This window comes from Paenibacillus sp. 1182, from assembly GCF_017833915.1.
In the GTDB taxonomy this organism is placed as follows: Bacteria; Bacillota; Bacilli; order Paenibacillales; family Paenibacillaceae; genus Paenibacillus; species Paenibacillus polymyxa_D.
Genome location: NZ_JAFICR010000016.1, coordinates 57,672 through 115,342, shown reverse-complemented (window position 1 = coordinate 115,342; position 57,671 = coordinate 57,672). Strand labels below are relative to the sequence as shown.

The window sequence follows — 57,671 nt, the reverse complement described above, 5'->3', positions numbered from 1 at the left end:
AACAAGCGCTGCGACAAATAAAATATACGCGATTCCCACGTACACTCCATTTACGATTGCTCAGAAATAGACTACATTCCTATTGTTAGCAATCCTGGAACGTTTGTCAATGATTTTTCGTTTTCTCAAACGATAATCATTATCAATTAAAAAATTAGTAATGTACCGTTGAACTATCTTAAATTTTACGTTATAGTTACACGAGATAACATGCAGAAAATGACATATCTAAGTTATTCAGAAGTTATTGATATACAGACGGTGCGTACTGTTTGTTATTAATACATATTCAAATGGCGGATTGGCCTCCAGGACCTAGAGCTTGGTCACTACTCCACCATAAACACAAGTGCTGGAACATGAGCACTTGTGTTTATGGTGGAGTTTTTTTATTCCTAATTTTTAAATTTAAAATCTGAAAGGAGCCTGAACCGTGACTGATAGTACGATCAAAATTACATTAAACGGACAGGAACTGAAAACGAAGAGCAGCGCAACGATTCTTGAAGTGATTAACGAAAACAATATCGCCCATCCCCAGCTGTGTTACGTTCCCGAGGTCGATCCGATCCGTACCTGTGACACATGTATCGTGGAAGTGGACGGAAAACTTATGCGTTCTTGCTCGACATTGGCTTCGGATGGAATGAATATTCATTTACATTCGGATCGCGCGAAAGCAGCTCAAACCGAGGCTATGGACCGATTGCTGGAAAATCATCTCCTCTACTGCACCGTATGCGATAATAACAACGGTAATTGTACTTTGCATAATACAGCAGAGCTTATGGAAATTGAACATCAAAAATATCCATATCAACCGAAAGTTGGCCCAACAGAAGTAGATATGTCTCATCCCTTCTACCGATATGACCCCAATCAATGTATTGCATGCGGCCAATGCGTAGAGGTATGCCAAAACCTTCAGGTTAATGAAACGCTGTCCCTCGACTGGGAGGCTGAACGTCCTCGCGTCATATGGGATGACCGGGTTGCGATTAACGAATCCTCCTGCGTTAGCTGTGGTCAGTGTGTAACCGTCTGTCCATGTAATGCCTTGATGGAGAAATCTATGCTGGGAGAAGCAGGCTTCATGAGTGGCATGAGCAAGGATTTATTAAATCCGATGGTGGATTTAATAAAGGAAGTGGAACCGGGCTATAGTGGGATTTTTGCTATTTCCGAAGCCGAAGCAGCGATGCGCGAAACCCGTACGCAAAAAACGAAAACCGTCTGTACGTTTTGCGGTGTAGGTTGCAGCTTTGAGGTTTGGACCAAAGGCCGCAAAATTTTGAAGGTACAACCTACCTCTGAGGGACCTGTTAACGGTATCTCGACATGCGTAAAAGGAAAATTCGGCTGGGATTTTGTAAACAGCGATCAGCGTCTGACCTCCCCTTTAATTCGTCAAGGTGACGAATTTGTGGAAGCAACCTGGGAAGAAGCACTGAGCCTGATGGCCAGTAAAATGGGAGCTATTCAAGAAACTTACGGTGGCGAAGCACTCGGCTTTATTTCTTCGTCCAAATTTACCAATGAAGAAAACTATTTGATGCAGAAGTTGGCTCGTCAGGTCTTCCAAACGAATAACGTCGATAATTGCTCACGGTATTGCCAATCTCCTGCGTCATGGGGGCTGCAATACACCGGAGGCATCGGTGGAGACAGCGGTACGATTAAAGATATTGCCAAAGCAGGTTTGGTCATGCTGGTCGGTTGCGCGCCGGGAGAAGGTCATCCCGTGCTGGCTACGCGTATCAAACGTGCGCATAAGCTGCACGGTCAAAAGTTAATCTCGGTCGACCTGCGCAAGCATGAAATGGCAGAACGCGCTGATCTGTTCATTCGTCCGAAGCAAGGTACTGATTATGTATGGTTATCCGCTGTAGCCAAATACATCATTGGGCAAAACTGGCATGATGCAAAATTCATTGAAGAGCATGTAAACTTCTATCCTGAATATTTGAAATTGCTAGAGCGATTCACCCTGGACTTTGCCGAACAGGAAACTGGTATTTCCAAAGAGACACTGATTCAGGTAGCGACTATGATTCACGAAGCCGACGGCACTGCCATTTGCTGGGGCATGGGTGTGACGCAAAACATCGCAGGCTCTTACACTTCGATTGCGATTGCCAATCTGCTGCTGGTGACTGGAAACTTTATGCGTCCGGGTGCAGGCGCATATCCGCTTCGCGGACATAACAATGTTCAGGGTGCTGCCGATATGGGTACGATGCCGGATATTTTCCCGGGCTATCAGCCCGTGACGAACGATGACATTCGTGCCAAGTTTGAAGCGGCCTACGGTGTACAAATCCCAGGTCAGCGCGGACTGGACAACATTCAGATGCTAGAAGCCATTGAAACAGGTAAGCTCAAAGCGATGTATATCGCTGGAGAAGAGATGGCATGGGTGGATGCCGACTCCAACCATACCCAAGAAATGCTGGCGAATTTGGATTTCCTTGTCGTTCAAGATGTATTTCTGAGCAAGACAGCTGAATTCGCTGACGTCATTTTGCCAGCCGTACCTTCACTCGAAAAAGACGGAACCTTTACGAACACTGAACGTCGTGTCCAGCGTTTATACGAAGCACTCCGCCCTATGGGAGACAGTAAACCGGATTGGTGGATTTTCAGCCAATTTGCCAAGCATATGGGATTTGATTGGGATTACAGCCATCCAAGTGAAATTTTTGAGGAAATGGCGTCGCTCACTCCATTTTTCTCCCAATGTAATTATGACGTATTGGAAGGCTGGAACAGCTTCCACTGGGGATCGCCGGATGGTAGCAATACACCGCTGCTGCACACCAACGGCTTTAACTTTCCAGATAAAAAAGCGCGTTTGGGACTTTTCGAATATGTACCACCAAAAGAGTACCCTGTTGAATTCGATCTGACCTTAAATAATGGTCGACTGCTCGAACAGTTTCATGAGGGAAATATGACGACCAAATCGGCAGGCATTCAGCTCAAACTCCCAAAAGTATTTGTGGAAGTGTCACCTGAATTGGCTGAGGAGCGCGGAATCCATAATGGATCGCTGGTTCGACTGGAATCCCCTTATGGTGCGGTCAAGCTACGAGTTCTGGTGACAGACCGGGTGCAAGGAACTGAAATTTATGTGCCGATGCACTCTACCAGCCATGATAGTGCGGTCAATCTGTTAACTGGAGGAGCGTTCGATGTGGTCACCCGCACACCGGCCTATAAACAAGCCAAAGTACGGATGCAAATTTTGGAGGTAGACGGTCAAAATCCACTGCCACGTATCAATCCGCGTTACAAAAAGCGTCATCCGCAAAATGGGGTTGAAGTGGACCGCAAGTGGAATCGTCCCGGTTACGTCGATTTGGTGGATCAAAAATAAGGAGGTCAAGCCGTGGCTAAGCCTATTTCAATTGTGAGAAAACGTGTTTTGACAGAAGAAGAACGCCAAAAACAATCGCTGGATCAGCTTACTGCTGATCTGGCGGACAATGGAGCGGCACTGCAGAAGACACTTGAAATCGTACGTGAGCTGCACGATAGTGGTCTTCTCGAAGCAGCCCAGTCTATGCTAAAGGCTAAAGAAAGCATCGCCAAAATCGCTGTAGGACAAGCGACGCGTAAGCCTGTGACGAACATCATCAATAATCTCATGGGAGCAGCCGGAATGCTGTCTGAGGTAGACCCCGAGCTGATGAAAAAGCTGACAAACAGCGTTACTAATGGCCTGAACGAAGCCAATGAACATCTAAAACAGAATAAAAAGACTCGTCTGCGCGATCTTATGAAGGCGATGAATGATCCAGATGTAAACCGTGCAATGGGATTTGGCATTCATTTTCTCAAAGGAGTGGGAAAAAGTTTGTCAGATAAATAACTTATAGAGCGTGAGGGTTGAAGACTAGTAACAATGACAATAAAAAGAGCTGGCTCCGAAAACGGGGGCAGCTCTTTTTATTTATTTTTTATCCACTTGCAATAGCGTCACCGTTTTAAGAGAAACAGCATCTTTTATTTGCTCCTCTGCGATGACCTTGAGCTTAAGCAAACTGGCAATCTTCGACGTATCCGGCTTGGAAAACAAGCGCCATAGCTGCGGATCAGGCAGTGAATCATACAGCTTTGTATGATCGTATTCCTTACGGTGCTGCTGCACAATCTTGACCCGATAGTTGCCAATTTCCCAATCTGACACCTCCTGCTGCGCACAATGAGCGGTAATGTCATTACGCAAATCAGTCAGTTCACCTTCAATTTCTTTTTGCTTTTGCTTTAACTGGTAGTAGCGGCGCACCTTGTTTTCCAATCCCATCACGCTCCTCTGCTTATATATGTATGTTTGCAGAAGTGTTTTAGGACAAGTTTTGTGATGTTAGGATTGAAGGTATACCTGCAAAAGCATTTCCCGGGTAATGGAAAGATCCATAATAAGTTGAGCCATCATCATCCAAACTTTATTTAGGTACATTCGTCCCTGGATTTACAGGCCCTGCTCCTCGGGATTTCTCCTTACGCTTCATATAATTGGCCCAGTATGCCGTCAGAATAGGTACCAAAATCGAGGTCACAATGACTGAAGCGGCAACTAATGCCGTTGCAGATTGCGCAACAGGCAGGAACTCAGGCTTGATATTGGCGACAATGACTGGGTTCGCTACTGCTGCACCTGCTGTACTGGAAGCTGCGATTCCTGCTGTACCGTTGCCACCACCGATATATTTGTCCGCCAAAATTAGTGGAATACCTGTAACCAGAATGACAAAAATACCCAATAAAATACCAAGCATACCTGTCTGGACAATGACACTCAAGTCAATGGAACAACCAAGTGCAAAACCGAAAAATGGAATTAAGGCTTGCGTTGCGTTCCCAAAATACTTTCGGAAATCATGATCCAGATTGCCCAACATAAAGCCGATCAAAAATGGTAATACCGCCCCCACAAATGTCTGCGGTTCGAAAACGGCCAGTCCGGTGCTACCCAAAATAATCATGGTCACTAATGGACCCGATTCCAGTGACATCAGTACAAATGCTCCCGCCTCTTCCTTGGAGCCATACTGCTGCATAATGGAGGCGTATAACCCGCCGTTCGTCATATCCATAGCCGAGATCAGCGCCAGCACCGACAAACCTGCAAATAGCCCACTTTCTACACCCCCAACAGGCAGCAATCTGGATGCAATGATCGCCACTACCCACGCGACCGCGATTTTAGTCAATACGAGCGTTCCTGATTTACGCAATACAGTACCCGTCGCTCGCACATCTATAGAAGCCCCCATACAAAAAAACCACACTGCTAAAATGGGTACCGTACCTGTCATCAGCCCCTTGGTAAAAGATCCAAAATAGTCGCCTGCCCATGGAGTAAATGTATGAAAAAGCGCGCCAATAAACAGCGGCACCAGCATAATGCCCCCTGGAATTTTATCAATGTTTTGTTTGATTTTCATAACTTCGTTCAACCCTTTCGTTTTTGCCAATGCAAAAACAAGGCCGTGTCACTTGCGGCTCAAACCGAGCTCGGGAATCAGTCTCGCGAAGGTATCATGACTCTCCTTCAGTTGTCGCGCGAATGCGTCTGCATCCTGGACACGCAATCCCAACCCATGCTTACGCATTTCCTCCCTGAATTCCTCGTCTTTCGTTCCCTTGATCAGTGCATCCGTTAGCGTTTGAGCAACTGCATCCGGTGTATCCTTAGGCACAGCCAGCCCTCTCCAAGTGCCGATAAAATGTACACGCAGCCCAGTGGCTTGCTGTAGTGTCGGCACTTTTGGAAACGCTTCCGAAATAGTGTCTGACTGGATCGCCAGTATGCGAAGTTTCCCTTCGTCCACGTATTTCTTCACTTCTGCGGGACTGACGGGTACAGCATCCACAAATCCGCTCATTAAAGCGGAGACGGCTGGGCCTGCTCCCTCATAAGGGATATGGGTAAAGCGGACTCCACTTTTCTGTTCCAGCATTGCGGCAGCAAGGTGCCATATGCTCCCTGTGCCTGCATTCCCCATTTTGAGTTTGCCGGGATGGGCCTCAGCATCCTCCAGAAATGCCTCCGCTGTCTTCCATGGTGCATCCGCCCGGACCGTAATGGCAGAAGGGTCCATATTGGTTTGAAGCAGCGGCTTAAATCGCTCATAGGTGAGCGGTAGCAGTCCCAGATGAGGCAACGTAGTCAGCTCAGCGACCAGATACGTTACGGTATAACCGTCCGCCTGCGCCTCAGCCCCTTCCATCAGCCCGACAGAACCGCCTCCTCCCGTTCGATTAACGACGATGATCGGCTGATCGAGATGCTTTTCGGCGGCTTTCGCCAACGCTCTCGCGGTAATATCTGTACCGCCTCCGGCTGCATAGGGAACGACAAGGGTTATTGGCTTCGTAGGAAATATACGGCTGTGATCCTGCAGGGTGCGGTGATCCACATATTCACTGATACTCAAGGCAGAAAGCATAGCTACTCCCGCCGCAACCAGCACATATTTTTGCCATGGCTTTTTCTTCATTACGTTTCCTCTTCTCAAAAATGAACTGGGCCCGTCATGCGCCCGTTTTCACCTCCAACGTTTTCGGTCTTGTTGTTTGCGTTTACATGAAGTCAATGTACCGCAACGTGGAGGGCTACAGCTATCGCTTAATCTTCGTATTTATCTTCTATTTCGCCAAGTATCAACCTTTTGACCGATCTGCATATTCATTGGAAGATTTGCTGATTTGTCTGAATTTCCCTGGGGTCACTTGCTTATGCTTGCGGAATGCCCGAATAAAGCTGTTCTCATTTCGGTATCCAACCTGCTCTGCAATTTCTCCGATTTTCAAATGGGTTTCACATAGTAATGTGCATGCCTTTTTTACGCGTAATCCAGTCAAATAATCGTAAACGGTGGTCCCTGTTTCTTCCTTGAACATACTGCTCACCGAGGACACGCTCATGTGAACATGATCCGCAATTTCCTGAAGCCCGATGTTCAAATGCAAATGATGTTCCATATATTCGATCATCTCTTGTACACGCACAAAATCTTTGGACTGAATACGTCCGTGCCATTTTTCTTCAATATCAGTCAACATAGTGACCAGCAATACCTCAATGTCTTGAAGGTCTAGCGTCAGAATCTGATTCCAGTGGTAATCAGCAAGCTGATCCGGCGGCGTCACACTCTGAGTGGCACACCATTTTAGCAAATCTTCCAGCAATTCATGAACAAACAAGTAGACCTGGGCTGGGGATGTTCTGTGGAGTCGAAGTTCTTCTACCCAGTGGCTGATTAGCTTTACACTTGCACCAGGTTCCTGCGACTCCAGGGCATGAATTATTTCCAAACGCCAATTGTCAAACAATGTTGAATCCTGAATTTGCTCCTTTGACTGTTCATCCACTGTATTATCCTTTTTCACACTTAGGCTGCTGTCCATATTCGTGTATGAACGTCCATACCCCTCGTACAAACGCAAATTAAGGGCCTCTTTTCCTTTTATAAAAGATGCCCGTGCCTCTTGAATATCCGTGACCATATGACCAATCCCTATAGAAATGGTCAAAGGAAGATACTCACCGACAACCTGAATCAGTCTATCAACGCTTTTGTGAAGCAAAATACTCTCTTGGAGGGCAGTCTCCGAACCAACTTCAACTTCATTCGAACTCTCGCTGTACTGTAACAGCACAATAAAACCACTTTCCTCTTCCGGCGAGCATACTGCTTTCCAGTAAGGTTCGAGCATCTCTAGCAAAATATTGTTCAGCGCATACTTGAGCAGCATTTTATCCTCTTCTGGAAAGCTTGCAGCCCACGCAGAATATCGGTCGATGGACACGATCATGACAAACAAAGAATTACCGTCCCAATCGGAAAAATACTGTTCCCATTTCATACGCATTTCCTGTATGCCCATTCTACGCTGGATGACATCTTCCATATATTTGGAACGCAGCTCCGGCAGGCTTCGCTCTACCACCAATGATTTGCGATGAAACTCTCCAACCAGTTTGCTAATCACAGGTTCCAGGTCATACAATCCTCCTTGGCGCGTACCCTTATTGCCCGAATTCAACAGGCTATTAATTTTTTTCATGGGGCGAAAAGCTGCATAATTGTAATAGTAAACTGCTGAGCACCCAGCCAGTATAGAGATAAAGGCCAGCCACAGCATCATATTGCGCGCCAGCTTAACATTTTTCAGCAGCTTGTCCATCGGAACGAGCGAGACTAGACGCCAGCCCGTTACATCAGAAAAGGTTTGGTTCGCCATATATTCCATATTCCCTATCTCCACATAAGCATAGGGGCTCACATCCAGCTCTTTCAAAACCCTGCCCATATCATTTAAGGGTAAGGACAATCTCAGCTTGGGATAGATCAACTCGCCCTCCAGATCATACACGTATTGCGAGTTGGATAAATGAATATATAGTTTGGAGAAAAAACGGTCGTAATCCAGATTGATTAGCACCGCACCCATGACCTGACCATTCTCTACTATGGGCCTGGCCAGCGAAAGCAGCTCTAACGTCCCCTGCTCACGATCGGTGCCGTACCATCTCCGCTTAATCAACAACGGTTTTTTTTGAATGTCCTGAATCCAGGGAACCCATGTGGTATCCGGTGCCTGCTTCCAATCAGGCATGTAACCATAATTGCTGGATACGAGAGCATGATTGTCCAAAGAAATCACTTCAACCGAATAAATTTCTTCGTGTGAAGAAAGGGTTTTCAAGTATTTCTGAAGCCGATCTATGACGGAGGCGTTATCTTCCAGCGATTTCCTATCCGTTTGGACACGTACAAAAGCCTCTACATCCGGATGATATGCTGCATCCAGCGCCTTGTTATCAGACTCACGAAAAGCCCGATTGGTTACATCCAGATTGATTTGCAATAATTCTATATTGGGTGTGTTCAGCTCGGTATCCAAACCTTCACGGTATCCTGAATACGATAGCAAGCCGATCACGCTAATCACGAGCGACACACACAAAGTGAGCAGTAGAATCAGTCTTGTCTGTTTATTTTTCAGTATCAATCGAAGCTTAAGTCGCAACATTCCCGTAACTTCATCCTTCCGGACTTCGTTGTCCATCTTCCTCTTGCCCATATACGTGGTGACATATTCTCCCTAAATCTATTTGACGTAAGAGTTGGAATTCCCTGCCTATGTAAATCAAACTTAATAAAACTTCATATGAGTACATCATTAAAATAAAAAAAGAAGAAGTCTCCCTGTGTTAGGTAGAACTTCTTCTTTGGCTGCTTATATTCATTATTCAGCAAAAACAGATACTCGCTTCACAGGTTTTAGCTTGTCTTTTCCACCTGAAAACGATCCAGTTCCCGCTGCATTTCCTCGCGAATCTGACGAAGCTCTTTTACCTTCTCAGCCGATTCCTCAAATGAACGCTTCTGCTCTACCGTGGAAGCTGTAATCTCTTCGCTGCCTGCGGCGGATTGCTGAGTGATTGCGCTGATATTTTCGATAGCTTGCTGCACCTGTACGCTCAATTCTCGCGATACATTCATGTCCGTTGATAGCTTGCTGACTTGGCCGGCAATTTGCTGCACTTTGCCACTAATCTCTGTAAACGATTCTCCGGTCGAGGAGGTTGCCTTCTCCTGCTCACGGAACAGCTCCTGACTTTGCGCCACAGAAGTCTTCACTTTATCCATAGCCTGCGTAATACCGTCAACTGCGGTATAAATTTTCTTTACAGCAGACTCTGATTGATTCGCCAGCTTTTTCACTTCATTGGCAACCACAGCAAAACCTTTTCCTGCTTCACCCGCACGTGCAGCCTCAATAGAAGCATTCAAGGACAACAGCGATGTTTGGCTCGCAATTTCGGATACGTATCCAGTCATGGTTGTAATCTCGGCTGCATTAGCTTCCAGCTCCTTGACTGTCTGCTCCACTTCGGACATGGCTGAACGATTTTCTGCAACAATACGCAGTTGATCGCTCATGACCCGCGTACCCTGCTCAATGACACGCAAAGCATCCTCACTATACGCGGTCGATTGAGTGGTCTCCAGCAGATTCGATTCAAACTTTTGCTGCATCTCGTCCACAACACCAACTGTCGACGACAGATCCTCAGCAATTTTCTGACTGCCTATCGCCAGTTCCTCTGTTGACGTGCTGACTTGTGTCACAATTTCCTTCATGGCCTCATTATGGTGATCAATATCCCGAGCCATCAGATCGACACGATTACCCGCCTGATCAATGGAGAGTACAATGCTGCGCAAGTTCCCGATCATTACCCGGAAAGATTCATTGAGCTCGTCCAGCTCATCGCGTCCCTTCGTTTGTGCGAGCTGAACGGTCAGATTCCCCTCGGCAATTTGCTTTGCGGCATCCGTTAACTTACGTGTTCTAAGGGCAAGCTGCCTGGAGGTGTATGTATTATATAGCCCAACTGCCACCAGAAGTAAAACTGCACCTGCTAAGGCCAATTGCCAAGTAAAACGAATGCTCTTGGTCAAATCTTCTGTGTATTGGTCATAACGTGCCTTGGTCAGCAGATCCAGCATAAAAACATCGTTCTGAATCCCCTGGGCGCGCATGGCCTCCCGCTTGGACTCCGGACTGTTTTGGGTACTCATTGCTTTCTCCGTTGCTACTTTCAATTGGCTGAATTTTGTTTTAATCGTATTCAGTCGTTTTTGCTGTTCTTCGGTCTGCATCATGCCCTGTGAAAGCAAAGCAATCGTCTTTTCAGACTGAGTCAGTTGATTTTGCACATCAGCTTTGTTGCTCTCTGTCATGGAAGCAGAATAATTTTGCAACGCCTGTCCCGACTGAATCAAATAGGCATTGAGCTGCTGTACATTCAACATAGCCGGAACCAAATTACTACTTTGCGAGTTAATACGAATTAATTCAAAAATGATATATGCCACTAAAGCCAGACAAGCGATCAAGGAAATCATCGCATTCAGCACCAGTTTACCTTGCAGTTTCATCAGCTTTCATCCTCCGTTTGCGAAAATTTATTGGGTGGGAACAGTAAGTGTGCCGGATTTGATTTTTTCCTTTAAATCATCCAACAACTTTTGCTGATCCGGACTCAGTGTCACGACACGAATAGGCGCTAAACCTACGCCATCTTCTGCAAGACCAAACACCATATCCTTCTCCGTAAATTTTCTTTGATGATCTGCAAAGCCTTTGACTGCTGTATAAATTGCAATGTCTACATTTTTAAACATCGAGGTCACTACCGCCTTTTCCGCAATAAAAAACTGGTCGCTATCGACCCCGATGGCTAATTTTTGCTGTTTTTGCGCTTCCTGTAGCGCACCTACGCCCGTGAGACCTGCGGCTGCAAAGATAACATCAATCTGATCCTGATTAATCATGTCATCTGCAATTTTCGTACCCAGTTCCGGCTTTCCAAAATCTCCTGCATACGTTGCAGTAACTTTGGCATTAGGCTTGACTGATTGCACCCCTGCGCGGTACCCAATTTCAAATTTTTTCAACAGAGGAGATTCCGCACCTCCAAGAAAACCCACCTGTTCGGTGCGACTCGTCAAACCGGCAACGACCCCAGCCATAAAACTGCCCTCTTCTGCTTTGAAGCTAATAGAGGCCACATTCGGTAAATCTGATTTCTCATCCACGATTAAAAATTTACGGTCTGGGTATTTTTTGGCAATGGATTCCATACTGTCCTTCACCATATAACCCAACCCAATGATTAAATCCGCTTTTTCTTGAGCAAGCTGCTCAAAAGCCGCATCATACGTCTTGGTCTCCGTTATTTCCCGGTATTCAAAAACAATCTTCCCCTCATCCCGTGCCTTGACCAAACCTCGAAAAGCCGCGTCGCTGTAAGATTGGTCACCCAGACCAATATCTGACAGTACGATTCCCACCTTAATGGGTTCGGCCTTGGTTTGTACGTCTGATTGCCCACATGCACTTACCAATAATGCAAAGATCGTGACAATGGGAATCCACCTAAAAGTTAATAATAGAGCTCGTTTCTTCATGACATATCACCTCAACATAAAATGCAAATCCCCAACATCTTTATATCGGTTATAAAAGCATATTTTTTCATAAGAGTTTCTGTAAATTCATTGTTAATAGAAGTGTGATAAGTGTGATGTCTTTGTTTATTATGTAAAAAATGTATATTTTGCTTTGTTTTTATTATACGAACTGTCCAAATTCATTTATTTTCGTTTATACCGGAAGAATAAAGTGTAATTTGGAAAACATAGGTACTTTGAAACCATCACCCTATTTCAATCTGAAAGGAGCAACATTTAAAATGACTTCGACCCATTTAATTCCACAACCCAAAACATATGGTCCCTTAGGAAATCTGCCCTTGATTGATACACATGCCCCTGTCCAGTCTCTGGTTAAGCTTGCTAATGAGTACGGTCCCATCTTTCGCATGGATCTGCCTGAAGGAACGAACATTTATATTTCCGATCATAAGCTAGTGGCAGATGCTTGTGATGAATCCCGTTTCGATAAGCAGGTGTGGGCTCCCTTACAAAAAGTACGAGCTTTTGCCGGAGACGGACTATTCACAAGCTGGACTGAGGAACCGAACTGGCGCAAGGCCCATCAAATATTGCTACCAAGCTTCAGTCAGCGGGCTATGAAGGGTTACCACAATATGATGCTTGATCTTGCGGTTCAGCTGGTGCAGAAATGGTCTCGGCTCAATCCAGATGAAAGTGTAGAGGTACCGGAAGATATGACCCGGCTGACTTTGGATACCATCGGATTATGCGGCTTTAATTATCGTTTTAACAGCTTTTACCGCGACCAGCCCCATCCGTTCGTGACCAGTATGACACGCGCACTGGATGAAGCAATGGGTCAGTTGCAACGCCTCAATTTGCAAAACAAGCTGATGTTATCGAAGAAAAAACAGTTTAAACACGACATCGAAACGATGTTCTCTCTGGTGGACAGCATTATTCAAGAACGCAAAACCCTGGGCAACCAAGGTGAAGAGGATTTACTGGCACGTATGCTGGAAGGCAAGGACCCGGAAACAGGTGAAACGCTGGATGATGAAAATATCCGTTATCAGATCATCACCTTCCTCATCGCCGGTCATGAAACGACCAGTGGGCTTTTATCCTTTGCCATTTACTATTTGCTTAAAAATCCACGAACGCTAACCAAAGCCTATGAAGAAGTGGATCGCGTGCTCACCGATTCGCTGCCTTCCTATACTCAGGTGCGTGAGCTCAAGTACATAAGGATGATACTGAATGAAGCTCTGCGGCTATGGCCGACAGCGCCCGCCTTCTCGCTCTTCGCCAAAGAAGATACACTGCTCGACGGAACCTATCCGCTTAAAAAGGGCGACAGTGTAAATGTACTCATCCCGAAACTGCACCGTGATACCGAGGCTTGGGGTGAAGATGTTGAGGAATTTAGACCGGAACGCTTTGAGGACCCATCCGCCATTCCACAAGATGCCTATAAACCGTTTGGCAACGGTCAACGGGCCTGTATTGGACAACAGTTTGCCTTACAGGAGGCCACCCTTGTGCTGGGTATGGTACTGAAACATTTTGAGCTGATTGATCATACTCATTATGAGTTGAAAGTCAAAGAGACGCTCACACTCAAGCCTGAGGGCTTCACCATTCAAGTACGACCGCGTAGCACACAGACTGCCGTCATGCTGCCGGGTGCCGCTCAAGAACTTCATGAACAGGAGGAACAAAAAGTTGCAGCTCCTCATGCCGAAAAACATGATACTTCTTTGCTGTCTTTGTACGGCTCGAATCTGGGTACAGCTGAGGGACTTGCGGGTGAACTAGCCGATTTAGGTCGGAATTGGGGTTTTAACAGCAGCATAGCAACTCTGAATGATCGTGTGGACCATTTGCCTAAAGAAGGCGTGGTACTTATTACGACTGCATCTTATAACGGACATCCGCCGGATAATGCTGATGCCTTTGTAGAATGGTTGAAGCAGGTAGACGAGGGCCAACTGGCAGGCATAAGGTACGCTGTCTTTGGTTGCGGTGACCGGAATTGGGCCAGCACGTATCAGCGCATTCCAAGGATGATTGATGAGCTAATGGCTGCCAAAGGGGCAAAGCGACTGTATGATCGGGGCGAGGGCGACGCCAGTGGTGACTTCGAGAAGGATTGGGAAGTCTGGAATCGCGGCCTATGGCCGGAATTGCTGAATGCTTTCGGCATAGAGCACAGTGATACAGAACCACAGGACACCAGCAGTCTGAGCATAGAGTTTGTAAGCGACGTACTTAGCGCTCCTCTGGCGGCCAACTATGAGGCAACTACTGCCGTTGTTACCGCGAATCGTGAATTGCACGCTGCTGAAAGTGAACGCAGTACACGGCATCTGGAGATCCAATTACCAACCGGATTGTCCTATCGCGAGGGTGATCATCTGGGTGTTTTGCCGCGTAATCCTGCTTCGTTGGCGAATAGAGTAATGCAACGCTTTAAGTTACAGGATCAAGACTACATCGTATTGAGAGGCAGTGACCGGGATGCGGCGCATCTCCCCTTAGATCGGCCTGTCAGCGTAGGAGATTTGCTCACTCTCAGTGTGGAACTGCAAGAACCGGCAACGAGAGCCCAGCTACGGCAACTAGCATCCTTTACAGTGTGTCCACCGCACAAGAAAGAAATCGAAGCTTTGCTAGAGGATGCTACCTTTGATCAAGAAATACGACAGAAGCACGTCACGATGCTGGATATTCTGGAGAAGTATCCAGCCTGCGAGCTGCCATTTGAAAACTTTATCTCGCTGTTACCTCCACTCAAGCCTAGGTACTACTCCATCTCAAGCTCTCCGCTTGAATCGGAGAATTCAGCGAGTATAACCGTGGGCGTCGTGCGTGGACCAGCCCGTAGCGGACAGGGCGAATACCTGGGAATTTCCTCCAACTATTTGGCGCAGCTCCAACCAGATGATCCAATTGTCATTTTTGTGCGTAAGCCTCAGTCGGGCTTCCGTTTGCCGGAAGATCCGACGGTGCCTGTCATCATGGTCGGTCCAGGTACTGGAGTGGCACCATTCCGCGGATTCCTCCAAACCCGCCATGTACTTAAAGAAAGAGGGGAACAGCTCGGCGAGGCTCACCTATACTATGGCTGCCGTAATCCTAAGCTTGACTATCTGTACAAGCAAGAGCTGCAAGCCTGGGAGCAGGAAGGAATCGTTACGCTTCATACAGCCTTTTCACGTCTGCCCGATCAACCCAAAAGATACGTGCAGCATGTCATGAAAGAAGATGCGGACACTCTGATTCACTTACTTGATGAAGGAGCGCATCTATATGTATGCGGTGATGGTAGCCGGATGGCTCCCGATGTAGAAAACACCCTTTGTGCTGCTTACGCGGAAGCACACCATACCAGTAAAGAAGAAGCACAGCAATGGTTGGATCGTCTCCAACAGGAAAAACGCTATGCCAAGGATGTCTGGACAGGCATCTAATGATAACAGTATAAGAACAAGCACCATGTTAAAAAATAAAAGGGACTGATTACTGGCCTTCAAACTCGTCGCCAGTAGTTCAGTCCCTTTTATGATTATCTTTCACTCCATTTGGAAGCAATCACATCTACTTTACTTTCTAATAGGTCCATAACCTCCTCGCGGTGCCTAGCCTTGAATAAATCTATGATGTCGATCAAGTCGTTGCGATCTAATAATTTAACCCCGTTGACAGCAGCAAGTGTTTTACAAGATTCCGTATAACGGCCGGAGGTGATAACGATAGACTTGTCGGCCGCATAATAACGCATAGAGGTGTAAATTTCCTGTACTGCTCCCAAGCCCACCGGATGTTGTACGCCATAACGTTTGGCCTGTATGACAACTCTGACGCCTTCACGGTCTGTAAAAACCAGATCCGCTCCAAAATCCCGGCTACTGGTTGTTTTATAGATGTCCTTATAGCCAAGCGCGGATAATAACCGTTGCAAATAAAGCTCAAATTCCGAGCCATCCTCCATACGATCTATATCCTGAATTCCAATTTTGCGTGGGTCCAGATCACGTAAAATCCGATTTCTGCGACCGCGTATCAGTCCTCTGATGATGAGCGCAAACAACACTAAAAGTACAATGAGCCCTATTCCTAATTCCTTGTATGCCAATAATTTTTCTAGCAACATCCAACTCTCCCTTTTCTACCATAAGCGTAGCCGTATCATCCTTAACAGGGAACTCCCCTATGCACGCTGGCTCCCCTATTACATCTCTCTTTATCACATAACAATAGCCCCGCCAGATTCGACGGGGCTATCTTCGTCTTGCCTCAAAGCTGTCTAAATTCCATACTCCGCATCATTATTCGCGATTCAGCAAAGATTCTCCGGCAATACCAGGCTGAGTCATTTGGTACGGGTCCAATATAATGTCCAACTCTTCCTCGGTCAGTACATTATACAGCAGGCACAGCTCGCGCACCGATTTCCCCGTCGTAATTGCTTCGCGGGCAATGCGTGATACTACCTCATATCCAAGGTGGGGATTGAGTGCTGTAATAATACCTACACTGTTCTCCACATATTCACGGCACCGCTCCACATTTGCTTCAATTCCTTCTACACAATGTATACGGAAAACGTGGAAGCCCTGCTTCATAATTTCCAGCGATTGCAGCAGATTGTAGACAAGCACAGGCTCCATCACGTTCAGCTCCAGCTGACCCGCCTCTGAAGCCAGGCAGATCGTATGATCATTACCAATGACCTGAAAAGCAATTTGGTTAATGACCTCACACATCACCGGATTTACCTTACCTGGCATAATGGATGACCCTGGCTGACGAGCAGGCAGACTCAGTTCTCCCAGACCTGCACGAGGTCCGGAAGCCATTAAGCGGATGTCATTTGCCACCTTAGACATATTCATCATACAAATTTTCAAGGCGGCAGACACTTCGGTATAAGCATCCGTATTTTGTGTAGCATCTACAAGATTTTCGTCAGCTTCCACAGGGAAGCCACTGACGTCTGCCAGTACCTCTGCAACACGCTGAATATAACGACGGTCTGCATTCAGGCCAGTACCCACCGCAGTTGCACCCATATTAATCGTTAACAGGTGCTGTTTGGTCGCACGCACGCGTCCGATATCACGACCCAGCACACGCGCATAAGCCTGAAACTCCTGTCCTAATCGGATTGGCACTGCATCCTGCAAGTGGGTTCTACCCATCTTAATCACACTATCAAACTCATTGGCCTTGCGGGAAAATGCCTCCTGAAGCTCACTCATGGTATCCAACAGTTTATCAATCATGCTTAATACAGCCAAGTGTACGGCTGTAGGAAAAGCATCGTTCGTCGATTGCGCCATATTAACATGATTATTAGGACTGATCTCCTGATAATCTCCGCGTTGCTTGCCAATCAGCTCCAACGCGCGGTTCGCAATCACTTCATTTGTATTCATATTAATGGACGTGCCTGCGCCGCCCTGAATGGGATCGACGATGAAATGATCATGCAACTGTCCTTGTATAATCTCATCAGCAGCCTGAATAATGGCCTCTGCTTTGGGGCGGTGTAAACGGGTTAGTTCCATATTTACCGTCGCTGCTCCCTTTTTCACGATCGCCATGGCTTTAATCAACTCAGGGTGCAGTCGTTGGCCTGTAATTGGAAAATTTTCTTTTGCCCTCAGCGTTTGTACACCGTAATAGGCATCTAATGGTACTTCCTTGGTACCTAAAAAATCATGCTCCAACCTCATATTCTCTGATTCCTCCGCTGTGTTTGCTACGTTCTTCAATTCAGTACAGCCAAATTGACATAAAAAGACCTCTTCTGATCCCCTCTTCATTATACGTTCCGATTCCCGTGCTTTACCAGTCGAATAAACGCGGAAAAAGGTTATGTAATCCTATGACAAGTTATGATTACCCGTATATACCACGGTTATTCGGCAAATGCTCAGCTATGACTGGAATACGGATTTAATGGCTTATAATAATATCGAGTGGCATGCAGTTGACCATCGGCTGATTGAGCATAACCCGGAATAACACCAGCTTCCACGAACCCGATCGACTCGTATAGTCCATTGGAGGGATCACCCACCCGCGTATCTAGCACCAGTAACGTTCTATCCTGACTTAGTGCCTCTTCTTCCGCTGCCTTCATTAACTGACGTGCGATCCCAAGCCTGCGCCCGGACGGATGTACCATAAGCTTTGCAATTTCCGCACGATGAATAGCGTTAGCTTTTTGAGCCAAATGAAGCTGGACCGTCCCTACAGGTACTTCGTCCTTCTCGGCAATCCACAGAACTACGCCATCCTCAAGTACATTATTCCAATAAGCTGCTGCTTCCTGATAACCTAATGGAGGTAAGAAACCTATAGATGCACCGTCTGCAACCACGTCGATTAACAGTCGACTCAGTGAATCTGTCAGGGCTTCGTTCAGAGCTTGAACAGGGTAAACTCTCACTTCGTTAGACATTGTGATTCCTCCCGGTGAGTTCGATAACATACAATAAAGAAAGTAAACTATCTTTTTAGGATAGCTTACTTTCCATGGTACTTTGTTTACTACTTAATCACCCTTACTTCTATTACTGCTCTGCCATATAAAAGAACTCCCACAAATGACCATCCAAATCCTGAAAGCTCCATCCATACATAAAACCATGATCTTGAGGTTCATTCGAGGGCTGGCCGCCTGCTTCCAAAGCCTTGCGAACGATCTCGTTCACCTTTTCTCGGCTCTCCACCGATAGAGCAACAATCGCTTCTGTGCTTTTCGTGGCATCTGAAATTCCCTTTGTAGTGAACGCTTTAAAACGTTCTTCAACCAATAGCATGACAAAAATATGCTCACTAACAACCATGCAGGTTGCATGTTCATCAGTGAACTGAGCGTTAAATTCAAATCCAATTGTAGTGAAAAAATCAATGGAGTGCTGTAGGTTTTTAACTGGTAAATTCACAAAAATTTGTTTAGCTGTTACTCCCACGATGCTTCACCTCTTCATTCTACTTTATCATACGACTTCTCCACAAAAGATAACTTAACTACCTCACAAAGTCAATCAATCTGACATTTGCAATTAAACTAACAACTCTTACCTTGTCCCTTAGCTTGCTTTACACCAAGAATAGGCTTGTACAACAAAATGGCTTCAGATGTTTTTTCATCCTGATCCACTTGATCATCCACTCTTGGATTTAGAAGCTGTTCCCTTCCCCAATTTAGCCATGATTACGCTTACAAACATATCCTATATTTAAGATACCACAAATTAGCCAATTTAGTACTTAAATTATGTAAAAATGAATTCTTCTTGCCGTAGCATAATCAGATCATATTATTGTAAACTTGTTCTAATACAGAAAAAGGTGGCACACACGCTATGGAGCATTTGCTTAACGATCAGGTCAAAAATATTCAAATCAGCGGCATCCGCAAAATCGCAAATAAAGTTGCCGCATTACCCGGAACGCTCTCCTTAACGATTGGACAGCCGGATTTCCCTACCCCTGCGCATATTATGGAAGCTGCCCATCGGGCGATTGATGAAGGCCGGACCACTTATACACCTAATCCGGGACTGCCGGAATTACGAGAAGCCGCAGCGGCGTTTGTAGCCCGTAAATACGGCCTAAATTACCGTGGACAGGATGAGGTTATCGTAACGAACGGAGCCAGTGAAGCGCTGGATATTACCTTACGCACGATTTTGTCACCCGGTGATGAAGTCATTCTACCCGTGCCAATCTACCCAGGGTACGAGCCATTGATCCGTTTGTCAGGCGGCATTCCTGTGTTTGCCGATACCCGCAGTAGCGGATTCAAGCTCACAGCCGAGGTGCTGGAGCCTTATCTGACCGAACGGACAAAAGCAGTCATTCTCGGATATCCTTCGAATCCGACCGGGCGAGTGATGAGCCGCGAAGAACTGGAAGCGGTCGCCGATTTACTGAAGGAGCGCGATCTGTTTATCATTTCGGACGAAATATACAGCGAACTGATTTACGATCCCCCCCACGTGTCCATTGCAGCTCTTCCAGGTATGCGGGAGCGCACCATCGTCATTAACGGTCTGTCCAAATCACATTCCATGACGGGATGGCGTATTGGTTTTACACTTGCACCCGCTGAAATTACACAGCACATGGTCAAAGTCCATCAGTACAACGTGACCTGCGCTAGCTCAATTAGCCAATATGCAGCACTCGAAGCCCTGACCGTCGGGGTGGATGATGCACTTCCGATGCGCGAGGAGTACCGCCGACGTCGCGACTATGTACACGGAAGACTGACTGATATGGGAATTCCACTAGAGAAGCCTGAGGGAGCCTTTTATCTTTTCCCTTCCATCGCCCATTTTGGATTAAGCTCGATGGGTTTTACCTTGAAGCTGCTGGAAGAGCATGGAGTGGCTGTAGTACCTGGAGATGCCTTTTCTTCCTATGGCGAAGGATACGTTCGCTTGTCCTATGCTTACGGACAGGATGTGCTGGAGCAAGGATTGGATAAAATAGAGAAGTTTGTTAGAGGAATGGTGAGGGGTTAAGGTGGTTAGAGGCGCTACGCAGTCCATTTGATCTTCCGATCGCTGTTGCTGGGGGATTCTTGAATTGGATAAAACATTTATAGGTAAGAATCCCGCCACAAAAGCGAACGCTGCCGCTTCTCCAGATTCAAATGACCCGCTTCGCTCACTGCCCACCTTAAAGTCCCAAAATTCTCTAACGTGTGTGTGGAGCAGCAGGATAAAAGAATACTCACCGCTTTACACGGTGAGTAAACAGAATAGGCCTCTGAGGCACCCCTACGGGTGGCTCAGAGGCCTATTCTTCCACTACTCCCACGCGCTATCGGCGTAGGGATTCATGGGTGACTAGCTTTAAGCACGGTGCAGCGGAGGGGGCGGAATGGTACTGGACAAGCGAAGCGGTCGCCTTTAAATTCCGATTTCCACCTTTATGCGGTAATCATAAAAATCGGAATTTAACAGCGATGGTAAGCACCATCCGCCTCCGCAGCGACCTCTAAAGCGCAAACCTGAATCCTCACGCCACTCCCCTACTTTAAATGCATTTTGAATTGCAGGAACAATTCGTTGTAATGAGCGAGCATGCGCTTGCCCAGATTGTCGTACACTTCCAGCTTATCTGTAATGTCGGACGGAGGGTAAAAACGCTCGTCGCCAGAGATATCTTTAGGCAGCAATTTCTTTGCATCCTTGTTTGGCGTGGAGTATCCTACAAATTCGGCATTTTGAGCGGCTACATCGGGCTGCATCATGAAATTGATGAACTTATGGGCCGCATCCACATGGGTAGCGGTTTTTGGAATAACTATATTATCAAACCACAGGTTGGAACCTTCATCCGGCACGATGTAATCGAGCTTATCGTTCTCATCCATGATTTCAGACGCATCACCGGACCATACAACCCCGGCAGCAGCTTCCTCGTTTGCCAGCAGCATTTTAATCTCGTCACCAACAACCGCTTTGACATTGGGCGCTAATTTCTCCAACTTCGTCAAAGCCTGCTGCAAATGTGCCTCATTCGTATCATTCAAGGAATAGTGGAGACTGTTCAGCGACATGCCCATAATCTCCCTAGCTCCATCAACCAGCAACAGGTTATTACGTAGCTTCGGGTCCCATAGGCCATCCCAGCTATGAAAATCAATGCCTTTCGTCAGCTCCGGGTTAAACACAATCCCGACTGTACCCCAAAAATACGGAACCGAATATTGGTTATTCGGATCGAACGAAAGGTTTAGATAATGAGCATCTACATGCTTCAAATTCGGCAGCTTGCTATGGTCCAACGGGAGCAACAAGTGCTCCTGCTTCATTTTAGCCAAAGCATATTCTGAAGGAACCGCTACATCAAACGAAGTTCCTCCCTGCTCGATTTTCGTCAGCATCGCCTCATTGGAATCAAATGTCTGATAAATGACGGTAATTCCCGTCTCCTTCTGAAACCGTTCCAGCAGCTCAGGATCAATGTAGTCTCCCCAGTTGTACACCGTCAGTGTGTTGCCACCGGAGTAGCCTTGACTGGAATTAAGCCATGCAGCCACCCCCATCAGCCCAAACGAGATGATGAAAATCGACAGAAACACGCGCACAAGTGACTTCATCTAGGCACCCCCATTTCTGCCGCAGGCTCTTTTTTACCATTGCGATTCGCCTTGCGCATAATAAAGTAGTAGCCCACTACCAACAACACAGTAAATAGGAAAATGAGCGTGGACAGCGCATTGATGGACAAGGAAACCCCTTGCCGGGCACGTGAGTATATTTCCACCGATAAGGTCGAATAGCCACTACCTGTCACAAAAAAGGTCACCGCAAAATCATCCAGCGAGTACGTTAACGCCATAAAGAAGCCCGCATAAATCCCTGGCTTGATAAAGGGTAGAATCACCTTGGTCAGCACATCCATTCGGCTGGCACCCAAATCACGCGCGGCATCGACCAGAGATGGACTCATTTCCTGCAGCCGCGGCAAAATCATAATGACCGCAATCGGCACACTAAATGCAATATGGGACAATAAAACGGAGTAGAAACCCAGCTTAATCCCGACCATCGTGAACAAAATAAGGAAGGAAGCGCCAATAATGACGTCCGGGTTCACGATCAATACATTATTGAGCGATAGCAGCGTATTTTTGACTCGACGGTTCTGCATCTGATGAATAGCCAGCGCACCCATGATGCCAATAATGGTAGCCAATGCAGATGACAGCAAAGCAATCACCAAGGTGTTAATGACAATAATGATCAAGCGAGTGTCCGCAAACACCTCTTTGTAATATTGGAGTGTAAAACCTTCAAACTCATGCATCGTCCCTCCGCTGTTGAAGGAATAGTACATCAAATACAAAATAGGTGCATACAACACGAGAAAAACAATCACCAAATATATATTCCCGAATCGGTTTTTATTTACCATGCCGCACCCTCCGTTTCGTTCCCGAGGTGAGCAGCATAATGATCCCCATCGCCAAAATCAGGAACACGGCAACCGTAGAACCCATACCCCAATCCTGAGTAACCAGAAAATGCTGCTCTATCGCCGTCCCCAGTGTAATCACACGGTTACCTGCAATCAGACGGGTAATCATAAACAGCGACAATGCTGGAATAAACACAGCCATGCAACCAGATCGCACACCCGCAAGCGTTAACGGAAAAATAACCCTGCGAAACGCAGTCCACTTGGAGGCTCCCAAATCACGGGCTGCGTCCAGCAATGAAGGGTTTAACCCTTCCAACGCGTTATAGATGGGCAAAATCATAAAAGGCACAAAAATATAAACCGACACAAACACAAAGCTGGAGCTGGTAAATAATAATTGCTGACCTCCCAACCCAACCATACCTAACACCGCATTCACCGGACCATAGGTTCCGAAAATCCCAATAAAAGCATACGTTTTGAGTAACAGGTTAATCCATGTCGGCAAAATAATGAGCAACAGCCACAGTTGCTTATGCTTGGTGCGTGTGAGTAAATAGGCTGCCGGGTAAGCAACTAACAGTGAAAATACAGTGATCAGAAATGCATACCAAAACGAGCTAAGCGTCATGCTCAAATAAACAGGTGTCAGAAACTGAGCATAGTTGTTGAATGTGAGATGACCATCCACATCAAATAGTGAATAGTAAAACACAAGTACAACCGGAGCCGCCACAAACAGCACAATCCATAAATAATAAGGCAGCAGATACGCTGCTCTTGTATTACCGGACATGCTGATCCACCTCTTCATAGGCTTCCAGACGCCGATCAAATTCTTCCTCTGTTTCCCCGAACCGCATCACATGGATCGCTTCCGGGTCAAATCGCAGACCGATTTCACTGCCCAGCTCCGCCTTTTTGGTAGAATGCACGAGCCATTCCTGTCCCGAATCATCATAGCAGCTTATTTCATAGTGAACACCACGGAACAATTGGGTATCCACTTTTACACGCAGCTTGCCTTCAACAACACTCGTAATCTCCAGATCCTCCGGTCGGATCACGATTTCAATGGGCTCGTTCGGACGTAAGCCTCCGTCGACACATTCAAACTGTCGGCCGTTAAATTCCACTTGGTAATCCGCAATCATCCGTCCTGGGACAATATTGGATTCGCCGATGAAATCAGCAACAAACCGATTGATCGGCTCATCATAAATATCATTAGGCGTACCACTCTGCTCAATCTTACCTTTGTTCATGACAAAAATTTCGTCCGACATGGCCAGTGCTTCCTCCTGATCATGCGTAACGAAAATAAAGGTAATTCCAAGGCGCTGCTGCATTTCGCGCAAAATGTACTGCATTTCAGTACGCAGCTTTAAATCCAATGCAGACAACGGTTCATCCAACAAGAGAACGTCAGGCTCATTAACGATAGCCCGTGCGATGGCAACACGCTGACGCTGTCCTCCGGACATCTCAGAAATTTCCCGCTCGCCGTAGCCTTCCAGATTGACAAAGGACAACGCCTGTGTCACCTTCTCTTGGATGTCCTTTTTATTCATCTTTTTGATTCGCAGACCAAAGGCTACATTTTCAAACACATTCAGATGCGGAAATAGCGCATAATCTTGAAAAACCGTATTGACCTGCCGCTCATTGGCTGGAACACGATTAATGAGTTTTCCATTTAAATAAATAGAGCCTTCTGTCGGCTCCGCAAAACCTGCAATCATACGCAGAATCGTCGTTTTACCACAGCCGGAAGGCCCCAGCAGTGTATAAAATTTACCACGCTCAATTTCAAAGCTGACGTCCGCCAGCACTGGGGGATCGTTGTCATATTGCTTGGTCACCCGTTCAAATCGGATGATGGTTTGCTCTCCCATAACACCCTCCTTCAAAAATTCGACTTCATTCCATTTTATTAAACATAATTATTCAGGGCGCCTCATTTACCCTTGAGACTTCCATGTAAAATAGTCTGTCAGCACACGAATGGCTACACCAATCGCTTCTTCCGCAGGCTCCAGCTTCGCATGATGCAAACCATAAGGCGTATCAACGCCAAGCCAGAACATCAGACCGGGAATTCGCTCCAGAAAATACCCGAAGTCTTCTCCGGTCATCGCTTCTCCGCATTCAATAAGCTGCACATCCTGCCGGTTACTGACCCAGTTCATAAATTCCTCGGTCACCTGAGCTTCATTGTACACTTGCAAATAATTGGAGCCATAATGAATCTCGGCATGGCATTCAAACCCAGCTTCCACACCGCGCACCAGCGCTTCGATCCGCGATTTAACCAGCGCCATCGTATCGGCAGACAACGTTCGGATCGTACCCTCCAACCGGGCGGTTTCTGCGATAATATTTTGCTTCGTGCCTCCGCTAACCTTACCCACAGTAATGACTGCTGCATCGAGTGGATTCACATTACGGGCTACAACCGTTTGTAATTGTCCCACCAGTTGGCAAGCAGCCACTACCATATCATTCGCCTTGTGTGGATACGCAGCATGCCCGCCCGTACCCTTCAGGTCGATGAAAAGCTCCGACGTATTGGCAAATAGGATGCCCGGGCGAGTCGCAATTGTACCGACAGGATATTCAGGTGCAACATGCAGCGCGACAATTTCATCGGGTATCCAGTCTGCCAGCTCTGTGCTGTCCCGCATAGGCAAGGCTCCGCCCGGCCCTTCCTCAGCCGGTTGAAACAATACAACCAGATCATCCTTAATCGGATGGCTTGCAAAGTGAGTAACAATTCCCAATCCAATCGTCATATGTAAATCGTGTCCACAAGCATGCATATAGCCGGGATGGGTCGAACGGAAATCGTAACCTGTCTCTTCTTCAATCGGTAAACCATCCATATCACAACGATATCCATAGCGGCGTTCAGGAGCTGATCCATGAATGAACACTAACACGCCTGTACGCCATGTACGAATGTCCAACCGCTCCTGAGGGAGCGTTTCCAAATAATCCAGCAAATATTGTTGTGTTTTGTACTCCTCAAAACCCGGTTCGGGAATTTGGTGTAAATCTCTTCGTATTTGGACAAAAGAACGATAGTCGACCGTACTCATTGCTGCCACGCCTCCTCTTTATAGCTCATCAGCTCTTATCGGGCAAAAGAACAAAAGGACAAAAGCCCGGCGCAGCCGCCGAGCCTTGTCCGTTGTGCTTCGTCCCTAAGTTATGCTGTCAGTGCATCATGCTTCTGACAAGGAATCGTTCACCTTTGGTACATAAAAAACTTCTGCATTCTTACAGAACGCGCAGTTCTTTCAAAATCTCAGTTTTAGATTTGGTCTTATCGTCGACCTGTTTGATCACACGTGCAGGTGTACCCGCCACTACGGAGTATTCAGGCACATCTTCAGTTACAACCGCTCCGGCTGCAACAACTGCACCTTTACCAATGCGTACGCCTTCCAGTACAACCGAGTTCGCACCGATCAATACTTCGTCTTCTACGATAACAGGCTGTGCGGACGGTGGCTCAATGACACCCGCCAGGACAACGCCTGCACCGATGTGGCACATGTTGCCTACTTTAACACGACCGCCCAGCACAGCATTCATATCAATCATCGTGCCTTCACCAATGGTGACACCGATGTTAATCACTGCACCCATCATGATGACTGCGTTGTTACCGATGCCAACCATATCACGGATATATGCGCCTGGCTCAATGCGTGCATTAATGCCTTTCAGATCCAACATTGGAACAGCGGAGTTACGGCGATCATTTTCCACCACATAATCTTCTTCTTTAGCGTTTGCGCTATCCAGTACCGGCTTGATATCAGCCCAATCACCAAATACAACACCACTGTCTCCAGAAATAAAAGCTTGAACATTCTCGCCAAATGATGCGGAAGCCAAAGCTCCTTTTACATATACTTTAACAGGCGTCTTTTTCTTGCTGTTTTTAATCACGTTGATGACTTCTTGTGTATTCATTTCGATGGACATAGTAAATCTAACAACTCCTTCATCGCTTCATACGACTTCGCAAGCCGGAATGATCTTATTCTCTCATCCTTTATAGCACAAAAGTGCAGGTCTCGCAATTATAGATTAGACCCTTATAGCTCTAACCTAGCCCTTAAAATAACCATTTTCAGCGGCATGACTGCCTTAAATTCATGATTGTAAGCCGCCGATCATCCCGCATCAAAGTAGGGTTATTTATTAGCTTGCAGGCTCTCCAGCGATGTATAAATGTAGGATTGGAATCCTTCAGCAGGTTCACCTTGTGGAATGTTCACTTTCACGATGAAACCGCCTGTTTTATTTTCTACAACTATATATTGCTGTGTCATCTTCGAACTGCTCGCTTGTAAGAACAGACGGCTACTGGATAACGCTTCAGGTATGGCTGCTTTGTCCAGCATTTGCACCTTACCGATGGAAGCTAGATCCTTTTCGCCTTCTTTTTGAAGTTCGTCCAGATTAAAATCGGAGGGTAGCTTCGTAATTTCAGCATAATAGTTATCATCTACAGCCAAGGCAACACGGTTTTGATCAGGAAACAGGGACATCGGATCAAACACATACAGCGAATATCCCTCTCCTTTTGCTAATGTCGCAGTCTGCTTTTCCTTTTTTCCCTCAAGGGTGAGATCAAAAGTTTGAGTCTTTGTGCGTTCTCCGCCTACTGCTTGACCAGCACTTCCGTTTTGATTGCCATCTGTTGCAGCCTCTGTTTTTTGTATTTTCGTTAAAGTCAGTTGCTTCGCCGTCGCGTCGCCCTCTACTGCTTTTTCGGTGTATTCAAACGCTACTGTATCGCCTTCCTTAAGTCCAGCTATTACCGTGTCCAGTCCGTCCCCCAATTGGAAGGATTGGGCTTCGCCATTGGTTCCAATCTCTACCGTATGCGGGTCAGCAGCTCCATTGTATACACCTGTGCCTTTTTTAACCTCCGACTCAGCGATTGTCTCCGGTTTAACTTGCGGCTGCTGTTGCGTTTGCGGTTGGTCTGACCCTTGAGGTGCGGTGTTATTGGTTTGCGGTTTCGTTCCACAGGCTGACAGAGCCAGCACTGCCACTACAGTCAGTAGTATGATTGAAATTGTGTTTTGTTTTTTCATAAAATCCACCTCCACTATGATAGACGAGCTTGTGCAGCAAAAGTTCTACGCAGCATCTCACTTAAAATCCAAAATCCTACCTCCTGCTCCCGTTTATTATATTCTCAGGATTTTGCAAAATCCTAATACCACGGGAATGTTAGGTACGGTATAATGGGCTGTATTAACCTAATTTTCGAGATACCGCTTGGAAGGAACATAGACGTATTTATTTTCCCCCATACGGATGGAGCTGCCACGTGAATCAAGCACACAAACCGTCGTTTTCCTTTGAATTATTGTACATCATAGGTATTATCGCTATTTCGTTCTCCTCGATCTTCGTAAGATGGTCTGAAGCCGAGGTGTCCGTCATCGCTATGTACCGTTTGTACCTAACCAATCTGATCATGCTGCCTTTGGTCTGGAAGTACCGCACTGAGCTGTTTAGCCTGACCCGCAAGCAGTGGATGCTGATCCTCTGGTCCGGTATTGCGCTGGGGCTGCATTTCTTGCTCTGGATGGGCTCACTGCGACTGACCACCGTTGCAAGCTCTACCGTTATTATGACATTGGAGCCGATCCTTGTCATGCTCGGTTCATTTTTGTTTTTCCGGACGGGCACGAATCGCGCTATGCTCATCGGGATGGGTATGGCTTTTATCGGCTCGCTGGCCATCGGAGCTGGAGACTTCCATGTCTCAGGACAAGCCCTGCTCGGGGACGCACTGTCCTTCTTGGGTATGGTAGCCGTGTCATCCATATGCTGATGGGCAAGCATCTGCGCGAGCATTTGAGCGCGTTTGTGTATAATTTTTGGGTTTTTGCCATCGCAGCCACATCACTTGCGCTGTATAATGTGGTCAATGCCATTCCTTTTACCGGATACGCTCCACGGGAATGGGGACTGTTCCTGCTGTTAGCCATTGTACCTACGCTGTTCGGACATTACCTATTTAACTGGCTGCTCAAATACATTAACGCCACTGCGGTGTCGATGGCGGTACTCGGCGAGCCCGTTATTTCTTCCTTGCTAGCTTGGGTGCTGCTCGGGGAATGGTTGTCTACTTTACAATTTGGTGCAGGCTTTTTCATCCTGTTCGGGGTATGGATTTTTATCCGATACGGAACGGATTTTAAAAAGAAAGTTGTCCATCAAAGTGAGTTGCCTGACACTGAGCATCCCCTGAAGGCCAGCTCTTAACTTATTTACCCCATTTTCATAAACCATACTCAATGAATTAAATTCACTTCTAAAAAAAGGAAGGCGGAATTCTCTATGAAATCCATCGTATCCAAACGCTGGCTGCTAGCCCGATTGTATGAGCCGGACATGATCATCGCCGACTGCCGTTCCCTGCTCGGACAAGCCGGAGCTGGGCGGACTCAATTTAATGAAGACCATATTCCAGGGGCGGTTCATTTCGATTTGGAAGAAGACCTTACCGCTCCTCTTGCTGAGCATGGGGGTCGCCATCCCTTACCTGATGTGGATACACTTGCTGCACGTCTAAGTCGTGCCGGAATCAATGCTGCCTCGCGCATCGTCGCTTATGATGACCAAGGCGGTATGATGGCTTCCCGCTTCTGGTGGCTCCTGCGCTATCTCGGGCATGAGCAGGTATATGTGCTGGAAGAGGGCTACAGCGCTTGGAAAGAAGCGAAGTTCCCCGTTACGGTAGACCAGCCGATTCGCATTCCAAGTACATTCACACCAAATGTACAGCCACAAATGCTCACAAGTATGCAAGAGGTGCACCGTGTATCCGAAGATTCTGTTCCTGTTGGCTCCTATATCGGTTTTTCACCTATATTAATCGACTCCAGAGAGCGGCCTCGCTACCTGGGGCTGGAGGAGCCCATTGATCAAGCAGCGGGACATATCCCCGGTGCAGTGAATTTCTTCTGGAAAGAGATCTTGGACGAAAAAGGCAGCTTTAAAAATGCGGAACAATTGCAGCAGCACTTTGCCGATCTTGATCCAAACGCAGAAATTATCGTGTATTGTGGTTCTGGCGTATCCGCCTGTCCCAATGTACTGGCCCTGAATGAAGCTGGATTTAGTAAGGTCCGTTTATATCCGGGAAGCTGGAGCGACTGGATTAGCTATGAGGAGAATCCGGTGGCGACCGGAGAGGAATAAAAAGTTTCAACGGATATACAGGTTCAAAAGACAAATAAACTGCCTTAAGCGATTTGGCTCATGGCAGTTTATTTGCTTTGTTAAAAAGTACATAAAAAATCAACTTGAGCCGAGTGAAGCGACCTTATATAGAATTCCAAAGCTGATTTTTTTCTACGTCCTGACGATTTGGCGTAAGTTTCTGACTGGTTCCACATCTCCCGAAATTCTTCTACCAGATTGAGATGATAGCCGGTACAAAAATACGTTGTTAACTGGAACTTATTTCGCCTTCGAATAGCATCGCATTGCTCTATGCACTATACGTTCACCTCATCCCATCTATAAATAACATAGCCGAGTTGACATATAACTAGTAATAAATAAATTACGTTTATACATAGATATATTTTAATTTTTTTCTTGTATTTATGTAAATCTACTTCTTCGTTCACTTCTCTTTTCTTTATTTTCTCTCTCCAACTCATTAATCTTGAGAATTCTACTGCGCCTAATACTCCCCATAGCAATGTAAATACTAAAAATACGGCATTTACTAGAGACAATAATATCCCCATTCCTACATCCATTGTTCTTATTGATCTAAAACAAATATGCACCACTAGTGTCAGACTAAATAATCCCAAGCCTATAATACTTACTATCGGTTTATCTTGCATTCTCATTTTTTATTCCCTTCAGTTCCAAATACATGTAACGTTTCTTTATTCACGATGTCCCAGCGCTTTAAGATTAACAGTCCGGCTGCCACTTGCGGTAGCTAAGCGATGGGACATGTCTGTTGAATTACTTCCTCGAAATAGCTATCCAATATTTTGAACAACTATATATCTTAATTCATATTCTTTCTGTTGTTCTCTGCATGTATCAGAGTTTCTCTCATGGAACCCGTTTCTAATATATTCAAATCATTAAAATGTTCTTTTAAATCTTTTTCAGTAAAGAAGTGAGCATATTTCCCTTTCTTGTATTCATATGTTCCTTCCTCAACTTTCCTACCCACACCATTATTAGAATCACGGTCAGAAAAACACGTAAAATACATCACTCCCTGTTCCTTCAAATGCATCACACAATTCTGTATCAATTTTTTTCGGTCTTCTAACAAAAATAAATGTAATAAATCATAACAATATATGCCGTCATACCTTTTGCTTGTACTAAACTCTAACACCGATTCTTGAATAAAATTCGTTCTTAAATCCCATTCTTTTGCTAGATCTATAGCTGAACTAGATATCTCAATTCCATCAACCTGAAAATAAGAAGAAAACATCTTGGTATTTCTCCCATACCCAGAACCGGGAACCAAAATATTATGTGCATTATTCTTTTTGAACAAATCTATAGCTTGGGTTACAGTTTGACTTGGTTCACAACCCCAAATCATTCCTTCTTCAGCAAACCTTTTGTTCCAATAATCTCTCATATTATTCACCCGCCTATATACTCACATAGCTCTTCTTTTAAGCTCATCAATCTGTCTGATATGATGTTGATCATGCCAGATAAAATCTCTTAAATATGATATTACAGTAAACTTCCCGTCAGCATATTCTTTAGTAAACTTGTCGTCTTCAAAACTCTCTATACTCTCCAATATCATGTTACGGTACTGAATAGTCATTTTAATTAATTCTTCTTTCGTTTTTGTTTTTCCATATTCAACAGCATCCTGATTAAATTGTTCAAAATCCATATGTGTTAATGTCAGAGGTTTATTGTTCAATATCGGATTTATGGCTGCTTCAAAAAAGTATTTATCCCACAGCAGTATATGACTTACGACATCCTGAATTGACCATTTACCTTCAGTAATCGATATGTCCCAATCCATTTCACGAATCCCAGAAACAAAACGACTCCATTCTTTGAAATCCTCTAGTAACTGCGACTTCTCATTCATGGTATCACACTCCTTTTTTCAAATTATTCATTGTTCCTTTGCCATTCATCTGTTAAAATCGCATGTTGATATGCATTATGCCAAATGGGTTGTCCTTCTTTTCGCATCAACAAGCGCTCCAATAATCTCCACGATGAAGCGTTTTCTGGATTACACATCGCAATAATCCGATGAGCCTTTAACTCTTCAAATCCATATTGCAATACTCTTCTACTTGCCTCAGTAGCATATCCATTTCCATAGTATCTTGGGTTGAATATGTATCCTATTTCCCATGTTAAAAACTCAAACGGTACGGTTTGATTAAAGTAAATGTGTCCTATCATTTTATAAGTAATCATGTAGATCATTCCAATCATCAGATCGAAAATTTCTTATAAGTAATCTTTCTGACGCTAAATCTATCATAATTATCGCCTCTAATACGTTTATTTAGCCTTTGCCTGAATTACTTTTACCGATCATTTAAACCCTCTCCATTGAGAATTTTCTGGATACATTTTTCAACCCTTGACTCCCGAGTTTTGGATTGTTTGGGTGCAGAAAAATACATAATAGAACTACTACGACCTGGTATTCTTCATTCATTCTATCTGCTCGTATCCTATCCAGCTCATTTCCTCAATGTTTAATAATTCTTTAAACTCTTCTACTAACTGATGCTTAGATTCCAGTTGTGTATAGTAATTATTATTCAAAATATCGTCTAATTGTTTTATTCGCTCATTATCTAGTTCAAAAAATCTAAATGTTTTTAGATTGCAATTTGTAAACTGTTTTGCTATTTTCTCATTGTATTCATTAGATCCCAAAACTTCTTCAATTAATTCAGTTCTGATTTTGTCCCCTCTAGGGTCGACATATAAAAATTCAATGTGATCTTCCTCTGGATATCTTTCTTCTGCAAGCTTAATAATTGAAGTATCTAATAACACATATGATATATGAAGACTTGCTATCTCTTGTGAATTATAAACTACACGGTATCCCCAACAGTGATCTTCAAAATTATAAAAATATAACACTGGGATTTTTTCTGAGATTTGAAATAGACTTTCTGGAATTTCTTCACTTTCTTCTGTATCTTTGGTTACGAAAACAAACCATTTGTCATTTAAATCCTCCGCGTATATAGGATCATGCTCAAGAATTGCTTCTTTATATTTCAATAGTGATAAGCTTCCTGAAGTCAATTCACTCATTTGTTTTGGCTCCTTTTTATTCATATTTCACTGATATTCTTCAAATTTATATTTTGTTAATTTATTTATTTCAATTACTTGTTCTTTATTAAAATAGCCCATTAGGCAACCTTGATCTAAAATTGAAATATACAATTTCATGGATTGTTCAGTCTTTATTAGTTCGTTAAATTTCTTGAATATCTCCATATCCAACCAATCATCATATACTTTCATTTCCCATCTGATAAGTTCATTAATATATTCAAAAGAGACCCATGCAGTACCATTCTGAATATCTACGTAATCCGTTATATTATTTAAATTAAGTTTTGTCATATTCTCTAATCGTATTATTATTCTTGCATAGTCTCCATGGTCCTCAATACATTCAGTATCTAAATACCAAATTTCCTCAGATACATTTATAAATTCACCATTCACTTCAACTTCTCCACCTAAAGTAAGTAGTAGCAAGTTGTAGGGATCTTCTTCATATTCATTTCTCGAAAATTCTTCCAAAAGTAATTCTTTTTTTAAATCTGCACTCATGAAGATGCCCAATTCAGAAAGTTTGTTTAGTTGATCTTCAAATATTATTTTCTTCTTCTTAAATAAACCAAACAACTTAAACACCTTCTTTTTATGGTTTGCGTCCCTTTTCTATAACGCTTGTATTCATGAGCTCCGTCAGGGGTTGTCTGCTGAAATTCCTCTTCGATATCCAGCTCGCAGACCAAGATTCCATAGGAGCTAACGAAACATAACTTCTTCGATTCACTTACAAAATCAGCCCTTTATCATCCTCGCCTTCGAGCTGTTTATAATTCTCAATAAAATATCTATAAGCAATTCTCTTAATCGTAGACAAAATTGCTTCGCATGAAAATGCCAACATTTATTTGTAATCATAATCCCTTAATGATAGTTCTTGAACAATTTTTCTACTGTCCTTTATTCTTAGAATTTGCTTCGGTTTATCATATATCCAAGCAAGCTTTATACAATATTCAATTAATATGGATTTTATTAAAGGTCTATATAAGTTAATGTAACAACATTCTTTCCAGTCGAACGAAATTTCAATAAAAGAAGTTTTATACTTCCTTGAATAAGCTCTAAACAATACCTCATAAGGTTTCTCATCAACAATGCAAATGAATTGATAATGTCTAACAATGATTGGGATTGCTTTTTTTTGAAATACTTTCATCATTCACCTCAACATTACTTTATCAGCAATTATGTCTAATAGCGTTCTTGTGTTCCTGAACCCGAGAAGCTTAAAGAAGCGTAGCGACTGGCTAGCTTCGGTTCTTAGCCTCGCAGGATTGTCTACCTGACTTTCACTTTCAGGAAAACGATGTTATGTGATACCTCTAGTTCTTATTTAATATATTCTTCAATCCTTGTTTAATATTATTTGGTCTCGTCTATTCTAGATTACTCTATTAAAAAAATCTCTGTAGTCTAAAGTCAATTCCTTTTTTAGTTCTATATTGGAAGAAATACACCACATATTATTAGCACTCTCTTCTTAAAATGCTTTTTACATTGATTTCCTCAACGTCAATTTTTGTTTAAATCCTTTGTCAGTATTATTTCCAGAGGTTCATTCTCAAACATTAAACATCCAGCATCTCTATATCCAAGCTTCCTATAAAAATGTTGAGCTTCTTCATTTGAAAGTGTTGAGGTCATAACCATTTCAAAACCTTTTTGTTTCATTAATTCCTCCCAATAGTGGACAACTTTTTTACCAATACCTGTTCCTCTATACTCCTCATCTATCCATATCATATTCATAAATGGTGTGTTGTCCCAGAAAAATCCGTATCTCATCCAACCTATTTTTTGATTGGATTCTCTGATTATTAGAATTTCATTTTCTTTTATTTTTGGTCTTATCAGTGTCTTATGTATGTGCTTGTCTCTTAACAAGATGTACTCATAATCAGATTCAATCGCAAAATCAATCTGCATTGTAATCCTCCCTTTCACTCTTTTCATCGAATATCTTCTTTGTAACACTCAGCACTGATGTCTCATAACGTTTGTACATTACATAAGTTTATAAAGTCTTTTTAAAAATGTATAAGTCACCTTCTTCTCTAACCTTAGTAAACCCACACTTTGAATAGAAGTGATGATTCTTCACACTCCAGCTAGGAGTATCCAGCCACCATTTAGTGCTGTCCGGAAATTTATTTTCAATTTTCTCCATCACCTTCGTTCCGATTCCTAGATTTTTAAAATTTGGATCAATAAAGATCCTTCCTAGATTATGCACTTGATTACATTCTACAAATATCATAGCTCCCCCGATTATTTCTCCATTAAAGAGCACCTTGAAATATTCGCAATTTTGCATCATCTCTTCTTGCCAACTTATGGAGTCATATCCTATGGGCCCAACGGTTTCGTTATTATTAAAATGCTTTGATTCATCCTCAAAACTGGCCTTTTGTATTTCAGCAAGTCTTTGCGCATCATTTTTTCCAGCTTTTTCTAATGTCAGCACCAAACATACCTCCATTATCTTTTTATTTTTTCCAGGGTTGTCTGCTAAAATGCCCCCCCAAAACTCTATACCAGCAGGTCAAGGCTCCGTAAGGATTCGATGCTTGAATATTATGTTATCAGAAGTTACCGAACTTCTTCATTATGCATTCAAAATCAATCTGCAATTTTTTTATCAGCGAATTTTCTTATATGGTCTTTTTTTATTTTGTAATTTGATTATTAGTTCATCTGCATCTCTTTCACTTTTTTGAGCTTTTAGTGACTCTTCTTCTGTTATTTCTATTTCTATCATTTGAACCACTATTGTTCGTGTCCCTCGACACCACGGTTCAGCAAATTCCAAAATTGTTCGACCATGACCGATGCCGGATATGGCATTGAACGGGTAATCCACCATTCCAATACCCCCACTGCCGCTGAAATTAAAAATTGCACCGTAATGTCCCTGTTCATATCCTGATCGAGGTTGATCGAATCCAGATGCTCGCACAGACTTTGCCTGAACATTGTCTCTATTTGGTTTCGAAAAACCGTACTTCCCTTGTTCGTCAGCATTATTGAGTAGAATGAAGCATGCTGCTCCAAATATTCAAACGTACGCAGTAGTGCGGTTTTGGAAGGGAGATGAAAGAAGTTATCTTCAGACATACAATTGCGTAGTAACTCTTTAATTTGAGCTTCCATGCATTGATCGCGCAGATCGTACTTATCAGCAAAATGCAAATAAACCGTTCCGCGATTGACATTCGCTTCCTCAGCAATTTGATTGATCGTAATTCTCTCGAATTCCTTTTCTGACATCAGCCTCATAAAAGCATCAATAATGGCTTGCCTCGATTTTTGAATACGCCTGTCCATATCCTTCTCCCCTTTGTGCTATCCGAAAAAATGAACACTTCGAAGTCCTCTGTTGAAAAATCAACAACCACGCTTGTTTTAACCATTGAACCCCATATACCGCTCTGATACATTCACTTTATAAAATTTATGTTGATGATTCAACATATGTTCAATTTTAGTGGAGCTGTAATCATGAAATCTATTGTTTTACAATCTTTGGAATGATTTAAATCACATTGAATTAGGAGGGTTTAAAAATTGAAACTTACAGGAAACACGATTTTTATTACAGGCGGCGGTTCGGGAATTGGACGTGCGTTAGCAGAAGCTCTCCACAATCTTGGAAACAAAGTTATTATCGCCGGTCGACGTAAAGAGCGTCTGGAGGAGACGATCAAAGCGAATCCCGGCATGTCCGCAGTGGAATTGAATGTACAAGACCCTGCCAGCATAAAGGCGGCCGCCAAGCGGTTAATCAAAGAATACCCGGATGTTAATGTCTTGATTAACAACGCCGGCATCATACAGTCTGATAACGCGGCAGGCGTGATTGATGAGGATGTTTTGATTTCGACTGTCACGACAAACTTTCTAGGTCCCATTCGGTTGATTTCTGCATTCATCGAGCATTTGAAGTCCAAAGAAGAAGCCGTTGTCATCAACACGACTTCGATACTTGGATTTGTACCATTAGCGACAACTGCTGTATACTCCGCGACAAAGGCAGCACTTCATACCTATACGCTGTCCCAAAGGTACATGCTTAAAGACACATCGGTAAAAGTAATAGAAATTGTACCCCCATGGGTTCAAAGCAACAACGATGAACCGCGTGCGATGCCACTTGATTCATTCATTGATGCAACAATAAAGATACTTGGCACGGATACAGACGAAGTTCTGGTGGAAGAAGCGAAAATGTTTCGAAATAACCCTGGCCCGAACGAAGGTGTTTTTGTGACCCAGCTTAACGATTTGATGAATTCTGAACCTCCAAAGATCCATTGATCCATCTGTAATTCAGTTTTTAAAAATTTAAGCGAGCATGAAGTAAACACTCATCTCCGTCTACTTCATGTTCATTTTACTGCAACTTGCACGTGGAATAAGAAAAAGCGCCAAGCGGCCACACCCATGTTTACCTCTTAAATAATTTCGTTGATTTCACATAATGTAGGGAATTCCCGAAGTTCAAACAGCCCTTTGTTAGGTGATGTCGGGGACATCCTCGATTTACTAAAAAAATGTTTTCATGATCTTACTTCATTTAAAAATCTTGTTATTATCGGTAGGTCGGGAGGACTTATTTGATTAGGTATCTTGTTTAAATCAAAAAATCGTATATCTTGTACTTCAGCTTTATCACCTTTAATTATTCCACTGTATTCTTTACATATATAAGCTGCAACTACGTTATATACTTCATCTCCATGCGGATATCGATAGTAGAGTTCCGGGCCTGAAAATATATCAAGTAATTCTAACTCTTCGGCTTCTAAGCCTACCTCTTCAAAAAGTTCCCGGCTTGCAACCTCCTTCATATTCTCACCAGGCTCCATTGAACCTCCTGGTAATCCCCATAGACCATTGTCAGTTCTTTGCTGCAATAGTAATCGTCCCTCATCATCTATGAGAATCACACATGCTCCTGCCATAATTATAGGTCGGGTACCTACTAACTCTCTTAATTCTCTTATGTAATTCAATTTCTTCACGCCCCTTTGAGATCCTTCAACAGACCAAGGCTCCGTTAGGAGCCACTGCTTGAATTTAACGTTATATGACGGATTCACTTCTAAAATCTACTTTCGTCAATGGATAAGGCACGTAGTCCGGGTGGCTCTGCTATTTAGCCGGTTGAATGTTTCCGTTGAATCCGCCCTTCCGAAATGCATCTTCCGGGCTAAGGGTCGGGCTTGTCCCGGCCAGATGAGTTGAATGCTATGTTAAATAACGTTGACTTTTTTCGAGTTAAGTAATTATTATTCTCGTTTCCATTTATGTGTTTCGAGTAGTTTTCCAGTTTCATAAAAATACTTTATTACTTCAAGCATAGGAATTAATTCTATACAAATGTTATCGCAATAATTGCCTAACTGGCCACCAGCAACCAGATGAATTTCACCGTTTCCCTGTTTATTGTTCATAAGAGTATATATATTACCATCAATTGTAATAGACACTATAAAATATTCCGGTCCGCCTCCAACCAATGCTGAATCTGTATCTGATACCTCAAAAAAAACTAATGTAAATTTATCTCCATCGAGTTTTTTAAAAAAACTTAAAGTGTCTGCCCACGTAGGATTCATAACTATTTCTTCATTGAATGTGGTCCCAATCCATTCATCAATACTAATAGATTTTATCACTTTTTCTTTTCATCCTTTTTAGATGGTTTTATTTATTCGGGGGCTTTCATCTAACGATTCTACATTCACGATCCCAGCGAGTGCTCAGGTGTCCTACAGTGATCTCCTTTTCCGAAATCCTTCTGCCGGGCCGAGGGCGTATGCCGATGTGTGATACTATGTTATCAGATGAACTATGACAATTTTGAGGGTATCTACAAAATTTCTTCTCCCTTTAATATTTCATTTGAGAACTGGTCCACAGCCAACCACGTCGAAACATCCTCTTTGATATTCTTATTCCAAGCAACTAAAAAATGTACTTGGCATATCTCATTAGAATCAATTAGTGTCATAGGAATTTTAATGCCTTTATCAGAACTTAGGATAAAACCGTGCTTTTCAAAGTCAGAGTTTAAACATAGCGATTTAGGAATCATATCTCCTTGATTTCTTCTTGCCATTAACATATCCCCGTCTTGTGTCCCCAAGTGTAAACGGTATATCTGATTCTCGTATTCGACAGCTTCAAGATCTTCCCCAGTATTAGATCCATAATCTGTCCAACTGTAACCCTCCTTCCAAGAAGCAGAAAAGCTGCACGTACTTATTTGAGTGTTCGCATGAGGCTTTATTCTAAAAACTGCTCCCCAACATTCTTCTACTGTCAGATGTAAAGCGAGATTGAGCTTGGGTCTACAGACAACTAGCTCACAATCAAATGAATCATAATAATATTTATATAATGATCCACCATTTTTGAGTTTATAACTTTTTTCTGGATAATAGAAGTTATCAGAGACTGTGATTGAAAATTCAATTATTCCAAGAGGAGTATGTATTTGTGGCTGTAAGAGATTGTTTTCTTTAATTAAGACTTGTTCTCCATGAAATAGCTTCATTATTTTCCTCCTCATAGTTTTTCTAATAACGTTCCTGTATGCATGAACCCCAACTCGCTGGCCTAGGCTCCGATATTATGTTATGCGAAGCTTCTTCGAAAACTTTTGAACCGATGTCTACAATTCTTTGTTTAAAATAAACTCAAAATCTTCATCAGACACTAAATGATTATCTTTTATAAATGTCTCTAACTCATTCAAATAATTATTACAGAGTTTGATATATTTATCTCCATATTGATATTGAATCTTATTTGAATTGGTTTCAATATTAATGATTTCTTTACGTGCTCTTCTTAAAAACAATATTGAACTTGTATAATTATCACTTAGACATAAAGAAATTGAATTGTTAATATAGCAGACCAAGCCATAGAATACAGAATTTCTTCTTAAGCCTGTCCATTGCTTATGATTCTCTTCTGTATTTAATTTTTTGGCTAACTCAAAGACATGAGAATTCAAAAACATCTGGTATTCCTCCATCTCTAAGCAGTTTCGCATAACGTTCTTGTATCTACGAATCCGAGAGGCTTAAGGCGCAAAGCGCCGGGTCCATCGGACTTAGCCTCGCAGGGTTGTGAGCTGATCCCGCTTCTCTCTCTGCTTTCCACTTCTAGTGAATCAAGGGCAACGGCCGCAGCGTAGATGCGATGTTATATGAGGTCAGTTCTTCTTCAAGCCAACTAATAATTATGCTTCCTTGCTAGTTCCCACTTCATGAATAAATTTATATCACTTATAGCATCTAATATTATTCCTGTATGTTCTATATTATTTTTTAATTCTTTCACAATGATTGGTTTTACTAGTCTTTTATCTAACTGTTTTTTAGTTCTTGCTATATGTGCTAATCCCAATACAGAATTCGCTCTTACATTTGGATTATCATGTTGTGCTGATTTAAGACATATATCTTGAGCAAACTTCCAATTGTGATGATACATTCCAACTGAAAGTGGTAAATATATAAGTTCTTCTACTTCTTGACGAGTTAAAATATCTTTTATTTCCTGATCTGTGTATTCCTTGATATGCTTGTAAATTCGCTCCATAGTACTTGCTCCTAAATATAATCTTTTATACCTAGCTGATTTCACGTAACGTTTCTGAATTCAAGACGTCCGGCGTATGCCGGATATGTTCGGCTGATTCTACTTCATGGCTTCTCAACTTCTGCCGAACCGAGGAGCGAATGCGACGATGCTTGAATGTGATGTTATGCAAAGTACCATTACTTCATTGAATCTACTTAAAAATCCTGTATAATTCACCATCACCATTCTCTCCATTCTTCCGTAATATCTTGATCCTCCTCAATTTCTAATCCAGCTAGTCTTGCTGCCTTATCTATAAATTCAGCCAGTTCTTCACGTTCCATCGTTTCAATAAAATAGTCGTTCTTTTCATTCAATTCATTAAACGTAATTACAATTTCTTCTACAGCCTTCATAATACTTTCAGGATGTGTAGTTTCTTGTAATAATATTAATTGGTTTAGATAGTTATCCAGGACTTTATCACACATTAATAATCTCTCTTCCGTAAAAAGGTCATCTCCGTATTCAACCATTCTTTTGTTCCACAATTGAGTTGGTTTTTCATTAAATAGGTCCTGTAATGTCATTGGCATATCCCTCATTTTCTTGTTTTTGTTTTAATAGATTTTTAAAATTACTGCATAGTATTTCGCATATGAGTTTGCTTACTAACTTGCTTTTCACTTCACTTATCTAATTTTTTCTTTGATTCATCTTTTTTCATCTGTTAGTACACCCTTAATGAAAGACCAAGTACGGTCATCACCCGGTCAGTACAATTGGCTTAGAGGGTTTATTCCCTTCTAAGTCTCAGGTAATAAAAACCCACCTCCGGCTCTTAACCTTTAGGTGATTTTTTGCCTTCTCTTGTTGTTATTGATGTATGTCAAAAGTGCAAGAATAAATGTTCAAAATAGTAACATTAGAGTCACCGCATCTTTTACATCCATGGTCTCACTTTTCGAAGGAAAACCATGCCCACCCAAGAGTCAATTGTATCTATATTTTACCTGTATTTGCGAGTGCAAACAAGTGTTCTCATTTATTTTCTTGCATTTTTCTTTTATTCTACTTGTTATCCATCATTTCTAGCATATAACGTTTCTGTGTTCACGATGTTTCTCTGACTTATGCGAACGAAATGAGCGGCCGCCGTGCGTATGTGTCCGCCTGCCCCTCCCTGGCAATCCTCTTTGCCGGACCGAGGAACCGCCAGGCTCCGATGCGTGGATATGATGTTATCTGATGGATTGCCCATAAAAAAACAGTTCAACTTTCCCTCTATGACATAAGGCAAAGATGAACTGTCTTTAGTTCCTGTTAAAATCTCTATGCGCACAAGTAGCAACTTCTTCTCCCATCAAGCCAACAAAGCCTGAGCGATCTGATCCACAATGCCATTGATGCCTGTGGGTCCATAACAGCCAATCCATGTCGCGGCATCGACCGAGTGTATGTGCTGGCGCTCAACGGTATCAAGCATTCCCCAGACACGTTGCTCTGTTGCGGATATTCCCTCCTGCATGAGTTCATGGCTAAGCAAGAAGTAATGGCTGGCGTGTACAGCCGGTAGTCTGTCAACTGAGATGTGATAGGCCGTGTCGGAGGTATCTGCCACAAATAACGGAACAGGCAGACCTAGATCATGGTACAGCACAGCCCCTGTACGATGAGAGGCAGAATGCACGCGAACCAGAGAATCCAGCGGACGGATCAGTGCGACGCTCTTGCCTGCCAGAACGGGAGCAAGTTCTTCGGACAGCAATGTGGTTCGTCGGTTATAATCCGCTATAATACGCTTTGCCTCTTCTCGTTTGCCTGTCAGTTCACCGAACAGAGTCAGAATAGTCTGCCAGTTTTCATTGCGCTTAAACATGAGAACTGGAGCGATCCGGCTTAACTGTTCATAGTGCGGCTCATGCACCTCGGTGCAAATAATTAGATCCGGAGACAGTCGTTCCACTGCAAGCAGGTCGGGGTACTCATATGTTCCGAGTAATTCAGTATTCTGAAGTCCTGCCCTGATCGTTTGAGGGAAATGTAACACTGCATTGCCTAGTCCTACGCTACCTGCTGGAGAGAGCCCCAGCGCAAGCAAATGATCGGCATATTGCACATCGAGTACAGCGATACGCTTCGGAGATCCGATAACATAGTATTCCCCTCGCATATGGCATATCACCGAGCCTTGGGCCGACTCATATGAAGAAGCTGTGCGGTTCAGCTGCAAGGAATGAGCATAGTCTATATCTGTTTTCGAAGCGGCATCAAGCCTATAACGCAGCGGAGGGATGCCATAATATTTCTTAAACGCCCTACTGAAATAATACATGTCGCGATAGCCCATTCTGTCAGCAATTTCACCGATGGGAGCATCCGTGTGACGCAGCATCCGCGATGCACTCTCCATGCGCAACTGAATGACATACTCAGTCAGTCCGAGCTGCTTCTCTTGTTTGAATCGTCGCTGCAGCTGTCTTAAGCTGCATCCAGCAAGGGCTGCCAGCTCTTTAAGCTCCAGATTCTGGCGATAATGCGACGCTATATATGAAGCGACAACATCCACCATGTCAGACGCTTCTCCTCCCTGATCACGTTCGTAATCCATGATCAGTTCGTAGATCATGCCCTGAAGCAACGCATTGGCATGAAAACGTTCCATCCCTTCGCCACGACGCCATTTGGCAACGATTTTTTCTGCATTCTCGATCCATTCTGCTTGGGTTACCGAATTTTGCACAAATGAAGTGCGCAACGGATGTTTTCGATATGAAGGCAAAACAAGAGAGGCTCCCTCCATAGAAGAAGCCTTGTACATGATCACGATATAATAAATGTCGTCTGATCTGGCCGTCAGCGTTAAGGATGTCCCCTTAACAACATGACCAGCAAAAGAAGCTCCAATGTGGCAAACCTCACCATTCATTGCAAGCTCCCCTTCCCCTCCGTATGCCAGCAACAACACATTCGAAGTTAATTCCGTTTCGCGAAGAACACTGCCTGTCTGCAAAGTACCGCTATACTCGTCAAGCATCTTGATCGTTGTATCACTCCATAGACTTGTCTGTTCTTGTAGCGGCATTTCTCTCATCTCCTGACAATAGCATCCTTTGCTAGAGTGACTCGCATGACTGGGCTTAACCAATTAACTACAACCAGGCCTGTCAGCAAAAGTAAAATTGTTGCTGTTGTCATTTTAATTGAGATTTATTCTCATTGTCAATTTTCGGACATTTTCTGCAATATTCCCCTGACATCTGGTAATAAAAACAACAGGTGGTACGCTTGCTTTTCACGGCTGGAAAGCTGTCCTTATTTTTTGTGAACCGGGTGAACGGATTTCTTTTTACACCGAACAAATGCCCGGGCGCTCCTTGCGTCAGATATAAAAAATCTGCCTGGATGTGCTGACTTTCTTGCTCAGCATTGTCTACTTCAGGAGTATATAATGGGACAATGCGTATCATGATATTCTCCCAAAGGATACTCATCGAAAGAGGAGCAATTGCAGCAAGCGTCTTTAACAGCGGTGCAAGGTGTAACGCAAACATCTCCTTTACCACCTTTTCCCGCCACACTTCCCTGTCTCCAGTTAGTGCTTCTGCCCGAAGCCCGTTCATAGCTAGAAAAGGAAAATGCGTCCCCCCCTCATTAGCTGTGAGCGTCGGATGATAGAGAAAGCTGTTGTCTAGCCGAAAAGAAACATGCTGATGATGAACGGTCATCGCGGTCAGCAACGGAGCAATCCACAGGTAGCCGATTCGCTTAGCTAACATCGAAGCAGCTACCCTCATGTCAGGCGCACCAATATACTCTTGAAGCCAGCTTAAATACTCTCGGCATGCAGCTTCTTCATGTAGTTGACTCAAAGCAATAATACGGACATTATCTTCAGACGGCTCACCAAGCCGAATCGAGTGTTCTTCCACCGTTTGCTGCCATAAGTCAGTCGATAGATAATGGTCCATTTTAATTCGATCCCAACAGTGCTTCCGATGCCTGATCTACAATAATATTAATTGCAAGTGGGCCATAATAAGCGATCCAAAGTGTAGAATTAACATCATATGCACGGTTATTTTTGACTGCATCAAGGGATTTCCATACTGAACTGCTATCCAAAGCCTCTGCCTCTGCCGCAAACAACTCATCAGACAGAACAAAATAATGATCTGCACCAATCTCAGGAACTTTCTCCATCGAGATTTCAACGGAGGTATCATCTTTGATCTTCTGGACTAATGCAGGCATTTTTAAGCCCAAATCCTCATACAGAATGCCGCCTGTTCGATGCTCAAGACCATGAACACGAATGCCTTCTTTTCTCGGACGAATAAGTGCTACCGTTTCCTCTCCCAACTTCTCCGACAGCTTCTCCTTCAGTCCTGCAATTTTGTCCTCATAAGCCTTACGCACAGTTTCTGCCTCTGCCTGCTTACCTGTGATCGCAGCCACCGTAGCTAACGTATCTCGCCAATCCTCGTAGAAGTCAAGTACGATTGTGGGTGCTATTTTGCTTACACTCTCATACTCTTTCTCTTGAAAATCAGTCATTAAAATAAGATCCGGGTCCAATGCTACAATCGCTTCCAGATTGGGCTTGTCCCGTGTACCTAAAACCTGTACGTCACCCGGCTTATCGCCTAAATATTCCGGAAATGTGGTATTGCCTTCAGCGATAACACTGCCTGCCGGCTGCTCGCCAACGGCTAGCAATTGATCCAGAAATTTGACATCAAGCACAGCAATTTTCTTTGGTTTCTCGTTAAGCGTATACTGACCCTTCATATGCGAGATCGTAACCGGGAAGGCTCCGGCAGTCTGAGACGCTCCATTCGAAGGCGTGTCCGTTGGAGTTGTAGCAGACTCATTGCCGCCATTTGTACCTGCTCCGGCACCGCAAGCCGTCAGTACAAGAACAAGGGCCAGCATCCAGCCCATTAAAAATCGTGATTTATGGTTAGCATGTGCCATGCTTCCGGCAGCTTGCCTCTTTGTTCCTTTATTCATGGTGAATCCTCCTTATGTATGATAATGATTTTCATTATCGAAATATAAGGCGAGTATAATATATCTCCACATCGCGTTACCATGTACTTTTGCGACATTTCAGCCGGACTAATGCGACATGTAAACCGCTATATCTTCATTTACAATTCTATCAGCTCTTTTACTAATTACTGCATAATCATCGTCTAATGTATCAAGCCAATAAAACCAAGAATCTCCCATTTTTTCTTTCCATTCATTTGGGAGTTCCGTTATTTCTAATCTAGCAACAACTATTTGATCTTCATTTTCTTCAAAAGAATATTTTTCTTTTCATTGATTTCTACCTCTTGCGTCAATGTACATTCCATATCCATTTGTTCCATTGAAACTACAACAGAGGTTTGTATGATAAATTTGTGGATGCTCTTCATTAAATTCTGAATGTGGAAACTCATAAAATGTTCCTTTGGATTCATAAGCCATATTCGGTGAAACATCTATCTTTAATACCCTTTCGTCCGCAGATATTTCTAAAACATTTTGCTTTCTCCTTTTATCAAGTATCTCCTATAACGTTCTTGTATTTATGAACCCGTTAGGGGGTGTCTGCTGAAATTCCTCTCCGAAACTCATCCCGCAGACCAAGGTTCCATCGAAAACATAGTGTAAATATTGTGTTAAGTGAAGTTCAACTTTTTTTTTGAATAACCTTTTTAAATTTAATGGCTTTATGAACGAGAGAGTTTAAAGTTCTCTAGATCTACATTGAATTTGCCTTTTACCAATATGTCTAATCCCAATAATCCGTTGATATTGTGATATTTAAATGAAGTAAAATCTATGAGTACATCTCTTAAAATAAAATCTCCTACCTGTATTCCCTTGATCCGTTTGGAAAATGCGTGTTCTTTCCCTCCAATTCCGTAACTTGTTATGATTTCGTCATCCATCCCGACCTGAATCCCAATATCATCTACTTCATCCTGTGAAATCAATGTATGGCTTGCTCCTGTGTCAATAACTATGTTATTTATGACTTTCTTTTCTCCATTAAAATGGACTGTTATTTCGGTGAACAACAGCCCATCCCTATATTCAATTTTCATTTATAGATTTCTCCTTAAACCAACATTCTTCCGAACCTTCACAATGACCTGGTCCTTAGAAGTATGATAAACCAAGGTTTTGTCTCGGCTATTCAACAACTCTCTTGTTGCTTCTTCGTCACTTACAGGACCAATCACAGCGACGTCATCTATGATTTCTTTATTTTCTGTCTCTTCGAAATGAAGAATTTCAAACTTTACAAATTGATTCGGGAAGATTTGTTGTACTTCTTGCCACTTCACATTAATCCCTCCTGTCCTTTTATGGTTACATTATATCATTTAATTAGAATTTCACTTAACGTTCCTGTATTCACGACCCTAGCGAATGCTGGGATGTCTGGCCTCTGCCGGACCGAGGGTACAGCCCGGTGCGTGAGTATATTGTTTAAGTAAAGTCACTTATCTTCGAGTTATATTCGTCACGATTTAGAAAAATTCTCAATATAATGTTTCATAAAAATTATATAATTATCATGACTTGAATCAATATTAAATATCTGTCTATCTGTTACACCTTTCTCTCTTACTTCTATTTTTATGTTTCTTTGGTTACGTTTAAACTTGATATCTAGAAAAACTTCTTTTATTAAACCGTGTTCTATTTGACTATCTCCCGGGAAATTAAAAATATGTTTTTCTGTACTTGCATTGAATAGTGCAACAATATCTATAAAGTCTGACACTTGTTCTTTATTTGGAACAACAAATTCATGTTCAACTAAATTCCTTACAGAATTTATTTTATTTAATATTCTAGGAGCAATAATTCCTAAGTTTTTTAAAGTCTCTATCTTCTTAGGTACATTCCATTTTTTTGAATTTCCAAAAAAACCAAATGCAATCATCAAACAATCAATTTGGCAGTCAAGAGATCTCTTTGCATTTGAGAGAGCATTTATTAAACTGTGTTTTTCAGTTCCCGATTCTAAATCAAATTCAGCAAAGGACAAGTATTCTGAAGGCGTAACATCAAATGGTATATCTATTTCTTCATGTCCACGAGAACTCCAATAACTATTATCATTACTTAGAAAATCAATCACCTCAGAAAATTCCATAAGATCAACCTCCAATTTAGTATTTAGGTGATTTCACTTAACGTTCTTGTATTCTCGAACCCGAGAACCTTAAGGCCGGCTTGACCGGGCGGGTTCGCTTGCAGACTTAGGTTCGCAGGGTTATCTGCCTGACTTCACTTCCTCGAAATGCCTCGGGCAGATCAAGTCTCCGCCAGGAGCTGCAGCGTGAATATGTTTTTATCTGATGGATCTGCCCCACATCTCCGAATTAAGACAGGACGTCGACCCACATTTAATTACTAATGTTATAATATATTTCAACTGAATATCTATTTACTCGTCAATTTCATTTAATAATTCTTTTTCAATTTCCTTTTCAAGCAAAAAATATCTTCTAATTTCATCCCAGCAATCCGAAAAGATTTCTTGAATCTCTACTTCCTCTACATTGTAATCACTAGAATCTGTATATATTTTAAGTTCATCATTAGCAACGTCGAATTCAGAATTAAATATTGTATCACCCATTGGGTGTAGGCCTGAAATTTTTAAGGATAGCCCCAGAGAAACAGTTATTTCTCTCGTTTTGTCATCTTCGTAAAGAAATGCACTAATGTTGAATTTATCATCACTTCTCTCAAATATAACTTCTTCCTCCCACTCGTACTCCATTAGAAAATCCATAATTTCTTCTAATATCTTTCTTATTTCATTCTTAACCTTACTAATCCTTATACAATACGCCTCTACATCTATTTCTTTCAATCCTTCATAATCATACATTGGAAAATGTCTTCCATCATTCTCGAGACCTCTAAGATGAGCAATTATCAAGTCATTTTCAAAATCAATAATAAGCCTTTCAGGAATAAATATAAAATCAATATAATTATTACTTACTTCAGAATTAGCTCCTGAAACTTCATAAATAATAAATGTATTTGAGCTAGAGACTTCGGCCCATGGTTTTTGAGTTCCTCTTATGTCTGTACTAGATTTAATATAATCCGGAACTATTTTTCCTAAATAATTCTGCAATGATGTACTAGTAATAAATCGTTCACGTTCAACTGCTTCGGGGGCTTCTCCATTTAATGCCTTTATCAGAAAATGTGTCCATATTCCATGTTCTAGTTCTGGACTACCGTATGATTTCTCTCCACGTGAACATGACAGAAACATAGCTCTATAATTGCTTGATCGCACAAAATCGCTAAACTCTTTGGTATTCATATCAGCAATAAAATCTCTGCTAACTAATTGCTCATCAATATAACTCGCACATGCATCTATAAATATCAAACATTGATTACATCTTGAGTTTCTTAGTGGCTCCATTAATATTCGGTTTAGTGAAACAGTAGTTTCTTGTATATTATTTGGGTGAGTGTCCCACGTTGTTATTTTGTTATATCCTCCATCATAAAATCCATGACCAGCATAATAGAAAATAAATCGATCACTTTCAGTAAGATTTGATATCTCATATTGAAGTTCTTCATTAAGCGCGGATTTTGTCGCATCAACATCAAGCCAAAGCTTAATATTTTCTTGAGGTACTTTAAGATTATTTATAAGCCATTGTTGAAATGCTATTGCATCATTCCTCGCATAATCAACTGTCTTGATTCTAAATTGATAATTTTCCACTGCTATTATTACTGCGAATGTATTCCCATGAAATCCTGAATTCATAAAACACCACCCATGAATCTGTATAATTTCTTCGAGCAACAGGACGTTGCGAATATAATACTTTCACTCTCTCTGGGGCAGATCTTTCAGATAACGTTCTTGTATTCACGAACCCTCACTGGCTTAAGGAGCGAACGCGCCGGGTCCGACGGACTTAGCCAGTGCAGGGTTGTCCGGCTGCTTCCACTCCCCCAAAATGTCTCTGCCGGACCGAGGGCCGAATGGCCCGATGCGTGAATATTTTGTTATCTGATGCCAATGCCTTCTTGATTAACTTTCAAATGTTGCTTTGACTCGTTTTGAGTTTTTAAAATACAAAATCCATATTGATCCAAAAATAATTGTAGAGATTAAACTTGGGAGTTCATCTATTTTGTTAATTGTGAGAATGAAGTTTAAAAATCCAAATATTATAGTGATTATTTCAATTTGAATTATTATATTTGGTCCTTTCCTTTTCTTCTTCAATATAAGCACTAGAGAAACAAAAATTAAGACTTCAGAAAATAAATATATTCCGACAGAAATAGTTCTAGCAAGATTCCAACCAATTGTTCCAACTAACATATAAACATAAAATTCGAAATAAAGACCTATTAAATTACTTATAAGTAGATAAAAAGAATAGATCACAAAGAAAAGCAGCCAGCCTTTAATTCCACTCATACTATTCTGAGATAATTGCATTATTGGCTCCTTAATTTTGTCTTTTATTTGCATTGAGCATTGGTTTCAGATAACGTTGTTGTATTCACGACGCCCCACCACCTTAAAATAACTATTCAACCTTTACTTCAGCAATAAAGAAATTCTCTCCAGGTATTGAATCTCCAGCCATTCTTCTTATCATTGACAATTGACCAACATGTGTCATTGCATCTGATAATGGTCCTTGAATCAGTTTTTCGATAATTCTATCTTTGTTTGGTATTCCATTTGATTTCATTAAATTGTCTAAGTTATGCAGCTCATTAAAAAATGTCTGTACTTCGTCATTCCAGTTTCCTGATTCTTTCTTAAGTTGTACTTGGTTATCAAAAACGGATTGGGCATATCTTATGACATCAGACATGTGTGCCAAAATTTCAATTGGAGTTCTTACACCGTTACCGAGCTCATAATTCGGGTAATTACTTGGAGCATTTAGAATTGCTTTTGAACATCGATACCTGAGAGACGAGAGGTAATGTCTTAAAAAGTAAATTTCATCCATTTTTATTATCCCCTTTTCTAATTCTTCTCTTTTTAAAGGTCTACCGATCTTTCATATAACGTTCTTGTATTCATGACCTAGCGCATGCTGGGTGTCCGGCGACTGCCGGACCGAGGACGAATGTCCGATGCATGAATATTATGTTATCTGCTGTTTCTCACTTCTTTGACTAAACAGTAAGCAAGTCTTTTAACGACCATTCATTATCATTTCCGTCTTTTGAAACAAACCAAATATGAGTGTATTTTTCTGGCTTGTATATCTCATTTTTATTTCTAAGAAAATCACTCATTCCGAATATAGGTGAAGCGTTCCTAATTAAAAGCGCTATTGGATATGCAGCATCATACTTCTCTATCTTTTTTTCCTTCTGTTTCAGTAGTTCATTAAGAACCTGCATATAGCTGGCTGAATTTTCTAATCCATGCATTTCCTCAGCCGATCTTCCAAATAACATTTTAGCTTCGTCGGCATCGTAGAATAGGTGAGTTACTTCTAGACCTACTAATCCATCTTTTATGCTCTTTAAGATATAATCTGGACGCTCACGTCTCTCTATTACTTCTAAGTGATCTTCGCGATTTAAATTATATAAATCTACAAAGATGCTAACGGCAGCTTCTTCTAAGGCAGATTTTTCATCATCATGATTTTTCATTACTTCTCCCTCCCTAAATATATTTGAGAAATTGCAGATAACGTTTCTGTATTCACGACCACAGCGTATGCTGAGGTGTCCGGCTCCTGCCGTACCAAGGACGAATGTCCGCAACGTGAATATTATGTTAAGTGATGTTCCTCTGAATTACCTATCAAATACGTCTTGAAAATATTTATCCATTAATCCTTTATTCTTAAATCTGTCTTTAATATGTTCTTTTGCTCTTAAACAAGCATTTTTATAACCTTCACTTCTCATACTGTCCGCAAGAAAAACCATTTCAATTATTGGATCACTTGGTTCCAACTCGTATGCTTTGGACAGCATGTTTTTCCCTATGCTTTCCCAATGCTCATAGTCTCCAAAATGATGAGGAAACAAAGTGATCATATAACCGAAAATCAATAAAAACTGCGTCTCTTTCGAGAAATTATGTATCCCTTCTTCTGTAATTTCGTTTAATGTCAATTCAATCATTTCATAATCGTTATCATCAAGCCCCTGAGTAACAAACGTATTTCCAGATTCGACACTCAAATACCAGGATATAAAAGCTAAATTCAAGCATATACTCAAGTCACGCTTCCCTTTGTCCCACTCTCTTTTCGTTGACAGAAAGGCTTCTTGATAATTTTTTGCAGTCTCAAATTGATTTAATTGATCTCCATTAATCATCCTCTAGCTTCCTTTCAATTTTGCCTCGGAATTTCACTTAACGTTCCTGTATTCACGAACCCTCACTGCCTTAAGCGACCAACGGGAGCGGCCGCGATGCGGTTAGGCAGTGCAGGGTTGTCCGCCTGTTAATCTTCCCTGAAAATCCTCGGGCGGACCAAGAGGCGCGACAGCGACCCGCAGCGTGAATGTTTTGTTATCGGATGTCAATACCTTCCTCGAACCTCTAAAAATCTTGGAGTCAGTTTCGCTTTTGTTTTTATATCTTATAGTTTTCTTGCCTTTATCACAAAAGTTACTGGAAGCATTTTTGCTCTCTTTGCCATATCGCTGTTATCATCCCGCAATTGCATAAACTCATAATCACATTCCTCAATCATTAGCTCAATTACAAACCCAGCTTTTGCAAGCGCGTTTACATAAGTTGACAGCATACGGTCCGCTAACAATAGCTCACCTTCATCAACTGCCACCGGATACCAACCTTCATTAAAGTAACTCTTATTAATTACAAACCTATCATTTTCTGTAGTAACCCATCTGTGTATAGGGTGAGACCAACTGAAAATAAATAGCCCGTCTTTTTTAAGGTAAGAAGATATTCGTCGAAAGGTACCCTCAAGATCGGTGGTCCAACCTATGGCATAAATTGAATAAACATAGTCAAAATAATCCGTCGGGATGCCGCATTCTTCTTCCATGGGAGAACATATCAATTTTGCTGCTATTCCACATGACTTCAAATGTTGCGCTGCCTTTTCTATTTGTCTTTCTGAAATATCCACAGCCCATAGTTCAGATGCGTTTCGTTCCCCTTGATATTGCAAGGATTGACCATTTCCGCAGCCGATCTCCAGCAGTTTTTTTCCTGAGATATCACCAAAGAGCTGGCAATTTTCTTCTGAGATAAATGCTCCATAATAAGGGAGCACGATTGCTTTTAAGAAGTCATTGCCTTTGGTATCCCAATATAGGCTGTTTGTTTTATGAACAACATTCTTTTTTAAGTCTTCCGAGCTGCCGACACCATTTTCCCCGTCAACAATAATGCTTCTTCTATTTAATGAATTCTTGTCCATGAAGGCACCTTCTCTTAGTAGATATTTATATTTGAGCATTTCAGATTTGCATTAATTTCTGATAACGTTTGTGTATCTACGAACCCTCACCACCTTAAGGACCGTAGGTCCGGCCGCGATGCGGTTAGGTGGTGCAGGGTTGTCTGGTGAATAGGCTTCCTCAAAATCCCTCTTGCAGACCAAGGCCGTCAGGACGCAGCGTATATACGATGTTAACTAATGTTCCGGCCTCCTTCGAAATAATCAATACTCTGGTCTTTAAATAGTTCTTTCAATTCCCTTGATGTTTCACTAACAAAGATCTTAATAATTTCTGCTTTAAAATAGATAGGTGCTATATGAGGTTCATTCTTTAGATCTTGCAGCCATCTCACCTTATTATCCCTATACTGATTGACTTCAAGCTGCGTAATGTAAGGATTTATTGTATATCCCTTAGCTTTTAAGAGTTTTGTAAACAGTTTTTCAGTACTTCCCATTGATCTTAAGAGATCAAATTCTACTTGGCTAACTTCAAGGTTATATGTCTTTCTAATATCATTCTTTTCGCCTCTGTAGTTTTTCTCAAAATCGAAATAGACGGTATCTGTCCACCTTAAATCTGTATAAATATGTGAAAAGTAACCTATAACAAAGTCCTTCCATTCTGGCCCCGCTTGCTTCAGTAAATATTCCTTGCACTTCTCCATGATCAATTCCTTGGCTGGTAATTTATCGTTATGTACGAGATGAGTCACACCTTTTTCTTCCCTGGATACCTTCCCTCTCATATGAATCGCATCCGGAGCAATACTGCCTAATAAAAAATTGGGTGAGGGGTCATTAATAGAAAGGTTTTCTGAAATTGCAAAGTGTACCATAGGCCAAGGCAAATTAATTCCTCCTTTGATATTTCCTTCAATCATGAACTTGTCGGAATTTCAGTTAACGTTCCTGTATTCATGAACCCCGAAGGGGTTGTCTGCTGAAATGCTTCCCTGAAATCTTCTCGCAGACCAAGGCTCCAAAGGAGCCGCTGCTTGAATATTATGTTATATGACGGAATCGCTTCTTCACTACTGGTTTTCTTCGGGTACATACTCAATTAAATCTGATAATTTGCAGTTAAATGTATCGCATAGCTTGAATAAAGTTTCCAGCTTTGTTGTTTCTATATTCGTTTCCCTATACAACTTGTTGATTGAATTCCGACTTAAGCCCGATTTCGCCATCAATTCTGTTATATCATCTATTCGATGTTCTGCCATGAGTTCTCGTATATTGCACTTGATTACGTTCATCTTTTCCCCTCCATAATTCTATCTTATCTCCCATACCAGCAATCATCAACGAAAAGCGAAGTTTTAACTCTATAACGTCAAATATTCACCTTGCAATTAACTTTATAAGGTTATATAATAACTCTGTAGAGTTAATTGGAGGAGGAATAACATATGATTAATACATTAGAATCATTAACAGAGCCGCTTATAAGAATACGTTTAGAATTACTCTATACTGAGCTTCTGGAGTGTCATAAGGAGTACACTCAGCTTTCTTCGGAGACAGATCAATATTTTAAAACGCTTCGTGATGCTTTGCCCGATCAACTTCAACATACGGTTTTTCTTTACGAAGACGCCCAAATTTCTCTACAATCCATCCTAGAAAGAAGTATCTACATACAAGGTTTCAAAGATGCTCTACAACTATTTAGTGAATTGCAAAATTCTAGTATTTAGAGGGTCATATGACCCTCTTTTTCTATTTCTATTATTTCTGATTCTGTCGTATAACGTTCCCGTATTCACGACGTCCGACGAAGTCGGATGTGTCCGGCTGCCTCTACTTCTCCGAAATCCCTCTGCCGGACCAAGGGTCGGGCTTGTCCCGCCCCGCTGCGTTGAATGCAATGTTATCAGATGTTGGGGCCCCCTTCAGAATACCTACATTATCTCTTGTATTATTGTTATTTCCATATCTTCATTCTTTCTTCTAAATTTGAAGTATGTAATTCAAGCTGTATTCCATCTGGATCTAAGAAATTGATTGTCCAACCTAATCCTCTCTGTATAGGGCCTCTCACTATGTGAACCTCATTCTCTTGAAGTACCTTAACAGCATCCATGAAATACTCCTCTTCAATATAAAAAGCTATATGGTCAAATCCTAACTTTCTCTCTATATTCTCAGAGTAATTTTCTTGTTCAACTAGGCAGATCCAAGCAGTTCCCCATTCTAAATATGCATCTTTATTTCCTTTATGTCTAATCATCAATCCAAGAATCTGAGTATAAAAATCCAATGATTTATCCAGATTCTTGACATTAATGGTCAAATGATTGAAGCCTTTAACTAACATTGTCTTTGCCTCCTCGAATTACCTAGATGTGGATCTCTGATCTTATATATATTATACTTAAAAGCCCCAATTTCTGATAACGTTTGGCATTCCTGACGTTCAAGCAGCTTAAGTGACCGCAGGGAACAGGTCGTCAGACTTAGCTGGTTGAATGTATCGCCTGAATAATCTTCTTGCAAATCCTCCTAGCGATCAAGGGCGAATGCCCGCAGTAGGAGTGTTGTGTTATCGGATGTTCGGGACTTCTTCGATTTAACTAAAGTTTAGTTTTTTTAGAGCTGGTTTAATGTTTTTAGTATTTCTTTAGTTATATCCTCAGATCCGCTAATATTCAGTAATTTAAAATATACACTTCGCAAAAGATTCTTGATGTTCCCTCTAATTATGTAATATTGCGGATATATTTCTAATCTTTCAATGCCCCCAAGCTGTTGCACCCAATTAATTAAAATATCTTTCATAAGGATATCACGCTTTACAATTTGAATTACTACTTCTGCCATTCTTTCATCTTCATCGTTTATAAAATAATAGTTATTAACACAAGCCTTTTCCCCTATCAACTCTAAAATAACCAATAAATGTTTCTGAGAATAATAAGATGCGGCTGAAATAGAATCTAAACCATCAGCAGCATGTGCAATCGAATGTGCCCATCCCTTATCTAATATATATCCTCTAAAATCCTTCTCAAGTTCAAAATATAATGTCATTCTAGAGTAAATATATTCATATTCATGTTCAGTTAAATAATTAAAAATATCGTTATAATGTAAAGCAAGCGGAATGAACAGGGCTGAAAAAGAACGTGTAAACACTGTATCTTGATCGTTATCACCAATTCCATAGAATAAATGATCATCATCTAAAGTCACGTATAATACTTGTCTGACTAATTCTATACTTAGTTCTTGATTCATTATCCATCTATATAAAGTTCCATAAATGAGCTTATCCCTTAATTCGTCATCAATCGACCCAATGTGTTTAATCATTTCATGAACTACTTGATCTATGTCTGTTCCATTAGGAACTTTATAATTATTATCTCTTACATCTTTTAGAAATCTTTTAATGCTGTTCATTTATTTCTCCTTATTTTTAGGGTTCCCCCCGAATTTCCGATAACGTTCCCCTATTCACGACGCTTGGCGTATGCCAAGTGTGTCCAGCAGCCTCTGCTTCCCTGAAATGCTTCTGCCGGACCGAGGGCGTATGCCCGATGCGTGAATATATTGTTATCTGATTTCAGGGTAATCTATGAATAACTTTCAACAGTGTTTCAACTATGATCTTCAATCAGTATCAACTTCTTATCTTTCATTTGAAATATTGATTTCCCTTGAAGTTTTAATGTTTCTCCTGCCTTCATTCCATTAGGGAGATCACTGGACAATATTCCCTCATAATCAATGTCAACCTCTGCTTTATCTCCTGTGAAAGTAATGTTCTTTATTACTTGACGCCTTTGAGAAAATACCTGAATTGACTGCTCTGCTAATGTGCGAAATTCCTGAATCCCCTTTGTTTCCGAATTCACTTCACCTTTAGAAATGTTTCGAAAATGAATATTCTCATTCAAAACTCCTATCATTCCATCAATGTTAAACGTGTTATATGCGCTCAGGTATTTTTCAATAAGATCTTTTAAATTTGAGTTCTCCAAGTCGAATCACACTCCTAGATTTTGATATTACATATTTGTCCTGATTTCAGATAACGTTTTTGTATTCATGAACCCCAAAGGGGTTGTCTGCTGAAATGCCTCTCCGAAATCCTTCTCACAGACCTAGGCTCCAACGGGGCCGCAGCTTGAATATTATGTTATGTGTAGTTATCACTCCATTGATTGACATTCTAATTTACGCCTTCCAACCCATCTCTTTATACAATCTTCTAATCTGTTTTATAAAACTATCATCTTCCCTTCCCTTATTTATAATCTCTTCATCGGTGGTTACAGCCCATCTA

General features: G+C 42.2%; 56 protein-coding genes and 2 pseudogenes (1 of these 58 only partly in view). 8 read left to right on the top strand and 50 right to left on the bottom strand.

The genetic code is table 11. From position 1 onward, the window contains the following. The first annotated feature begins 433 nt into the window (after nucleotides 1-433). Complete coding sequence (gene fdhF / locus JOD82_RS25245) at nucleotides 434-3,376, top strand: formate dehydrogenase subunit alpha (RefSeq protein ID WP_209950169.1); 2,943 nt, start codon at nucleotides 434-436, stop codon at nucleotides 3,374-3,376. A gap of 12 nt (nucleotides 3,377-3,388) precedes the next feature. After that, nucleotides 3,389-3,871: a helical membrane plugin domain-containing protein gene (locus JOD82_RS25240; protein WP_209950168.1), complete on the top strand. Its 483-nt coding sequence runs from the start codon at nucleotides 3,389-3,391 to the stop codon at nucleotides 3,869-3,871. Nucleotides 3,872-3,952: 81 nt separating this feature from the next. Here JOD82_RS25240 and JOD82_RS25235 read toward each other — a convergent pair whose 3' ends face one another. The 6 genes and pseudogenes from JOD82_RS25235 to JOD82_RS25210 all read right to left on the bottom strand — a co-directional run bounded on the left by JOD82_RS25235 (nucleotide 3,953) and on the right by JOD82_RS25210 (nucleotide 11,993). Continuing rightward, nucleotides 3,953-4,306, bottom strand: a complete 354-nt coding sequence (locus JOD82_RS25235; RefSeq protein ID WP_029515421.1) for a hypothetical protein — start codon at nucleotides 4,304-4,306, stop codon at nucleotides 3,953-3,955. A 142-nt stretch (nucleotides 4,307-4,448) separates the two neighbouring features. Continuing rightward, nucleotides 4,449-5,450, bottom strand: a complete 1,002-nt coding sequence (gene kdgT / locus JOD82_RS25230) for a 2-keto-3-deoxygluconate transporter (protein ID WP_039274496.1) — start codon at nucleotides 5,448-5,450, stop codon at nucleotides 4,449-4,451. A gap of 48 nt (nucleotides 5,451-5,498) precedes the next feature. Further along, nucleotides 5,499-6,506 (bottom strand): tripartite tricarboxylate transporter substrate binding protein, encoded by a 1,008-nt coding sequence (locus JOD82_RS25225; protein WP_209950167.1) that lies wholly within the window; start codon nucleotides 6,504-6,506, stop codon nucleotides 5,499-5,501. A 128-nt stretch (nucleotides 6,507-6,634) separates the two neighbouring features. Next, nucleotides 6,635-9,081, bottom strand: a pseudogene (locus JOD82_RS25220) (AraC family transcriptional regulator). Between the two features lie 215 nt (nucleotides 9,082-9,296). Continuing rightward, nucleotides 9,297-10,961, bottom strand: coding sequence for a methyl-accepting chemotaxis protein (locus JOD82_RS25215; RefSeq protein ID WP_029515425.1), 1,665 nt, complete (start codon nucleotides 10,959-10,961; stop codon nucleotides 9,297-9,299). A gap of 27 nt (nucleotides 10,962-10,988) precedes the next feature. Then, complete coding sequence (locus JOD82_RS25210; protein WP_029515426.1) at nucleotides 10,989-11,993, bottom strand: BMP family lipoprotein; 1,005 nt, start codon at nucleotides 11,991-11,993, stop codon at nucleotides 10,989-10,991. 284 nt (nucleotides 11,994-12,277) lie between these two features. Between JOD82_RS25210 and JOD82_RS25205 the strand changes: the two genes are divergently transcribed. Beyond that, a complete protein-coding gene (locus tag JOD82_RS25205; protein WP_209950165.1) occupies nucleotides 12,278-15,454 on the top strand; it encodes a bifunctional cytochrome P450/NADPH--P450 reductase in 3,177 nt (1,058 codons plus the stop codon). Nucleotides 15,455-15,549: 95 nt separating this feature from the next. Here JOD82_RS25205 and JOD82_RS25200 read toward each other — a convergent pair whose 3' ends face one another. The 4 genes from JOD82_RS25200 to JOD82_RS25185 form a co-directional block, all read right to left on the bottom strand. After that, nucleotides 15,550-16,137: a restriction endonuclease gene (locus JOD82_RS25200; RefSeq protein ID WP_029515428.1), complete on the bottom strand. Its 588-nt coding sequence runs from the start codon at nucleotides 16,135-16,137 to the stop codon at nucleotides 15,550-15,552. Between the two features lie 175 nt (nucleotides 16,138-16,312). Beyond that, a complete protein-coding gene (aspA, locus tag JOD82_RS25195; protein ID WP_029515429.1) occupies nucleotides 16,313-17,722 on the bottom strand; it encodes an aspartate ammonia-lyase in 1,410 nt (469 codons plus the stop codon). Between the two features lie 200 nt (nucleotides 17,723-17,922). Continuing rightward, on the bottom strand, nucleotides 17,923-18,453 hold the full coding sequence (locus JOD82_RS25190; RefSeq protein WP_165149868.1) for a GNAT family N-acetyltransferase: 531 nt from the start codon (nucleotides 18,451-18,453) through the stop codon (nucleotides 17,923-17,925). Between the two features lie 112 nt (nucleotides 18,454-18,565). Further along, nucleotides 18,566-18,967 (bottom strand): VOC family protein, encoded by a 402-nt coding sequence (locus tag JOD82_RS25185; protein ID WP_209950164.1) that lies wholly within the window; start codon nucleotides 18,965-18,967, stop codon nucleotides 18,566-18,568. 396 nt (nucleotides 18,968-19,363) lie between these two features. Between JOD82_RS25185 and JOD82_RS25180 the strand changes: the two genes are divergently transcribed. Continuing rightward, on the top strand, nucleotides 19,364-20,527 hold the full coding sequence (locus JOD82_RS25180; protein WP_209950163.1) for an aminotransferase A: 1,164 nt from the start codon (nucleotides 19,364-19,366) through the stop codon (nucleotides 20,525-20,527). 512 nt (nucleotides 20,528-21,039) lie between these two features. On the opposite strand, the gene JOD82_RS25175 is transcribed toward JOD82_RS25180, so the two are convergent. The 7 genes from JOD82_RS25175 to JOD82_RS25145 form a co-directional block, all read right to left on the bottom strand. After that, nucleotides 21,040-22,113, bottom strand: coding sequence for an ABC transporter substrate-binding protein (locus JOD82_RS25175; RefSeq protein ID WP_069010414.1), 1,074 nt, complete (start codon nucleotides 22,111-22,113; stop codon nucleotides 21,040-21,042). Beyond that, the gene (locus JOD82_RS25170; protein ID WP_013311255.1) at nucleotides 22,110-22,931 is read right to left on the bottom strand and encodes an ABC transporter permease; all 822 of its coding nucleotides are present in this window, start codon (nucleotides 22,929-22,931) and stop codon (nucleotides 22,110-22,112) included. The genes JOD82_RS25175 and JOD82_RS25170 overlap by 4 nt, the downstream gene beginning before the upstream one ends. Beyond that, a complete protein-coding gene (locus tag JOD82_RS25165) occupies nucleotides 22,921-23,733 on the bottom strand; it encodes an ABC transporter permease (RefSeq protein WP_023989586.1) in 813 nt (270 codons plus the stop codon). The genes JOD82_RS25170 and JOD82_RS25165 overlap by 11 nt, the downstream gene beginning before the upstream one ends. Then, the gene (locus JOD82_RS25160; protein WP_029515434.1) at nucleotides 23,723-24,832 is read right to left on the bottom strand and encodes an ABC transporter ATP-binding protein; all 1,110 of its coding nucleotides are present in this window, start codon (nucleotides 24,830-24,832) and stop codon (nucleotides 23,723-23,725) included. Before JOD82_RS25160 ends, JOD82_RS25165 begins: the two co-directional genes overlap by 11 nt. 66 nt (nucleotides 24,833-24,898) lie before the next feature. Continuing rightward, on the bottom strand, nucleotides 24,899-26,035 hold the full coding sequence (locus JOD82_RS25155; protein WP_209950162.1) for an N-acetyldiaminopimelate deacetylase: 1,137 nt from the start codon (nucleotides 26,033-26,035) through the stop codon (nucleotides 24,899-24,901). 181 nt (nucleotides 26,036-26,216) lie between these two features. Next, nucleotides 26,217-26,930, bottom strand: a complete 714-nt coding sequence (dapD, locus tag JOD82_RS25150; RefSeq protein WP_029515436.1) for a 2,3,4,5-tetrahydropyridine-2,6-dicarboxylate N-acetyltransferase — start codon at nucleotides 26,928-26,930, stop codon at nucleotides 26,217-26,219. 212 nt (nucleotides 26,931-27,142) lie between these two features. After that, nucleotides 27,143-28,051 carry a hypothetical protein gene (locus JOD82_RS25145; protein ID WP_069010412.1) on the bottom strand — a complete coding sequence of 303 codons (909 nt, stop codon included), beginning with the start codon at nucleotides 28,049-28,051 and terminating at the stop codon, nucleotides 27,143-27,145. Between the two features lie 239 nt (nucleotides 28,052-28,290). Here JOD82_RS25145 and JOD82_RS25140 point away from each other — a divergent pair. Continuing rightward, nucleotides 28,291-29,234: pseudogene (locus tag JOD82_RS25140) on the top strand (DMT family transporter). 75 nt (nucleotides 29,235-29,309) lie between these two features. Then, the gene (locus JOD82_RS25135) at nucleotides 29,310-30,173 is read left to right on the top strand and encodes a sulfurtransferase (RefSeq protein ID WP_069010410.1); all 864 of its coding nucleotides are present in this window, start codon (nucleotides 29,310-29,312) and stop codon (nucleotides 30,171-30,173) included. A 299-nt stretch (nucleotides 30,174-30,472) separates the two neighbouring features. Here the strand turns inward: JOD82_RS25135 and JOD82_RS25130 are convergent, their stop codons facing one another. The 9 genes from JOD82_RS25130 to JOD82_RS25090 form a co-directional block, all read right to left on the bottom strand. Next, entirely contained in the window at nucleotides 30,473-30,838 is a 366-nt protein-coding gene (locus tag JOD82_RS25130) for a hypothetical protein (protein WP_069010409.1), read from the bottom strand. A gap of 167 nt (nucleotides 30,839-31,005) precedes the next feature. After that, nucleotides 31,006-31,602 carry a class I SAM-dependent methyltransferase gene (locus JOD82_RS25125; RefSeq protein ID WP_069010408.1) on the bottom strand — a complete coding sequence of 199 codons (597 nt, stop codon included), beginning with the start codon at nucleotides 31,600-31,602 and terminating at the stop codon, nucleotides 31,006-31,008. Nucleotides 31,603-31,623: 21 nt separating this feature from the next. Further along, nucleotides 31,624-32,079 (bottom strand): DinB family protein, encoded by a 456-nt coding sequence (locus JOD82_RS25120; protein ID WP_209950161.1) that lies wholly within the window; start codon nucleotides 32,077-32,079, stop codon nucleotides 31,624-31,626. Nucleotides 32,080-32,102: 23 nt separating this feature from the next. Next, nucleotides 32,103-32,420, bottom strand: a complete 318-nt coding sequence (locus tag JOD82_RS25115; RefSeq protein WP_209018384.1) for a GNAT family N-acetyltransferase — start codon at nucleotides 32,418-32,420, stop codon at nucleotides 32,103-32,105. A 243-nt stretch (nucleotides 32,421-32,663) separates the two neighbouring features. Beyond that, nucleotides 32,664-33,281, bottom strand: coding sequence for a hypothetical protein (locus tag JOD82_RS25110; protein WP_141695435.1), 618 nt, complete (start codon nucleotides 33,279-33,281; stop codon nucleotides 32,664-32,666). A 27-nt stretch (nucleotides 33,282-33,308) separates the two neighbouring features. Beyond that, complete coding sequence (locus JOD82_RS25105) at nucleotides 33,309-33,896, bottom strand: hypothetical protein (RefSeq protein WP_256026025.1); 588 nt, start codon at nucleotides 33,894-33,896, stop codon at nucleotides 33,309-33,311. A 933-nt stretch (nucleotides 33,897-34,829) separates the two neighbouring features. After that, complete coding sequence (locus JOD82_RS25100) at nucleotides 34,830-35,243, bottom strand: GNAT family N-acetyltransferase (RefSeq protein ID WP_069010404.1); 414 nt, start codon at nucleotides 35,241-35,243, stop codon at nucleotides 34,830-34,832. A gap of 88 nt (nucleotides 35,244-35,331) precedes the next feature. Continuing rightward, nucleotides 35,332-35,781, bottom strand: coding sequence for a GNAT family N-acetyltransferase (locus tag JOD82_RS25095; RefSeq protein ID WP_069010403.1), 450 nt, complete (start codon nucleotides 35,779-35,781; stop codon nucleotides 35,332-35,334). Between the two features lie 302 nt (nucleotides 35,782-36,083). Next, nucleotides 36,084-36,641, bottom strand: a complete 558-nt coding sequence (locus tag JOD82_RS25090) for a TetR/AcrR family transcriptional regulator (RefSeq protein ID WP_029515451.1) — start codon at nucleotides 36,639-36,641, stop codon at nucleotides 36,084-36,086. A gap of 240 nt (nucleotides 36,642-36,881) precedes the next feature. Here JOD82_RS25090 and JOD82_RS25085 point away from each other — a divergent pair, with 240 nt between their 5' ends. Next, nucleotides 36,882-37,631 carry an SDR family oxidoreductase gene (locus tag JOD82_RS25085; protein WP_069010402.1) on the top strand — a complete coding sequence of 250 codons (750 nt, stop codon included), beginning with the start codon at nucleotides 36,882-36,884 and terminating at the stop codon, nucleotides 37,629-37,631. 242 nt (nucleotides 37,632-37,873) lie between these two features. Here JOD82_RS25085 and JOD82_RS25080 read toward each other — a convergent pair whose 3' ends face one another. The 20 genes from JOD82_RS25080 to JOD82_RS24985 all read right to left on the bottom strand — a co-directional run bounded on the left by JOD82_RS25080 (nucleotide 37,874) and on the right by JOD82_RS24985 (nucleotide 54,639). Beyond that, nucleotides 37,874-38,329, bottom strand: a complete 456-nt coding sequence (locus JOD82_RS25080; protein WP_029515453.1) for an NUDIX hydrolase — start codon at nucleotides 38,327-38,329, stop codon at nucleotides 37,874-37,876. A 276-nt stretch (nucleotides 38,330-38,605) separates the two neighbouring features. Then, on the bottom strand, nucleotides 38,606-38,995 hold the full coding sequence (locus tag JOD82_RS25075; RefSeq protein ID WP_029515454.1) for a hypothetical protein: 390 nt from the start codon (nucleotides 38,993-38,995) through the stop codon (nucleotides 38,606-38,608). 194 nt (nucleotides 38,996-39,189) lie between these two features. Beyond that, on the bottom strand, nucleotides 39,190-39,876 hold the full coding sequence (locus tag JOD82_RS25070; RefSeq protein ID WP_069010401.1) for a hypothetical protein: 687 nt from the start codon (nucleotides 39,874-39,876) through the stop codon (nucleotides 39,190-39,192). A 117-nt stretch (nucleotides 39,877-39,993) separates the two neighbouring features. After that, nucleotides 39,994-40,347 (bottom strand): hypothetical protein, encoded by a 354-nt coding sequence (locus JOD82_RS25065; protein WP_069010400.1) that lies wholly within the window; start codon nucleotides 40,345-40,347, stop codon nucleotides 39,994-39,996. Between the two features lie 215 nt (nucleotides 40,348-40,562). Beyond that, nucleotides 40,563-40,931 (bottom strand): hypothetical protein, encoded by a 369-nt coding sequence (locus JOD82_RS25060; protein WP_069010399.1) that lies wholly within the window; start codon nucleotides 40,929-40,931, stop codon nucleotides 40,563-40,565. Nucleotides 40,932-41,152: 221 nt separating this feature from the next. Beyond that, entirely contained in the window at nucleotides 41,153-41,503 is a 351-nt protein-coding gene (locus tag JOD82_RS25055; protein WP_029515457.1) for a hypothetical protein, read from the bottom strand. Between the two features lie 773 nt (nucleotides 41,504-42,276). Beyond that, nucleotides 42,277-43,998, bottom strand: coding sequence for a helix-turn-helix domain-containing protein (locus tag JOD82_RS25050; protein WP_069010398.1), 1,722 nt, complete (start codon nucleotides 43,996-43,998; stop codon nucleotides 42,277-42,279). A 109-nt stretch (nucleotides 43,999-44,107) separates the two neighbouring features. Further along, a complete protein-coding gene (locus JOD82_RS25045) occupies nucleotides 44,108-44,884 on the bottom strand; it encodes a (2Fe-2S)-binding protein (protein WP_069010397.1) in 777 nt (258 codons plus the stop codon). Nucleotide 44,885: 1 nt separating this feature from the next. Further along, nucleotides 44,886-45,926, bottom strand: a complete 1,041-nt coding sequence (locus tag JOD82_RS25040; protein WP_069010396.1) for an ABC transporter substrate-binding protein — start codon at nucleotides 45,924-45,926, stop codon at nucleotides 44,886-44,888. 710 nt (nucleotides 45,927-46,636) lie between these two features. Beyond that, nucleotides 46,637-47,014 (bottom strand): retropepsin-like aspartic protease, encoded by a 378-nt coding sequence (locus tag JOD82_RS25035; RefSeq protein ID WP_013372313.1) that lies wholly within the window; start codon nucleotides 47,012-47,014, stop codon nucleotides 46,637-46,639. Further along, nucleotides 47,015-47,257 (bottom strand): hypothetical protein, encoded by a 243-nt coding sequence (locus JOD82_RS25030; RefSeq protein WP_013372314.1) that lies wholly within the window; start codon nucleotides 47,255-47,257, stop codon nucleotides 47,015-47,017. 179 nt (nucleotides 47,258-47,436) lie between these two features. Next, nucleotides 47,437-48,075 (bottom strand): DUF4145 domain-containing protein, encoded by a 639-nt coding sequence (locus tag JOD82_RS25025; protein WP_209950160.1) that lies wholly within the window; start codon nucleotides 48,073-48,075, stop codon nucleotides 47,437-47,439. Nucleotides 48,076-48,369: 294 nt separating this feature from the next. Next, a complete protein-coding gene (locus JOD82_RS25020) occupies nucleotides 48,370-49,731 on the bottom strand; it encodes a caspase family protein (RefSeq protein WP_209950159.1) in 1,362 nt (453 codons plus the stop codon). A 270-nt stretch (nucleotides 49,732-50,001) separates the two neighbouring features. Beyond that, on the bottom strand, nucleotides 50,002-50,418 hold the full coding sequence (locus JOD82_RS25015) for a DUF2569 family protein (RefSeq protein ID WP_209950158.1): 417 nt from the start codon (nucleotides 50,416-50,418) through the stop codon (nucleotides 50,002-50,004). A 91-nt stretch (nucleotides 50,419-50,509) separates the two neighbouring features. Further along, entirely contained in the window at nucleotides 50,510-50,944 is a 435-nt protein-coding gene (locus JOD82_RS25010) for a hypothetical protein (RefSeq protein WP_016324600.1), read from the bottom strand. A gap of 169 nt (nucleotides 50,945-51,113) precedes the next feature. Beyond that, nucleotides 51,114-51,602, bottom strand: coding sequence for a hypothetical protein (locus JOD82_RS25005; protein ID WP_069010394.1), 489 nt, complete (start codon nucleotides 51,600-51,602; stop codon nucleotides 51,114-51,116). 147 nt (nucleotides 51,603-51,749) lie between these two features. Next, nucleotides 51,750-52,280, bottom strand: a complete 531-nt coding sequence (locus JOD82_RS25000) for a hypothetical protein (protein WP_209950157.1) — start codon at nucleotides 52,278-52,280, stop codon at nucleotides 51,750-51,752. A gap of 266 nt (nucleotides 52,281-52,546) precedes the next feature. Continuing rightward, a complete protein-coding gene (locus JOD82_RS24995) occupies nucleotides 52,547-53,359 on the bottom strand; it encodes a class I SAM-dependent methyltransferase (RefSeq protein ID WP_013372320.1) in 813 nt (270 codons plus the stop codon). A gap of 212 nt (nucleotides 53,360-53,571) precedes the next feature. Then, nucleotides 53,572-54,231: a hypothetical protein gene (locus JOD82_RS24990; RefSeq protein ID WP_129549696.1), complete on the bottom strand. Its 660-nt coding sequence runs from the start codon at nucleotides 54,229-54,231 to the stop codon at nucleotides 53,572-53,574. Between the two features lie 183 nt (nucleotides 54,232-54,414). Continuing rightward, nucleotides 54,415-54,639 carry a helix-turn-helix domain-containing protein gene (locus JOD82_RS24985; RefSeq protein WP_010345209.1) on the bottom strand — a complete coding sequence of 75 codons (225 nt, stop codon included), beginning with the start codon at nucleotides 54,637-54,639 and terminating at the stop codon, nucleotides 54,415-54,417. 153 nt (nucleotides 54,640-54,792) lie between these two features. Here JOD82_RS24985 and JOD82_RS24980 point away from each other — a divergent pair, with 153 nt between their 5' ends. Further along, complete coding sequence (locus JOD82_RS24980; protein WP_029515468.1) at nucleotides 54,793-55,080, top strand: DUF6809 family protein; 288 nt, start codon at nucleotides 54,793-54,795, stop codon at nucleotides 55,078-55,080. Between the two features lie 227 nt (nucleotides 55,081-55,307). Here JOD82_RS24980 and JOD82_RS24975 read toward each other — a convergent pair whose 3' ends face one another. From JOD82_RS24975 to JOD82_RS24960, 4 genes are all read right to left on the bottom strand, one after another. Further along, nucleotides 55,308-55,700, bottom strand: coding sequence for a VOC family protein (locus JOD82_RS24975; RefSeq protein ID WP_209950156.1), 393 nt, complete (start codon nucleotides 55,698-55,700; stop codon nucleotides 55,308-55,310). Between the two features lie 272 nt (nucleotides 55,701-55,972). After that, nucleotides 55,973-56,785 (bottom strand): DUF2785 domain-containing protein, encoded by an 813-nt coding sequence (locus tag JOD82_RS24970; protein ID WP_209950155.1) that lies wholly within the window; start codon nucleotides 56,783-56,785, stop codon nucleotides 55,973-55,975. 197 nt (nucleotides 56,786-56,982) lie between these two features. After that, on the bottom strand, nucleotides 56,983-57,366 hold the full coding sequence (locus JOD82_RS24965) for a nuclear transport factor 2 family protein (protein ID WP_209950154.1): 384 nt from the start codon (nucleotides 57,364-57,366) through the stop codon (nucleotides 56,983-56,985). A 196-nt stretch (nucleotides 57,367-57,562) separates the two neighbouring features. Beyond that, on the bottom strand, nucleotides 57,563-57,671 hold the end of the coding sequence (locus tag JOD82_RS24960; protein ID WP_040103232.1) for a hypothetical protein. The gene runs 263 nt beyond the window's last position; 109 of the gene's 372 nt are visible here — the last part of the coding sequence; the start codon falls outside the window, past its right edge; the stop codon is at nucleotides 57,563-57,565.

Bases quoted from the DNA above. Each gene is read 5' to 3' on its own strand.
- JOD82_RS25235 (WP_029515421.1), bottom strand. From the start codon at position 4,306: ATGGGATTGGAAAACAAGGTGCGCCGCTACTACCAGTTAAAGCAAAAG.
- kdgT (WP_039274496.1), bottom strand. From the start codon at position 5,450: ATGAAAATCAAACAAAACATTGATAAAATTCCAGGGGGCATTATGCTG.
- JOD82_RS25225 (WP_209950167.1), bottom strand. From the start codon at position 6,506: ATGAAGAAAAAGCCATGGCAAAAATATGTGCTGGTTGCGGCGGGAGTA.
- JOD82_RS25215 (WP_029515425.1), bottom strand. From the start codon at position 10,961: ATGAAACTGCAAGGTAAACTGGTGCTGAATGCGATGATTTCCTTGATC.
- JOD82_RS25210 (WP_029515426.1), bottom strand. From the start codon at position 11,993: ATGAAGAAACGAGCTCTATTATTAACTTTTAGGTGGATTCCCATTGTC.
- JOD82_RS25205 (WP_209950165.1), top strand. From the start codon at position 12,278: ATGACTTCGACCCATTTAATTCCACAACCCAAAACATATGGTCCCTTA.
- JOD82_RS25200 (WP_029515428.1), bottom strand. From the start codon at position 16,137: ATGTTGCTAGAAAAATTATTGGCATACAAGGAATTAGGAATAGGGCTC.
- aspA (WP_029515429.1), bottom strand. From the start codon at position 17,722: ATGAGGTTGGAGCATGATTTTTTAGGTACCAAGGAAGTACCATTAGAT.
- JOD82_RS25190 (WP_165149868.1), bottom strand. From the start codon at position 18,453: ATGTCTAACGAAGTGAGAGTTTACCCTGTTCAAGCTCTGAACGAAGCC.
- JOD82_RS25180 (WP_209950163.1), top strand. From the start codon at position 19,364: ATGGAGCATTTGCTTAACGATCAGGTCAAAAATATTCAAATCAGCGGC.
- JOD82_RS25175 (WP_069010414.1), bottom strand. From the start codon at position 22,113: ATGAAGTCACTTGTGCGCGTGTTTCTGTCGATTTTCATCATCTCGTTT.
- JOD82_RS25170 (WP_013311255.1), bottom strand. From the start codon at position 22,931: ATGGTAAATAAAAACCGATTCGGGAATATATATTTGGTGATTGTTTTT.
- JOD82_RS25165 (WP_023989586.1), bottom strand. From the start codon at position 23,733: ATGTCCGGTAATACAAGAGCAGCGTATCTGCTGCCTTATTATTTATGG.
- JOD82_RS25160 (WP_029515434.1), bottom strand. From the start codon at position 24,832: ATGGGAGAGCAAACCATCATCCGATTTGAACGGGTGACCAAGCAATAT.
- JOD82_RS25155 (WP_209950162.1), bottom strand. From the start codon at position 26,035: ATGAGTACGGTCGACTATCGTTCTTTTGTCCAAATACGAAGAGATTTA.
- dapD (WP_029515436.1), bottom strand. From the start codon at position 26,930: ATGTCCATCGAAATGAATACACAAGAAGTCATCAACGTGATTAAAAAC.
- JOD82_RS25145 (WP_069010412.1), bottom strand. From the start codon at position 28,051: ATGAAAAAACAAAACACAATTTCAATCATACTACTGACTGTAGTGGCA.
- JOD82_RS25135 (WP_069010410.1), top strand. From the start codon at position 29,310: ATGAAATCCATCGTATCCAAACGCTGGCTGCTAGCCCGATTGTATGAG.
- JOD82_RS25130 (WP_069010409.1), bottom strand. From the start codon at position 30,838: ATGAGAATGCAAGATAAACCGATAGTAAGTATTATAGGCTTGGGATTA.
- JOD82_RS25125 (WP_069010408.1), bottom strand. From the start codon at position 31,602: ATGAGAGATTATTGGAACAAAAGGTTTGCTGAAGAAGGAATGATTTGG.
- JOD82_RS25120 (WP_209950161.1), bottom strand. From the start codon at position 32,079: ATGAATGAGAAGTCGCAGTTACTAGAGGATTTCAAAGAATGGAGTCGT.
- JOD82_RS25115 (WP_209018384.1), bottom strand. From the start codon at position 32,420: ATGATTACTTATAAAATGATAGGACACATTTACTTTAATCAAACCGTA.
- JOD82_RS25110 (WP_141695435.1), bottom strand. From the start codon at position 33,281: ATGAGTGAATTGACTTCAGGAAGCTTATCACTATTGAAATATAAAGAA.
- JOD82_RS25100 (WP_069010404.1), bottom strand. From the start codon at position 35,243: ATGCAGATTGATTTTGCGATTGAATCTGATTATGAGTACATCTTGTTA.
- JOD82_RS25090 (WP_029515451.1), bottom strand. From the start codon at position 36,641: ATGGACAGGCGTATTCAAAAATCGAGGCAAGCCATTATTGATGCTTTT.
- JOD82_RS25070 (WP_069010401.1), bottom strand. From the start codon at position 39,876: ATGAAGCTATTTCATGGAGAACAAGTCTTAATTAAAGAAAACAATCTC.
- JOD82_RS25065 (WP_069010400.1), bottom strand. From the start codon at position 40,347: ATGTTTTTGAATTCTCATGTCTTTGAGTTAGCCAAAAAATTAAATACA.
- JOD82_RS25060 (WP_069010399.1), bottom strand. From the start codon at position 40,931: ATGGAGCGAATTTACAAGCATATCAAGGAATACACAGATCAGGAAATA.
- JOD82_RS25055 (WP_029515457.1), bottom strand. From the start codon at position 41,503: ATGACATTACAGGACCTATTTAATGAAAAACCAACTCAATTGTGGAAC.
- JOD82_RS25050 (WP_069010398.1), bottom strand. From the start codon at position 43,998: ATGCCGCTACAAGAACAGACAAGTCTATGGAGTGATACAACGATCAAG.
- JOD82_RS25045 (WP_069010397.1), bottom strand. From the start codon at position 44,884: ATGGACCATTATCTATCGACTGACTTATGGCAGCAAACGGTGGAAGAA.
- JOD82_RS25040 (WP_069010396.1), bottom strand. From the start codon at position 45,926: ATGAATAAAGGAACAAAGAGGCAAGCTGCCGGAAGCATGGCACATGCT.
- JOD82_RS25035 (WP_013372313.1), bottom strand. From the start codon at position 47,014: ATGAAAATTGAATATAGGGATGGGCTGTTGTTCACCGAAATAACAGTC.
- JOD82_RS25025 (WP_209950160.1), bottom strand. From the start codon at position 48,075: ATGGAATTTTCTGAGGTGATTGATTTTCTAAGTAATGATAATAGTTAT.
- JOD82_RS25020 (WP_209950159.1), bottom strand. From the start codon at position 49,731: ATGAATTCAGGATTTCATGGGAATACATTCGCAGTAATAATAGCAGTG.
- JOD82_RS25015 (WP_209950158.1), bottom strand. From the start codon at position 50,418: ATGCAATTATCTCAGAATAGTATGAGTGGAATTAAAGGCTGGCTGCTT.
- JOD82_RS25010 (WP_016324600.1), bottom strand. From the start codon at position 50,944: ATGGATGAAATTTACTTTTTAAGACATTACCTCTCGTCTCTCAGGTAT.
- JOD82_RS25005 (WP_069010394.1), bottom strand. From the start codon at position 51,602: ATGAAAAATCATGATGATGAAAAATCTGCCTTAGAAGAAGCTGCCGTT.
- JOD82_RS25000 (WP_209950157.1), bottom strand. From the start codon at position 52,280: ATGATTAATGGAGATCAATTAAATCAATTTGAGACTGCAAAAAATTAT.
- JOD82_RS24995 (WP_013372320.1), bottom strand. From the start codon at position 53,359: ATGGACAAGAATTCATTAAATAGAAGAAGCATTATTGTTGACGGGGAA.
- JOD82_RS24985 (WP_010345209.1), bottom strand. From the start codon at position 54,639: ATGAACGTAATCAAGTGCAATATACGAGAACTCATGGCAGAACATCGA.
- JOD82_RS24980 (WP_029515468.1), top strand. From the start codon at position 54,793: ATGATTAATACATTAGAATCATTAACAGAGCCGCTTATAAGAATACGT.
- JOD82_RS24975 (WP_209950156.1), bottom strand. From the start codon at position 55,700: ATGTTAGTTAAAGGCTTCAATCATTTGACCATTAATGTCAAGAATCTG.
- JOD82_RS24970 (WP_209950155.1), bottom strand. From the start codon at position 56,785: ATGAACAGCATTAAAAGATTTCTAAAAGATGTAAGAGATAATAATTAT.